This is a genomic window from Streptococcus sp. WB01_FAA12 (assembly GCF_012843315.1).
In the GTDB taxonomy this organism is placed as follows: Bacteria; Bacillota; Bacilli; order Lactobacillales; family Streptococcaceae; genus Streptococcus.
This window is the reverse complement of the sequence record NZ_JABAEX010000009.1, coordinates 1-57,671: the sequence shown is the minus strand read 5'-3', so window position 1 is coordinate 57,671 and position 57,671 is coordinate 1. Positions and strand designations below refer to the sequence as shown.

Below are 57,671 nucleotides of genomic sequence, written 5' to 3'. Positions count from 1 at the left end.
AAACTAGCCTGCAGGAGTCGGTCATTCACTATGCTAAGAAAACAGCTGAAGCTGGATTGGATGGAGTGGTTTGCTCAGCCCAAGAAGCCCAACTCATCAAGGAGGCGACAAACGAAGATTTTATCTGCTTGACACCAGGTATTCGACCAGCAGGTGCTGAAGCAGCGGATCAAAAACGCGTAGTGACCCCTGGTCAGGCCTATCAAATCGGTAGTGATTACATTGTAGTAGGCCGTCCTATCACACAGGCAGAAGATCCTGTAGCAGCCTACCATGCTATCAAGGAAGAATGGACACGCGATTGGGTCTAAAGCGTATTTGATTACAGATTTAAGGATAAGAAGGAGTATACCATGACACTTGCTAGAGACATTGCTAGCCATCTATTGAAAATTCAAGCGGTTTATCTCAAACCAGAAGAGCCTTTCACTTGGGCATCTGGTATTAAGTCACCTATCTATACGGATAATCGTGTGACCCTAGCTTACCCAGAAACTAGAACCTTGATTGAAAATGGTTTTGTGGATGCTATCAAAGTAGCCTTTCCAGAGGTTGAAGTGATTGCAGGAACTGCGACAGCAGGGATTCCGCACGGAGCCATCATTGCGGATAAGATGAACCTACCATTTGCCTATATCCGTAGCAAACCAAAAGACCATGGAGCAGGTAATCAAATCGAAGGTCGCGTAGCTCAGGGGCAAAAAATGGTAATTGTAGAAGACTTGATCTCAACTGGTGGTTCAGTTCTCGAAGCGGTAGCAGCTGCCAAGCGTGAAGGAGCAGATGTTCTCGGTGTCGTAGCGATTTTTAGTTATCAACTAGCAAAAGCAGATAAGAACTTTGCAAACGCAGGCGTGAAACTGGTGACTCTCTCAAACTACAGCGAGCTCATCCACCTAGCTCAGGAAGAAGGCCACATCACACCAGAGGGATTAGATCTCTTAAAACGATTCAAAGAAGACCAAGAAAATTGGCAAGGATAGAGAAACTCATTTCTTAGATTTTGATGGAACTGATGCTATGCATCAGTTCTTTTTAATTGACAAATGTAGATTTTGAGAGTATACTTAGAATCATAATTGACAAATGTAGATTTTGGAGGGGTGCTGATGCAGATTTCAGATGCAGAATGGCAAGTTATGAAGATTGTTTGGATGCAGGGCGAACAGACCAGTAGGGATTTGATCAGGGTTCTGGCAGAGCGGTTTGACTGGTCCAAATCAACCATTCAGACTCTTTTAGCTCGTCTGGTTGAGAAGGAGTGTCTGACAAGGAAAAAAGAAGGCAAGTTCTTTGTCTATTCAGCCCTTTTAACTTTGGACCAAAGTCGGGATTTACTTGTCCAAGATATCAAGGACAAGGTTTGTTCTCGTAGGATTAAGAACTTGTTGGCTGATTTGATTGCTGAATGTGATTTTACTTTGGCTGACTTGGAAGACTTAGAAGCTGTGATTTCTAAGAAGAAATCAAGCGCTGTAACAGAAGTAAGATGTAATTGTATGTAAAGGAGACGTCATGTTAAATAGTATTGTAACCATTATTTGTATTGCCCTTATAGCGTTTATCTTGTTTTGGTTTTTCAAAAAGCCTGAAAAATCTGAACAAAAGGCCCAGCAAAAAAAGGGCTACCAAGAGATTCGAGTGGAAGTCATGGGAGGGTATACTCCAGAGTTGATTATCCTCAAGAAATCAGTGCCAGCCCGCATTGTCTTTGACCGTAAGGACCCGTCACCCTGTCTGGATCAGATTGTTTTTCCAGATTTTGGAGTGCATGCGGACCTGCCAATGGGTGAAGAGTATGTAGTGGAAATCATGCCTGAACAGGCTGGAGAGTATGGTTTCTCTTGTGGCATGAATATGATGCACGGTAAGATGATTGTAGAATAGGAGAATGATATGACTGAAATTGTAAAAGCAAGTCTTGAAAATGGTGTTCAAAAAATCCGTATCACGGCAGACAAAGGCTACCATCCAGCCCACATCCAGCTTCAAAAAGGAATTCCCGCTGAAATTACCTTTCATCGTACAACTCCTTCAAACTGTTATAAGGAAATTCTGTTTGAAGAAGAAGGCATCTTGGAACCAATCGGCGTAGATGAAGAGAAGACAATTCGTTTTACACCTCGAGAGTTGGGTGAGCATGAATTCTCATGTGGTATGAAGATGCAAAAGGGAAGTTATACCGTAGTTGAGAAGACTCGAAAATCTTTGTCACTTTTGCAACGTTTTTGGATTACTAGTATCTTTACTGTGCCTCTTGTGATTCTCATGATTGGGATGTCGACAGGAGGAATTAGTCACCAAGTCATGCATTGGGGCACCTTTTTAGCCACAACACCTATCATGCTAGTGGCCGGTGGTCCTTATATTCAGAGTGCTTGGGCCAGCTTTAAAAAGCACAATGCCAACATGGATAGCTTGGTTGCTCTGGGAACCCTAGTGGCCTATTTCTATAGTTTAGTTGCTCTCTTCGCTGGTCTCCCCGTTTACTTTGAAAGTGCTGGTTTTATCCTCTTCTTTGTTCTTTTGGGGGCAGTTTTTGAGGAAAAAATGCGGAAAAATACTTCCCAAGCTGTAGAGAAATTACTAGATTTGCAAGCTAAAACTGCAGAAGTCTTGCGTGATGATAGCTATGTTCAAGTTCCTTTGGAACAAGTCAAGATAGGTGATCTGATTCGAGTGCGTCCTGGTGAAAAGATTGCGGTTGATGGTGTTGTAGTCGAAGGTGTGTCCAGTATTGACGAATCCATGGTGACAGGTGAGAGTCTGCCAGTGGACAAAACGGTTGGAGATACTGTGATTGGCTCAACCATCAATAATAGTGGAACACTGGTTTTTAAAGCAGAAAAAGTTGGTTCAGAGACTGTCTTGGCACAGATTGTGGACTTTGTGAAGAAAGCTCAGACTAGCCGTGCACCGATTCAGGATTTGACGGATAAAATTTCAGGGATTTTTGTCCCAGCGGTTGTCATTTTAGCGATTCTGACCTTTTGGATTTGGTTTGTCTTGCTTGGGGCTAGCTTTGTGGCCTCTCTCCTTTATGGAGTAGCAGTTTTGATTATCGCTTGCCCTTGTGCCTTGGGACTTGCAACACCAACGGCTCTTATGGTGGGAACTGGTCGTAGTGCCAAGATGGGAGTTCTTCTTAAAAATGGAACTGTCTTACAGGAGATTCAGAGAGTCCAAACTATTGTTTTTGATAAGACAGGGACTTTGACGGAAGGAAAACCTGTGGTCACTGATATCATTGGTGATGAGACAGAAGTATTAGGCTTGGCGGCTTCTTTGGAAGAAGCCTCTCAACACCCACTGGCTCAAGCCATTGTCAAGCGAGCGACTGAAGTTGGACTTGATTTTCAAGCTGTAGAGAATTTCCAAGCCCTTCATGGAAAAGGTGTTTCAGGGCAAATCCATGGGAAACAAGTCTTGCTTGGAAATGCCAAAATGCTTGATGGAATGGATATTTCGAGCACTTACCAAGAAAAACTTGAAGAACTGGAAAAAGAAGCTAAGACAGTTGTGTACTTGGCTGTTGACAATGAAATCAAAGGCTTGCTTGCCCTGCAAGATATTCCCAAGGAAAGTGCCAAGCTAGCCATCAGTCAGCTGAAAAAACGTGGTCTCCGAACAGTCATGCTGACAGGAGACAATGCAGGTGTGGCGCGTGCTATTGCAGACAAAATCGGAATCGAAGAGGTCATTGCAGGCGTTCTACCTGAAGAAAAAGCGCATGAGATCCATCAACTGCAACAGGCTGGCAAAGTAGCCTTTGTTGGTGATGGTATCAATGACGCTCCTGCCCTCAGTGTAGCGGATGTCGGGATTGCTATGGGAGCTGGAACAGATATTGCCATCGAGTCAGCAGATTTGGTGTTGACAACTAATAACCTCCTAGGAGTGGTTCGTGCCTTTGACATGAGTAAGAAAACCTTTAATCGAATTCTGCTCAATCTTTTCTGGGCCTTTATCTACAATGTCATTGGAATTCCGATTGCAGCAGGAATTTTTTCAGGTATTAGTCTGGTGCTCAACCCAGAACTGGCGGGTCTTGCTATGGCCTTTAGTTCTGTATCTGTTTTAACCAGTTCACTCATGCTAAACTTTGGTAAAATAGACTAAAAGCGGTACTTACCGCTTTTTTATTATAAAACAGTTCTGTGAAACGTTTTCAATCTGTGCTGTAATAGAGAATGAAAACTTCTGAGCACATTCTTAGGATACTCAAAGTAAATGTGGTAAATTAGGATTGTAAATTTACTGAATCGCTTTCAAACAACATATAAAAGCGCTTTTTGTAAATGTATGAAATTATTTTGAAGGAGAGTTATCATTATGACTCAAGGGAAAATTACTGCATCTGCAGCAATGCTCAACGTATTGAAAACATGGGGCGTAGACACTATCTACGGTATCCCATCAGGAACACTCAGCTCACTCATGGATGCTTTGGCTGAAGACAAAGATATCCGCTTCTTGCAAGTTCGCCACGAAGAAACGGGTGCTCTTGCAGCGGTGATGCAAGCTAAATTCGGCGGTTCAATCGGGGTTGCAGTAGGTTCAGGTGGTCCAGGTGCGACTCACTTGATTAACGGTGTTTACGATGCAGCTATGGATAACACTCCATTCCTTGCTATCCTTGGATCACGTCCAGTTAACGAACTCAACATGGATGCTTTCCAAGAATTGAACCAAAACCCAATGTACAACGGTATCGCTGTCTACAACAAACGTGTAGCTTACGCTGAGCAATTGCCAAAAGTAATCGACGAAGCTTGCCGTGCTGCAGTTTCTAAAAAAGGTCCAGCTGTTGTTGAAATCCCAGTAAACTTTGGTTTCCAAGAGATCGACGAAAACTCATACTACGGTTCAGGTTCATACGAGCGTTCATTCATCGCTCCTGCTTTGAACGAAGTTGAAATCGACAAAGCTGTTGAAATCTTGAACAATGCTGAACGCCCAGTTATCTACGCTGGTTACGGTGGTGTTAAAGCTGGTGAAGTGATCACTGAATTGTCACGTAAAATCAAAGCACCAATCATCACAACTGGTAAAAACTTTGAAGCTTTCGAATGGAACTACGAAGGGTTGACAGGTTCTGCTTACCGTGTTGGTTGGAAACCAGCCAACGAAGTGGTCTTCGAAGCAGACACAGTTCTTTTCCTTGGTTCAAACTTCCCATTTGCTGAAGTTTACGAAGCCTTCAAGAACACTGAAAAATTCATCCAAGTAGATATCGACCCTTACAAACTTGGTAAACGCCATGCCCTTGACGCTTCAATCCTTGGTGATGCAGGTCAAGCAGCGAAAGCAATCCTTGACAAAGTAAACCCAGTTGAGTCTACTCCATGGTGGCGTGCAAACGTTAAGAATAACCAAAACTGGCGTGATTACATGAACAAACTCGAAGGTAAAACTGAGGGTGAATTGCAATTGTATCAAGTTTACAATGCAATCAACAAACATGCTGATCAAGACGCTATCTATTCAATCGACGTAGGTGACACTACTCAAACATCTACTCGTCACCTTCACATGACACCTAAGAACATGTGGCGTACATCTCCACTCTTTGCGACAATGGGTATTGCCCTTCCTGGTGGTATCGCTGCTAAGAAAGACAATCCAGATCGACAAGTATGGAACATCATGGGTGACGGTGCATTCAACATGTGCTACCCAGACGTTATCACAAACGTTCAATACGACCTTCCAGTTATCAACGTTGTCTTCTCAAATGGTAAATATGCCTTCATCAAGGACAAATACGAAGACACAAACAAACACTTGTTTGGTTGTGACTTCCCTAACGCTGACTACGCGAAAATCGCTGAAGCGCAAGGTGCTGTAGGTTTCACTGTAAACCGTATCGAAGACATCGACGCAGTCGTTGCAGAAGCTGTTAAACTCAACAAAGAAGGCAAGACTGTTGTTATTGATGCTCACATCACTCCACATCGTCCACTTCCAGTAGAAGTACTTGAACTCGATCCAAAACTTCACTCAGAAGAAGCAATCAAAGCCTTTAAGGAAAAATACGAAGCAGAAGAACTCGTACCATTCCGCCTCTTCTTGGAAGAAGAAGGATTGCAATCACGCGCAATCAAATAATTCCTCTCATCGAAAATCAAATGTAAACTTTGCAGATTTTATTCTTTGATTTTCTTAGAGCAGAACTTGAAAAGATCGGAGTAATCCGGTCTTTTTATGGAGGATAGTAAATGAATTTAAATCAATTAGATATCATCGTTTCAAATGTTCCCCAGGTCTGTGCTGACTTGGAGCGTATTTTGGATAAAAAAGCCGATTATGTTGACGACAGTTTTGCTCAGTTCACGATTGGCAGTCACTGTCTCATGTTGTCACAAAGTCATTTGATTCCTTTGAAAAACTTTCAGTCAGGAATCATTCTTCACATTGAGGTTGAGGATGTAGAGCAGAACTACCAACGGTTGAAAGATCTTGGTGCTGAGATTTTATACGGCTCAGTTGTAACCGATTGGGGAACGGAATCGCTACTAGTTAAAGGCCCTGCTGGCCTAGTGATTGACTTTTATCGTATGAAATAGGGCGCTTAATCATTTGAAGCTAACCATAATTATTCTTAATGCAGAATGTGAGAATATGCACTATTGAAAGATCGGAGCAATCCGATCTTTTTCTGTTTCCTCTTTCTTATCACAAGATTGTGATAGTTTACATCTTCATAACAAAAGCTACAAAGTCTTGATTGTTTTGAAAAAAGATTATAAAATATGATTCATAAAAAATGAAAGAGGCTTTGAAAATGTCTGAAAAACAAATGAAAATTTTGGGTTGGGTAGCGACCTTTATGTCCGTTATGATGTATGTCTCTTACTTCCCACAAATCATGAACAACCTGGCTGGTCAAAAAGGAAACTTCATCCAGCCCTTGGTCGCAGCCATCAACTGTAGCCTATGGGTTTACTACGGTCTTTTCAAAAAGGAAAGAGATATTCCACTTGCGGCTGCCAATGCTCCAGGTATCGTTTTTGGCCTAGTAACGGCTATCACGGCATTGATTTAAAAAGTTGAAAATAGTTAGTATTCTTGTATCCTTTTTTATATTCTGTTAAAATAGAAGCCTAACGAAGGTTTAGGAGTGAATCAAGATGTCGACGAGTTTCTTTTTATTATTTGGCTGTATGATGCTAGCGTTTGCAGCCTTTACGTATTTTATGTTCAGTAAGTTAATTTTTAGTGGTTATTTAGATGATAAAAAATGTACTGAAAAGACTGAAGGAAAAATCACAAGATATTCAAATGTTCTTTATAACGATATTAGTCTCCCAGTTGTAGAATATACTGCTGACGGGAATCAGTACAAGGTAGTAGGGCCAAGATTTCTTTCTAGCGTATCAAAAACAGTTGCAACACCGCTTAACTCTATTGTTTCTGAAGTAAAGTTGGAAGGTTTCGATAATGGAGAAATTCCACAAGTGTTAAGGTATCAGGTACGGCGAAATAGTTTCATTTCTGTAACAAAATCACCGCTTATGGAGCGCTTTCCAATCGGTGGAAAGGTTACTGTTTACTATGATCCGAACAAACCGAAATGTTCTTACGTAGAAAGACCGTTAAAGCCAGGTCGATTTTTATGGCTGACTAAATTATCAGTCTATCTTCTTATCCTAATGATGCTTGCTTTAGCCGTCTTCATCATGTTTATTCTTCCAAATCTTGTCAAATAGAAGTTACTTGTTTTGTTCTCAAGCTCAGCTTTTCATCATACGATTCTATGTTAATACATAGAATCGTTTTTTAAAGAAATCTTTGAAGACGATTTCTTTAAAAAACCGAACCCTAGAAATTTGTCGAATAAAACAAAACAGTAGAATAGTATCGTTATTCCGCAGTATTTCACAAGTAAAGGTCTGGATATTGGGGTATAATATAAGTAAATGAAGTAGTAAAATAAGAAAGTGGGTAGAGATATGACCGAAAAACTGACTTTTCCTGATGATTTCTTGTGGGGCGGAGCGACAGCTGCCAACCAGTGTGAGGGTGCTTATAATTTAGACGGTCGTGGGTTGGCGAACGTGGATGTCGTCCCCATCGGTAAAGATCGTGAAGCCATTATCACAGGACAGAAAAAGATGTTTTCTTTCGAGAAGGACTATTTTTACCCAGCCAAAGAAGCCATTGATATGTACCATCATTATAAGGAAGATATTGCTCTTTTTGCAGAAATGGGCTTTAAGACTTATCGACTTTCCATTGCTTGGACTCGGATTTTTCCTAAGGGAGATGAAGCAGAGCCAAATGAAGCTGGTCTAGCCTTTTATGAGGATTTATTTAAGGAGTGTCACAAGTATGGGATCCAACCTCTGGTGACTATCACGCATTTCGACTGTCCTATACATTTGATTGAAGAATACGGTGGTTGGCGCAATCGTCGGATGTTAGACTTCTATGAAAAACTTTGTCGTACACTCTTTACCCGCTATAAGGGTTTGGTCAAATACTGGCTTACCCTCAATGAAATCAACATGATTCTTCATGCACCTTTTATGGGAGCTGGGCTTTGTTTTGAAGAAGGAGAAAATCAAGAACAGGTTAAATACCAAGCCGCCCACCATGAGTTGGTAGCCTCGGCCATGGCGACTAAGCTTGCCCACGAAATTGACCCAGAAAATAAGATTGGATGTATGTTGGCTGCAGGGCAATACTATCCTAACACAGCCCATCCGAGAGACTACTGGGCTGCTATGGAGGAAGATCGCAAGAGTTACTTCTTCATTGATGTTCAAGCTCGTGGGGAATACCCAAACTACGCCAAGAAGCAGTGGGAACGTGGGGGAATCAAGATAGAAATGACGACAGAGGATTTGGACTTGTTGAAGAATCATACTGTTGACTTTGTTTCCTTCTCTTACTATGCGAGTCGAGTGGCCTCAGGAGATCCAGAAGTTCAAGAACTAACATCTGGTAATGTCTTTGCCTCTCTCAAAAATCCTTACCTAGAATCCTCAGAATGGGGGTGGCAGATTGACCCACTAGGACTTCGAATTACCCTCAATGCTATCTGGGATCGTTACCAAAAGCCTATGTTCATCGTAGAAAATGGACTCGGTGCTATTGATACACCGGATGAAAATGGTTATGTAGCAGATGACTATCGAATTGCTTACTTAGAGGCTCATATCAAGGCTATGCGAGATGCCATTTACCAAGATGGAGTTGACTTGCTTGGTTATACGACTTGGGGCTGTATCGATCTGGTTTCTGCTGGAACGGGCGAAATGAACAAGCGCTATGGCTTTATCTATGTGGATCGAGATAACGCAGGTCAAGGAAGTCTCAAACGTAGCAAGAAGAAATCCTTTTACTGGTACAAGGATGTCATTGCCAGCAATGGTGCAAGTATTGAGTAGAGCACATTTGTTCACTATTTTTACAAAATCTTCTCCCTACTTTATAAGAACTGAAAAAGAGTTCAATTCGAACTCTTTTTTTGCTATAATGAGGGGAGAAAAATCAGACAGGAGATCGACATGTCAGAACCATTATTTTTACAATCAGTTATGCAAGAAAAAATCTGGGGTGGGACCAAGCTACGTGATGAGTTTGGTTACGACATTCCAAGTGAAAAAATTGGCGAATACTGGGCCATTTCAGCCCACCCAAATGGGGTTTCAAAGGTGGCTAATGGCCACTATGAAGGAACAGACCTGGCTACATTGTATGAGGAGCACCGTGAATTGTTTGGTAATCGTCCAGAACCTGTATTTCCACTATTGACAAAAATCCTCGATGCCAACGACTGGCTCAGTGTCCAAGTGCACCCAGACGATGCTTATGGACTAGAACACGAAGGCGAGCTTGGAAAAACCGAGTGCTGGTACATTATCGCTGCGGAGGAAGGTTCAGAGATTATCTATGGTCACAATGCCAAGTCAAAAGAAGAACTCCGCCAGCAAATCGAGGACAAGAACTGGGATGCCTTGCTAACAAAAGTGCCAGTCAAAGCTGGGGATTTCTTCTATGTACCAAGTGGCACCATGCACGCTATCGGTGCAGGTATCTTGATTCTTGAAACCCAGCAGTCTAGCGATACCACCTACCGTGTCTATGACTTTGACCGCAAGGATGATAAGGGCAACTTGCGTGAACTTCACCTTGAAAAATCTATCGATGTTTTAAACATTGGCGAGCCTGCTAACAGCCGTCCTGTGACTATCAAGGCCGATGACTTGAGTTCCACTCTCCTTGTATCCAATGAATTCTTTGCAGTTTACAAGTGGGAAATCACTGGAAAAGTTGATTTTGAAAAGACAGCTGACTACAGCTTGTTTAGTGCCTTGGCTGGTCAAGGTCAGCTTACTGTTGACGGAAAAAACTATCCAATCCAAAAAGGTAGCCACTTTATCCTACCAAGTGATGTTGAAGCTTGGACCCTAGAAGGGCAAAGTCTGGAATTGATTGTTAGTCATCCATAAAAAAGAAAGGGCCTGAGTTCACTACTCAAGTCCTTTTTAATAATTACATAAACTGGGCAATAAAGACCACGATGATGATGATAGGAATGATGAAACGAAGAAGGAAGAGCCAGACTTGGAAAAGTCCCTGTTTCCATGCTCTTTCATCAAGATGTAGTTCCTCCTGGGCAAGTATTTTCTTAAAGATGTAGCCAGTAAAGAGAGAAAGGCAGAGGGCACCAAAGGGCATAAGGAGATTGGAAACCAAGAAGTCCATAGCATCAAAGAAAGTCTTACCAAAGATGTGAACATCCGCCATGACACCGTAAGATAGGGCTGAAGGAATTCCGAAAACAAAGGTCAAGATTCCTAAAATGGCACTCCACTTAGCCCGCTTGCTGTTGTCTTGATTGGTGATATTGCCCACATTGATTTCCAGCATCACGACAGAAGAAGTGACCGTCGCAAAGAGGAAGAGCAAGAGGAAGAGGATGTAGAAAATAGTTCCAAAAGGCATCTTGTCAAAGAGTTGAGGCAAGACGATAAAGAGGAGACTAGGGCCACCTTCAGACTGGATGTTGAAAGCTGACATGGCTGGGAAAATGGCTAGTCCCGCCATGATGGACACAGAGATATTCATGGCTACGATGGAAATCCCTGACTGGACCAGATTGGTTTTCTTGTCCAAGTAGGACGCATAGGTCAGCATGGCTGTCACTCCTAGTGAGAGGGCAAAAAAAGATTGTCCCAGAGCATAGAGGAGACCAGCGCTAGTTAGTTTTGAAAAGTCTGGTTTGAGGAAGTAAAGAACGCCTTCCATGGCATTTGGCAAGCTGAGAGAGCGCCCAATGATCACGACAAAGATGATAAAGAGCAGGGGCATCATAACCTTTGAGGCTCTTTCAATCCCTTTTTGAACACCACGTGATACAATAAAGATATTCAATAAGATAAAGGCAGCTTGAGCTCCTAGGGCAATGGCTGGATTTGAAATGATTGAAGTAAATAACTGAGCATAATCACCCGTTCCACCAAGCTGGAACAATTTCCCAAACTCAATACCCAGATAGACTAGAATCCATCCTCCAATAACACTGTAAAAGGATAGGAGGATAAAGAGGGCAAAGGCACCAATCCAACCGATAAAGTTGTACTTGTTATTGTTGCCAAGTTTTCCAAAGGTTTTGATAGCGGAAACGCCAGCGCTACGGCCAAGGGCAAACTCAGCCAGCAGGAGTGGGAAACCGATTAAAATGGTAGAAATGAGAAAGACCAGTAAAAAGCCTCCACCGCCGTTGGCAGCAGTCATGTAAGGAAACTTCCAAACGGCACCAAGCCCGATGGCTGAGCCAGCAGATGCTAGAATAAAGCCAAGTTTCGAGCCCCATTGTGATTTTTCTGACATAGTTAAACTCCGATCTCCTTTTTCAAAATAAGAAAAGGCTACTTGAGTTGTCAAATAGCCTTCTCTCAATGGCTCTTTATGAGCCTTCTGTTTGATTGATAGACTTGACTATCCTATCATGTTTTCTAATGTCTGTCAAGAAAACCATTTTCAAGTTTTCACACCTTTCTCAAAAAATTAAAAAATTTTCGCAAAAACGCTTGACTCTGACCTAAGGGGAGGGGTTATACTATCAATGTAATACTCTTCGAAAATCAAATTCAAACCACGTCAGCGTCGCCTTACCGTACTCAAGTACAGCCTGCGGCTAGCTTCCTAGTTTGCTCTTTGATTTTCATTGAGTATAAGGAGGAAATCATGTACCATATAAAAGAAGCTGCGCAGCTTTCAGGTGTCTCTGTCAAGACCCTGCACCACTATGACAAGATAGGACTCTTGATCCCTTTAAAGTCGGAAAACGGCTATCGAACCTACAGTCAGGAGGATTTGGAACGGCTTCAAGTCATTCTGTATTACAAGTATCTAGGCTTTTCTTTAGAAAAAATAGCAGAGCTATTAAAGGAAGAAAGGACAGATTTATTGCCCCATTTGACCAGGCAGTTGGACTATCTAACTCGAGAAAGGCAACATCTGGATACCTTGATTTCCACCTTGCAAAAAACCATTCAAGAACAAAAAGGAGAAAGAAAAATGACGATTGAGGAAAAATTCACTGGATTTAGCTATCAAGACAATCAAAAATATCACCAAGAAGCAGTAGAGAAATATGGACAAGAAGTCATGGATCAGGCTCTCGAGCGCCAAAAAGGCCGCGAAGACGAGGCTACGACTGCCTTTAACCAAGTTTTTCAAGCCTTGGCACAAAATCTTCAAGCTGGTCTGCCTGAAACAGCAGTTGAAAACCAAGAGCAAGCAGCTAAGCTCTTGCAAGCCATTCGTACTTATGGATTTGACTGCTCTATTGAAGTCTTCGGTCATATCGGTAAAGGCTACGTCTACAACCCAGAGTTTAAGGAAAACATTGACAAGTTTGGTTCTGGAACAGCCCGGTACACGTCAGATGTCATTGCGGCTTACGTTCAGACAAATGCAGAATAAATAGGCTAGGAATTTCCTAGCCTATTTTTTACTTCAAATCATAAAGCCAGTCTTCGTCGTCTTTATAGTAGAAGAATTCACTGAGATCATCTTCCAAAAAAACACGAAGCATATCAGACATATCCTTAGTTGCCAGTTTTAGATGAGATAGATTTTCTAACTCTTCCCACCATACCTTTCCTTCATCTGAAGATTGGAGCTCGCCAGTAAAGTGTTCGGTCTTGTAAAATAGAACGACGTAACGGTAATCCTCGTCGTCATGCCAGTCTCAACCCAGCTTCAGGTCGTGTGATGGAAAAGGCGGGGATGTCCTATCTTAAGACGGTTACCAATGGTGTGGAGAGAAAAGACTACGTTGCGGACCTAATTTATTATCAGATAAGCAGAGAAGAGTAGTGAATTTTCTTTTCCGTTTCCATCAAAGTCAGACCTTGTCTGGCTTTTTTGTGCAAGATTTCTAAATAAGCTGATTAAATTCCTATTTTTCCCTATCATTGTCCCTGTTTTTTCTTAGACTTGGGAATTATAATAGACTTATCAAAAGAAAGAAGAGTGAAAAGATATGGACAATGTATTCTTTTTTATCAGTGTTTTTCTTGCTGGAATTCTTTCCTTCTTTTCTCCTTGTATTTTACCTTTGTTACCGGTCTATGCAGGAGTCTTGTTGGATGATAAGAATGGTGCTCAGGCTTCTAGCAAAAAATTTTCAATCTCACTTGTTAGTTTATTGCGGACTCTAGCCTTTATAGCGGGAATTTCTTTTATCTTTATCTTACTGGGCTATGGAGCTGGTTTTTTAGGCAATTTGCTGTATGCTTCTTGGTTTCAGTATGTGACGGGTGCGGTTATTATCCTCTTGGGCTTACACCAGATGGAAGTTTTACATTTGCAGGGGCTCTACAAGGAAAGAAGGCTACAACTAAAGAGACAGGGAAAAAAGGGTAACGGCTATAGTCAGGCATTTTTACTGGGGTTGACCTTTAGTTTTGCTTGGACGCCATGTGTGGGGCCAGTTCTGGGGTCTGTTTTAGCCTTGGCGGCTTCAGGTGGTTCAGGAGCTTGGCAGGGTGCTGGTCTCATGTTAGTCTATACGTTGGGTTTGGCACTACCATTTTTGGTTCTAGCTTTCGCCTCCAGCTATATTTTGAGACATTTCCGAAAACTTCATCCTTATCTCGGAACCCTCAAAAAAGTGGGTGGTTTGCTCATTATCGTAATGGGAATTTTGGTGCTTTTGGGAAATGCTTCCATTTTGACTACATTATTTGAATAGAGAGGAAAAAGAAATGAAAAAATGGCAAACATGTCTCCTTGGAGTAGGCTCAATTTGTTGCTTGGCAGCCTGTTCGGCTAAAAACATGTCAGACGAGTCTACTATGAAGGAGCAATCCAAAACAGAACAAGTTAGTTCGAAAACTGCGACTAAAGGTCAGGAAGTCGCTGATTTTGAACTGACAGGTGTAGATGGCAAGACCTATCGTTTGTCTGATTACAAGGGCAAGAAAGTTTATCTCAAATTCTGGGCTTCTTGGTGTTCCATCTGTCTAGCCAGTCTTCCAGATACGGATGAAATTGCTAAAGAAGCTGGTGATGACTATGTGGTCTTGACAGTGGTGTCTCCTGGACACAAGGGGGAGCAATCTGAAGCGGACTTTAAGAATTGGTACAAGGGATTGGATTATAAAAATTTCCCAGTTCTAATTGATCCATCAGGTAAACTCTTGGAAAGTTATGGTGTCCGTTCTTATCCGACTCAAGCCTTTATAGACAAGGAAGGCAAGCTGGTCAAAACGCAACCAGGTTTTATGGATAAGGATATGATTTTAAAAGAATTGAAAGAAATGGGGTAGAGAAAGGCTATGAATGATAAAGTAAAACTTTTTGTCTTGGCAGGGGTCATTCTCCTAGCCATAACCGGTTTCTATTTTCTATTGATGCGAAATGCAGGGCAGACAGACAGCTCGCAAATTGAGAAAGCGTCAGTTAGCCAAGGAGGAAAAACAGTGAAAAAAACAGAAGTGAGTAAAGACGCAGACTTGCACGAAATTTATCTAGCTGGGGGATGTTTCTGGGGAGTGGAGGAATACTTCTCACGCGTGTCTGGAGTAACCGATGCCGTTTCAGGCTATGCAAACGGAAGAGGGGAAACAACCAAGTACGAATTGATTAACCAAACAGGACATGCGGAGACTGTCCATGTCACCTATGATGCCAATCAAATTTCCCTCAAGGAAATTCTGCTTCATTACTTCCGCATTATCAATCCAACCAGCAAAAATAAACAAGGAAATGATGTGGGGACCCAGTATCGTACTGGTGTTTATTACACAGATGATAAGGATTTGGAAGTAATCAACCAAGTCTTTGATGAAGTTGCTAAAAAATATGACCAACCTCTGGCAGTTGAAAAGGAGGCCTTGAAGAATTTTGTGGTGGCTGAGGACTATCACCAAGACTACCTCAAGAAAAATCCAAATGGTTACTGTCATATCAATGTCAATCAGGCAGCCTATCCTGTCATTGATGCCAGCAAATATCCTAAACCAAGCGATGAAGAATTGAAAAAGACCTTGTCACCTGAGGAGTATGCAGTTACTCAGAAAAATCAAACAGAACGAGCTTTTTCAAATCGCTACTGGGATAAATTTGAATCTGGTATCTATGTGGATGTGGCAACTGGCGAACCCCTCTTTTCATCAAAGGATAAGTTTGAGTCTGGTTGTGGCTGGCCTAGTTTCACCCAACCAATTAGTCCAGATGTTGCCACCTACAAGGAAGATAAGTCTTACAATATGACGCGTATGGAAGTGCGGAGCAGAGTTGGAGATTCTCACCTTGGTCATGTTTTTACAGATGGACCTCAGGACAAGGGGGGCTTGCGCTACTGTATCAATAGTCTCTCTATCCGCTTTATTCCCAAAGACCAAATGGCAGAAAAAGGCTACGCTTATTTACTAGATTATGTAGATTAAGAAGTCTTTCCTAAGCAGTTAGAGGAGAATTTTGCTATACTGATACTAGTAAGTGGTAAAGGAGCAGAGCATGACCTACACAATCTTAATCGTAGAAGATGAGTATCTGGTAAGACAAGGCTTGACCAAGCTGGTCAATGTAGCAGCCTACGATATGGAAATCATCGGTCAGGCTGAAAATGGAAGACAGGCTTGGGACTTGATTCAAAAGCAGGTGCCAGATATCATTTTAACTGATATCAATATGCCTCAGCTAAATGGCATCCAGTTGGCCAGTCTGGTACGAGAAACCTATCCTCAGGTGCATCTGGTATTTTTGACGGGTTACGATGATTTTGATTATGCCTTGTCTGCTGTCAAACTCGGTGTAGATGACTATCTGCTCAAACCCTTTTCTCGTCAGGATATTGAGGAAATGTTGGGGAAAATCAAGCAAAAACTAGACAAGGAAGAAAGAGAAGAACAGTTACAAGATTTACTGACCGATAAGTTTGAGGGAAATATGGCCCAGAAGATCCAGTCCCATCTAGCTGACAGTCAGTTTAGTTTGAAGTCTTTGGCCAGTGACCTAGGTTTTAGTCCGACTTATTTGAGTTCCTTAATTAAGAAAGAGTTGGGGCTGCCTTTTCAGGATTACCTGGTGAGAGAGCGTGTCAAACAAGCCAAGCTCTTGCTCTTGACAACAGATTTAAAGATTTACGAGATCGCTGAGAAGGTTGGTTTTGAAGATATGAACTATTTTACCCAACGTTTTAAACAGATTGCAGGTGTGACACCTCGTCAGTTTAAGAAGGGAGAAGGCCGATGAAGCGTTCTTCTCTTTTAGTCAGAATGGTTATTTCCATCTTTCTGGTCTTTCTCATTCTCCTAGCTCTGGTTGGGACTTTCTACTATCAATCGAGTTCATCAGCCATTGAGGCCACTATTGAGGGCAATAGCCAAACGACCATTAGCCAAACTAGCCACTTTATTCAGTCTTATATCAAAAAATTAGAAACCACCTCTACCAGTTTGACCCAGCAGAAGAATGTCCTAGCCTATGCTGAGAATCCTAGTCAAGACAAGGTCAAGGAAATCCGAGATCTGTTTTTGACCATCTTAAAGGCTGACCAAGACTTGAAAACGATGGTACTGGTAACCAAATCTGGTCAGGTTATTTCTACAGATGACAGTGTGCAGATGAAAACTTCCTCAGATATGATGGCTGAGGATTGGTACCAAAAGGCTATTCATCAGGGAGCTAAGCCAGTTTTAACCCCAGCTCGTAAATCGGATAGTCAGTGGGTTATTTCTGTCACTCAGGAACTTGTTGATGCAAAGGGAGCCAATCTTGGTGTGCTTCGCTTGGATATTTCCTATGAAACTCTGGAAGCCTATCTCAACCAACTCCAGTTGGGTCAGCAGGGTTTTGCCTTCATTATCAATGAAAAGCATGAATTTGTCTACCATCCTAAACGTACAGTTTATAGTTCGTCTAGCGAAATGGAGGCCATGAAACCCTACATCGAGACGGGGCAGGGCTATACGCTGGATCATCAATCCTACGTCAGTCAGGAAAAGATTGCAGGAACAGATTGGACGGTTATAGGCGTGTCTTCACTGGAGAAGTTAGATCAGGTTCGGAGTCAACTCATGTGGACCTTGCTTGCTGCTAGTGCCTTATCTCTTCTTGCCTGTCTCTGCTTGGTGTGGTTCAGTCTCAAACGCTGGATTGCGCCTTTGAAGGACCTGAGAGAAACCATGCTGGAAATTGCTTCTGGTGCTCAAAATCTTCGTGCTAAGGAAGCTGGCGCCTATGAACTGAGAGAAGTGACTCGCCAGTTTAATGCCATGTTGGATCAGATTGATCAGCTGATGGCAGATGTGCACAGGCAGGAAGAAGCGACCCGGCAGTATGAACTTCAAGCATTGTCAAGCCAGATTAACCCCCATTTCCTCTACAATACTTTGGACACTATCATCTGGATGGCTGAATTTCAGGATAGTCAGCGAGTGGTTCAGGTGACCAAGTCCTTGGCAACCTATTTCCGCTTGGCGCTTAATCAAGGAAAGGATTTGATTTCTCTTTCTGATGAAATCAATCATGTCCGCCAGTACCTCTTTATCCAGAAACAACGCTATGGTGATAAGCTGGAGTATGAGATTGATGAAGATCCTGCTTTTGGTAACCTAGTCTTACCCAAGTTGGTGTTGCAACCTCTAGTAGAAAATGCTCTTTATCATGGCATCAAGGAAAAGGAAGGTCAGGGCCATATTAAAGTCTCTGTCCAGAAAAAGGATTCAGGACTAGTCATCCGCATTGAGGATGATGGAGTTGGCTTCCAAGATGTTGGTGATAGTAGTCAGAGTAACCTCAAACGTGGGGGAGTTGGTCTTCAAAATGTCGATCAACGGCTCAAACTTCATTTTGGCGAAAACTATCAGATGAAGATCGACTCTGCCCCTTCAAAAGGAACGACGGTTGAAATATACATCAATAAAATTGAAACAAGTTAACTCCCAGTTTATTCTGGGAGTTTTACTTTGAAAAATTAGAATAATCAGTCCGTCTTGATAAAATCAGTAAAAAAAGATATGATAGTAGGAGAAAAATGAGGTTAAGAGTGATGGACAAAAGTAGAATTAAAACAGAAACACAGCAGGTAATTGAAGATGTTTTGGAAAAGGCTGGATTGCGTGAAGGAAGCCTCTTTGTCCTAGGTTTATCCTCTAGCGAAGTTTTAGGCGGCCATATAGGCAAGGAATCAAGCCAAGAAATTGGCGAAATCATTGTGAAGACGATTTTGGATATCCTGAAAGTGAAAGGAATCCATCTAGCCGTTCAAGGATGCGAGCATATCAATCGTGCTCTGGTCGTTGAACGTCAAGTAGCGGAGCAGTTTGGTCTGGAAATCGTTAGCGTCCTTCCAACTCTTCATGCAGGGGGTTCGGGTCAGCTAGCTGCCTTTAAGTTTATGAAGGACCCTGTTGAAGTGGAGTTCATCACGGCTCTTGCAGGAATTGATATCGGAGATACTGCAATTGGCATGCATGTCAAACATGTGCAGGTTCCGATTCGACCAGTTTTGCGTGAGATTGGCCATGCCCATGTAACGGCTCTAGCTAGTCGTCCAAAACTAATCGGAGGTGCGCGTGCGCAGTATCCTGAAGACTTCATAAGAAAGTCATAAGTGGGCTGAAAGTTATCGTAAGTTAGAGATATTTCAAGTATGTAGAGGTATAAAGTTGGAAAATTGTGTTTATATCATTTCAGGTCCCCCAGGCGTTGGAAAGAGCACCGTCAGCAAAGAGTTGGCCTATTCTTTTGACAAAAGTGCAGTGATAGAGGGAGACATGATTTACTTAATGATTAAAGGAGGTCTCGTAGCTCCTTGGGAAGATGATGGATTTTACATGGATTTATTCTGGGATAATATCATCAGTCTGACCAATAATTTCATCGACCGTGGCATTACTGTCGTGATAGAGTATGTCATATTTGAAGATCAACTGAAGAAAATTGTAGCCTTCTTAAAGGAAAAACAAATTAAGCTAAAGTATTGTGTCTTAATGGCAGAAGAAGAAACCTTGAAAGATAGGGATTCTTCTCGGAAAGAAATTGAGAGAACAGGCGATTTATCAATCCAAGCAAGAAATGAATTCTTGGCTAAAAATAGTGAGAAACATCATTTTCTGTACACGGATGACTTAGATGTCAAAGAAACGGTAGGCATCATTAAAACTTCAAATCAATTTTTAGTTTCTGAACAGTAAAAGATAGAGAGAGTAAGGGTATAGCAACTAAGACTCTCTCTGTTTTTGTTGTTGAATTCTTGTGCGAAGTGTTCCAAGCAAGACCAGTATTTACAAGAAGAAGGGGTGCTATCTGATGGAGAATTGCCAAAAAGTAGAAAAAAGAAACTTAGAGAAGATTTTCCGTTATAGAAATCAGTAAACAAAGCTGGATTTAGCTGTTCTAGGTCGGCTTTTTTGTGCTATACTAAAGGTATGCATAGAAAAACAGTGATTGATTTTAGGGCTTTGGGAGAGAGATACACCTTTACCCAGCCCATCATAGAGTTAAAAACGAGAGATTTATCAGAAGTGGCAGACTTGCTGGCACAAGTGGAAAGCTACCAAGAGCAAGGTTATTATGCCGTGGGCTATGTCAGCTATGAGGCTGCACCTGCTTTTGAGGAAAAACTAGCAGTTCACAAGTCTCCTCTACTGGGCGAGTACTTGCTTTACTTTACGGTTCACGATAACGTAGAAACATCGCCTATTCCTCTGACTTATGATGATATTGATTTGTCTTCAAAGTGGCAGGAAGTAACATCTGCAGAGGACTATGAAAAAGCTATTGGGCAGATTCACCATCATTTGCGTCAGGGGGACACCTATCAGGTCAACTACACCGTCCAACTCAAGCAAGACTTAAGTGCCAATCCTTTTGCCATCTACAATCGCATGGTGGTAGAACAGGAGGCGGGCTACAATGCCTATGTTGAACATGATGAGATGGCAGTGATTTCCATGAGCCCAGAGCTCTTTTTTGAGCAAAATGACAGAGAATTAACGACTCGTCCAATGAAGGGAACAACCCAGCGGGGAGTGACTGACCAAGAAGACCTTGCCCAAGCTAGTTGGTTGGAGCAGGATCCTAAAAATCGCTCTGAAAATATGATGATTGTGGATCTCTTGCGCAATGATATGAACCGTATTTCTGAAGTGGGCAGCGAGCACGTGGAGCGTCTGTGTCAGGTAGAGCAGTATTCAACTGTTTGGCAGATGACTTCGACCATCAAGAGTCAGTTGCGATCGGATGTGGACCTAGTTGAAATCTTCCGTTCTCTCTTTCCTTGTGGATCCATAACGGGAGCACCCAAAATTGCGACCATGGAAATTATCAAGGACTTGGAGCCACAACCCAGAGGAGTCTACTGCGGAACGATTGGTCTCTTGCTTCCAAATGGACGACGGATTTTTAATGTCGCCATTCGGACCATTCAACTTCACAAGGGCCAAGCAATCTATGGAGTTGGCGGCGGGATTACTTGGGATAGCACCTGGGAATCTGAATACCGTGAAGTTCATCAAAAGGCGGCTGTTCTCTATCGTAAACAAGCTCGTTTCAAACTGATTTCAACTGGAAAAATCAGCCAGAAGAGGCTGCTGTTTGAAGATCAACATTTGGAAAGACTGACAGAGGCGAGTCGTTATTTTACTTTTCCTTTTGATCCAGAATACTTGAGACAAAAGATAGAGGAAGAGTGTCAAGCTTGTGATTCCCACCAAGACTACCGTTTGCGAATTTCTCTCAGCAAGTCTGGAGAGATGGAACTTAGTCGCCAAAACTTAACACCCCTTAGTCCAAGCTTCTGCCAAGCCAAACTTTGCCTTCAGGAAGCGGATTTGCAACAAGCATTTACCTACTTCAAAACCACTCACCGACCGCATTTGAGCCTAGGGGAACAGGAAATCATTTACCATAATGCAGCAGGAGAGCTATTAGAAACCTCTATCGGGAATCTAGTTCTGAAAATTGCTGGGAAACTCTACACACCGCCTACCAGCCTAGGAATTTTGCCAGGAATTTATCGTCAGTGTTTGCTGGAAAAAGGACAGGTAGAGGAAAAAGTCTTGACTTTAAAAGACCTAGCTCAGACGGAGGCTATCTATTGCTGTAATGCAGTCAGAGGTTTGTATGAGTTGGAAGTGATATAACTATGGATTTTTCAATTAAGTTTTAGATTTATTTCTGAATATTTAATATTTGATTTGAGAGTAAAATTAAAAATATGGTATACTATAAGTATAAATCAATAAAAATAATGGAGATTTTTATGAAAAAATCAAAAAAATTTTTAGTAACCAGCTTAGCAACTGCAACGCTGGGACTCATTTCACTTACAGATACAACTGGAGCCTTTCCTTTTTCGGCTCAGCATGTTTCTGCTCAAGAAAAGGATGTATCTAAAAATAGTAAGGTTGTAAAAGAGAATACAACTTCGGCGCCAAATCAAGCTGAGAAACCGAAAACACCAGCGCCGAAATCAGCTCCGAAACCAGAGCCAAAGCCAGCACCAAAACCAGCACCAAAACCAGCTGAGAAACCAAAAACACCAGCACCAAAACCAGCGCCGAAGCCGGCACCAAAACCCGCGCCGAAGCCGGTACCAAAACCCGCGCCGAAGCCAGCACCAAAACCCGCGCCGAAGCCGGCACTAAAACCCGCACCGAAGCCGGTACCAAAACCCGCACCGAAGCCGGCACCAAAACCCGCGCCGAAGCCGGCACTAAAACCCGCACCGAAGCCGGCACCAAAACCCGCGCCGAAGCCGGCACCAAAACCTGCGCCGAAGCCGGCACCAAAACCAACGCCGAAGCCAGCACCGAAACCAGAACCAAAACCCGCGCCAAAGCCGGCACCCAAACCCGCGCCGAAGCCGGCACCCAAACCGACTGAAAAAGCTAAAGAAACAACTCCTAAACAGGATAAATCACAATCTAAAGTTCAGTCTGGCTGGGTAGGAAATTACTACCTCAAATCAGATGGAAAGAGAGCTAAAAATGAGTGGGTAGATGGTGGTCGGTATTATGTTGATTCTGATGGAAAGATGGTTAAAAGTGACTGGATTTATGATAAAAACTATGGTTCATATTATTATCTAACAGCAGAAGGAAGCTCTGCTCGTAATAAATGAGTAGGTAAATATTATCTCAAATCAGATGGAAAGATGGCCAAGAATGAATGGGTAGATGGTGGCCGTTATTATGTTGAATCAGATGGTGAAATGGCTAGGGACAAATGGGTAGATGGTGGCCGTTACTATGTAGGATACGATGGTGTCTGGCAACCAAAACCAGCAGGTGGGAACCAGTACAATGCTGCTTTAATTAAAGCGAAAAGCTATAATTCGTCTTCACATATGTCAAAAAAAGATCTCTATGACCAATTAACGTCACAAGTTACACATGGTTTTTCAAGTTCAGTAGCGCAGTATGCCATCGATCACTTGAATGCAGATTACAAATCAAATGCCTTAATTCAAGCAAGAGAATACCGAAAATACAGCAATTTATCAAAAACAGAAATTTATAACAGGCTAACTTCTCCTAGGATTGGAAAATTTACAAAAGAAGAAGCAAACTATGCCATTCAAAAACTAGATTTAACACCAGAAGGAAGCATTGCCCGCAATAAATGGGTAGGATACTATTATTATAAATCAGATGGTAAGGTGGCCAAGAATGAATGGGTAGATGGTGGCCGTTATTATGTTGAATCAGACGGTAAAATGGCTAAGGACAAATGGGTAGATGGTGGCCGTTACTATGTAGGATACGATGGTGTCTGGCAACCAAAACCAGCAGACGGGAATCAATACAATGCTGCTTTAATTAAAGCGAAAAGTTATAATTCGTCTTCACATATGTCAAAAAAAGATCTCTATGACCAATTAACGTCACGAGTTACGCATGGTTTTTCAAGTTCAGCAGCGCAGTATGCCATCGATCACTTGAATGCAGATTATAAATCAAATGCCTTAATTCAAGCAAGAGAATACCGAAAATACAGCAATTTATCAAAAACAGAAATTTATAACAGGCTAACTTCTCCTAGGATTGGAAAATTTACAAAAGAAGAAGCAAACTATGCCATTCAAAAACTAGGGGATAAATAGTTATTAATTATTAGATGTAACTTTTCCACGCAAACCTTTGCACAAATCTAACGATTTTGTTATACTATATCTGTAAGCATTTTCAATTAAAAAGGAGAAGACGATGAGTCAAAAGATTATTGGGATTGACCTTGGTGGAACATCTATCAAATTTGCAATTTTAACTCAAGAGGGAGAAATCCAAGAAAAATGGTCTATCAAGACCAATATTTTGGACGAAGGAAGCCATATCGTAGATGATATGATTGAGTCTATTCAACATCGTTTGGACTTGCTTGGATTGTCAGCTACAGACTTCCGAGGGATTGGAATGGGATCACCTGGTGTGGTTGACCGTGAAAAAGGAACTGTTATCGGTGCCTACAACCTAAACTGGAAAACCCTTCAACCAATTAAAGAAAAGATTGAAAAAGCCTTGGGTATTCCATTCTTCATCGATAATGATGCCAACGTAGCTGCTCTTGGTGAGCGCTGGATGGGCGCTGGTGACAACCAACCGGACGTTGTCTTTATGACACTTGGTACAGGTGTTGGTGGCGGTATCGTGGCAGAAGGAAAATTGCTCCACGGTGTTGCTGGTGCTGCTGGTGAGCTTGGTCACATCACTGTTGACTTTGACCAACCAATCGCATGTACCTGTGGTAAAAAAGGCTGTCTTGAGACAGTTGCTTCAGCAACAGGGATTGTCAACTTGACTCGTCGTTATGCAGATGAATACGAAGGCGATGCGGCCTTGAAACGCTTGATCGACGACGGTGAAGAAGTAACTGCTAAAACTGTCTTTGACCTTGCAAAAGAAGGAGACGACCTTGCCTTGATCGTTTACCGTAACTTCTCACGATACTTGGGAATTGCTTGTGCCAATATCGGATCAATCCTCAATCCTTCAACGATTGTTATCGGAGGTGGGGTGTCAGCTGCGGGAGAATTCCTTCTCCAAGGCGTGCAAAAGGTCTATGACGAAAATACCTTCCCACAAGTACGCACATCCACAAAATTGGCTCTTGCAACTCTAGGAAATGACGCTGGAGTTATCGGAGCAGCATCACTTGTATTGCAATAAAATAATAAAAGAGGGAAAATGCTAACCTAGAGTTAGTAATGTTCCTCTTTTCTTTTTTATGCTATACTAGTTAAGACTATAAATGAGGTGAGAGTAAATGACAAAAGCAGATACGATTTTTAAAGAGAATATTGAACGAATCCTCAAAGACGGCGTCTTTTCTGAACAAGCACGTCCCAAGTACAAGGATGGGACTATTGCCAACTCCAAGTACGTAACGGGTGCCTTTGCTGAGTATGACCTGGCAAAAGGGGAATTCCCCATCACGACCTTGCGACCCATTGCAATCAAATCAGCTATAAAAGAAGTTCTCTGGATCTACCAAGACCAGTCTAATAGCCTAGAAGTGCTAAATAACAAGTACAATGTTCACTACTGGAATGACTGGGAAGTGGGAGATACGGGAACCATTGGTGAGCGCTATGGGGCAGTTGTTAAGAAACACGACATCATCAATAAGATTCTCAAACAGTTGGAAGCCAACCCTTGGAATCGTCGTAATATCATCTCACTATGGGATTACCAAGCATTTGAGGAGACAGACGGCCTCCTTCCATGCGCCTTTCAAACCATGTTTGATGTCCGTCGAGTAGATGGAGAAATTTATCTAGATGCGACTTTGACCCAGCGCTCTAATGACATGCTGGTGGCCCACCACATTAACGCTATGCAGTACGTAGCTCTTCAAATGATGATTGCCAAGCATTTCGGCTGGAATGTTGGGAAGTTCTTCTACTTTATCAACAACCTCCATATCTATGATAATCAATTTGAACAAGCAGAGGAATTGCTTCGTCGTGAGCCGTCAAACTGCCAACCACGTTTGGTCTTGAATGTGCCAGATGAGACCAATTTCTTTGATATCAAAGCCGAAGACTTTGAGTTGGTTGACTATAATCCGGTCAAGCCACAGCTGAAGTTTGACCTAGCTATTTAATACTCTTCGAAAATCAAATTCAAACCACGTCAGCGTCGCCTTACCGTACTCAAGTACAGCCTGCGGCTAGCTTCCTAGTTTGCTCTTTGATTTTCATTGAGTATAAAAGAAAATAAAAAGAAGTTGAGATTTCTCAACTTCTTTTGTTGCTTAATGTGATACGCGGCGGCGAGCTGCTTTTTTACGGTTTTCTTCGATGAAAGCTGCTTTTTGCTCTTCTGGTTCGATTACTTTCTTTTTAAATGCGTATACTGCTCCTGCAACAGCAGCGACAGTTCCTGCAACACCTGTTACAAGACCTTTAGCGAATCCTTTAGCCATGAGTCTTCCTCCTTTATCTTCCCGATCAGCCAGGCTCCTCAAGGGGTAGCATTTTTCTGACTGACCTTTTTATGATATAATAATAGTAACGAAAAAATGGGAATTTTTCAAGGAAAAAAGATGAAAACAAAAATAATTGTGATTGTTGGACCGACTGCTGTTGGAAAAACTGCCCTTGCTATTGAAGTGGCCAAGCGCTTTGGTGGAGAGGTGGTCAGTGGTGACAGTCAGCAAGTTTACAGAGGGTTAGATATTGGGACGGCCAAGGCTAGCCCAGAGGAGCAAGCTGCAGTTCCTCATCATTTGATTGATGTCAGAGAGGTGACCGAGTCTTACTCGGCTTTTGATTTTGTTTCAGAAGCTAAAAAGGCTATAGAAGACATTCAAAGTCGAGGAAAACTAGCTATTATCGCTGGTGGAACAGGGCTTTATATTCAGAGTCTCTTGGAAGGCTACCATCTAGGTGGGGAGACACCTCATGAGGAGATTTTAGCCTATCGAGCTAGTTTGGAGCCTTATTCAGATGAGGAATTAGCCCATCTCGTGAAGCAAGCAGGCCTGGAAATTCCCCAGTTTAACCGTCGTCGTGCCATGCGTGCCTTGGAAATCGTCCATTTTGGTCAGGATTTGGAAAATCAAGAAAGTCCTTATGAACCACTGATTATCTGCTTAGATGATGAGCGTAGCCAGCTTTATGAACGTATCAATCGCCGAGTGGATCTGATGTTTGAGGCTGGGCTTTTGGGCGAGGCCAAGTGGCTCTTTGACCATTATCCAGATGTGCAGGCAGCTAAAGGCATTGGCTACAAGGAACTCTTTCCTTATTTCCGTAGGGAGCAAACTCTTGAGGAAGCGAGCGAGAGTCTCAAACAGGCGACCCGTCGTTTTGCCAAGCGTCAGTTGACCTGGTTCCGTAATCGCATGCAGGTCACCTTTTATCAGATAGGAGAGCCTGGCGTGCAGGACTGCATTTTAAGCCAGATAGAGGAGTTTTTAGATGATTGAAACGGAGAAAAAAGAGGAACGTGTCCTACTCATCGGTGTGGAATTGCAGGGCATGGACAATTTTGACCTCTCCATGGAAGAATTGGCCAGTCTGGCTAAGACTGCTGGAGCAGTTGTTGTAGATAGCTACAGGCAAAAACGTGAAAAATATGATTCCAAGACTTTTGTTGGCTCTGGTAAGTTGGAAGAGATTGCACGGATGGTGGATGCAGAAGAAATTACTACTGTCATCGTCAATAACCGCTTGACTCCACGGCAAAATGTCAATTTGGAGGAAATTCTTGGAGTAAAAGTCATTGACCGTATGCAGTTGATTTTGGATATCTTTGCCATGCGGGCTCGAAGCCATGAAGGGAAACTTCAAGTGCATTTGGCCCAGCTTAAGTACCTCTTACCTCGCTTGGTTGGTCAGGGAATTATGCTCAGCCGTCAGGCAGGGGGAATTGGTTCCCGTGGACCTGGTGAAAGCCAGCTGGAACTGAACCGTCGTAGTGTTCGCAATCAAATCACAGATATCGAGCGTCAGCTCAAGGTGGTTGAGAAAAATCGGGCAACAGTTAGAGAAAAACGTCTGGAGTCGAGTACCTTTAAGATTGGTTTGATTGGCTACACCAATGCTGGGAAATCAACTATCATGAACACCTTGACCAGCAAGACCCAGTATGAAGCAGATGAATTATTTGCGACTCTGGATGCGACAACTAAAAGCATCCATCTGGGGGGCAATCTACAGGTAACCTTGACTGATACCGTTGGCTTTATTCAAGATTTGCCGACTGAGTTGGTGTCAAGTTTTAAGTCGACCTTGGAAGAAAGCAAGCATGTAGACCTTCTAGTTCATGTCATTGATGCTAGCAATCCTTATCATGAGGAGCATGAAAAAACGGTTCTGTCTATCATGAAAGATTTGGATATGGAGGATATTCCTCGTTTGACCCTTTATAATAAAGCGGATTTGGTGGAGGATTTCACTCCTACCCAGACACCGTACGCAATGATTTCAGCTAAGTCTCAAGGTAGTCGTGAGAACTTGCAAGCTTTATTGCTAGATAAGATTAAGGAAATTTTTGAAGCATTTACTCTGCGCGTGCCCTTTTCTAAGTCTTACAAGATACATGATTTAGAAAGTGTGGCGATTCTGGAAGATCGCGATTATCAGGATGACGGGGAAGTCATTACAGGCTATATTTCCGAGAAAAATAAATGGAGGTTAGAGGAATTTTATGACTGATATTAAAACTTTGGCTCTAAAGTATGGAGGTTATACAAGTCTGGACAAGGTCTATCTGGATCAACTTCTAGCTGGTAAAACAGAACAAGAGCAGTTGGCTCTCATCACACCTCCGCCGAGTGTAGTCAATGCCTACTTTGCTGAACTCTACCAGAAAAAGAGTCCTGAAGCTGCTACGGATTATTTTGCAAAACTCAGTCATGAACTGCGCCTCTACAATGCTGAACCTAGTTTCACCATAGAAAACAAGCCTTTTATTCGCCTTAACCTATCTGGTAAATCCTTTGGTTTTTGCTATGAGGAAGAAGGTCTTGGACGGATTTTCTCAGAAACTGAGGAAGCAATCACAGCTGACTTTCTCTTTGAAATTGCTCAGATTTTCCCCCATCAGCTAGTCTATGAGGAGTCTGGAAAGATTTACATGAAGGCGATTGGAGAGGAAGAAGTCGTCTCTGTGGAGAGTTTGACTCCTCTGACAGACCTGGAAAACTTAGCAGATGGTCGCAAACGTCTTAAAGGCTACAGCCAAGAGGATTTACTGCAAGAAGCTGTTGTTTTTTCTGGTAAGCGCTATTTCCGATCGGAAAATCGCACAGCTATGTTATATATTGATTAATTAGAAAGTATCGAATGGATATTCAATTTTTAGGAACAGGGGCTGGTCAGCCCTCCAAATCCCGCAATGTTTCAAGTCTCGCCCTGAAACTCTTGGACGAGATTAACGAAGTTTGGCTCTTTGACTGTGGAGAAGGAACGCAAAATCGCATTCTGGAAACCACGATTCGACCACGTAAGGTCAGCAAAATCTTTATCACCCACCTGCATGGAGACCACATTTTTGGTTTACCAGGTTTTCTCTCCAGCCGTGCTTTTCAGGCTAATGAAGAGCAGACAGATTTGGACATTTATGGGCCGCAAGGGATCAAGTCATTTGTCTTAACCAGCCTTCGTGTGTCAGGTTCTCGCCTGCCTTACCGTATTCATTTTCATGAATTTGACCAAGATTCCCTTGGGAAAATCCTTGAGACCGATAAATTCACTGTGTATGCAGAGGAGATGGACCACACTATTTTCTGTGTCGGCTATCGCGTTATGCAAAAGGACCTAGAAGGTACCTTGGATGCTGAAAAACTCAAGGCTGCAGGTGTCCCATTTGGACCTCTTTTTGGAAAAATCAAAAACGGTCAGGATGTTGTTCTCGAAGACGGAACTGAAATCAAGGCGGCAGACTATATCTCAGCACCGAGACCTGGCAAGGTAGTTACTATTCTTGGAGACACCCGAAAAACCAATGCCAGTGTGCGTCTAGGCGTCAATGCTGATGTTCTTGTCCATGAGTCAACTTATGGAAAGGGCGATGAGAAAATTGCCCGCAATCACGGTCACTCTACTAACATGCAGGCTGCGCAAGTAGCGGCAGAAGCAGGAGCCAAACGCCTTTTGCTCAATCATATCAGCGCCCGCTTCCTCTCAAAAGATATCAGCCAGCTCAAGAAAGATGCGGCTACTGTTTTTGAAAATGTCCATGTAGTCAAAGACTTGGAAGAAGTGGAAATATAGAAGATTGAGAAAGGATAAGTATGTCTACGATTCTCATTACAGGTGCCAGTGGTGGTCTAGCCCAAGAAATGGTCAAACTCTTGCCAGATGACCAACTCATCTTACTAGGTAGAAACAAGGAAAAACTGTTGGAGCTATATGGAAATCATCCCCGTGTAGAATTGATTGAAATCGATATTACTGATGACTCAGCCCTAGAAACTCTGGTAACTGACCTCTATCTCCGTTATGGCAAGATTGATGTCTTGATTAACAATGCTGGCTATGGAATTTTTGAAGATTTTGACCAGATTTCTGACAAAGACATTCACCAGATGTTTGAGGTCAATACCTTTGCCCTAATGAACTTGTCTCGTCGCCTTGCGTTTCGAATGAAGAAAAGCCGAAAGGGTCATATTATCAATATCGTCAGTATGGCAGGTTTGATAGCGACTAACAAGTCCAGTCTCTACTCAGCGACCAAGTTTGCGGCTATTGGATTTTCAAACGCTCTGCGCCTCGAACTCATGCCCTATGGTGTCTATGTGACGACAGTTAATCCAGGACCAATCCGAACAGGATTTTTGGACCAGGCAGACCCAGATGGGAGCTACCTCAAGTCGGTTGACCGCTTTCTCTTAGAACCATATGCGGTTGCTAAAAAAATCGTCAAGATCATAGGAAAAAACAAACGAGAACTCAATCTCCCAATTTTGTTGAACCTAGCCCATAAGTTTTATACCCTCTTCCCCAAGTTAGCTGATAAGTTGGCAGGGGGAATCTTTAATTATAAGTAAAAGGAGTTCCTTACAAAAGGAGTTTTTTATAATATTTAACTGAGTGTCAAAAAATTGTTTGTTTTTGTTCTAAATTTACATTCACTTTTTTGAATCTTCTACAAATTTTAGAAAAAACAATCAAAAATATGATTTTTTGTGTTTATGGTATTGAAATTCCCTATATTATTTTATAAAATAAGAGTAAAAGGCTATGAAAAAGTAATACGCTTACAAGAAAAATGGAAGCGGTTACTAAAGGAGGATTTTATGGAAAAAGGCCATTGGAATCGTAAAAGAGTCTACAGCATTCGTAAGTTTGCCGTAGGAGCTTGCTCTGTCATGATTGGAACCTGTGCGGTTCTATTTGGAGGAAGTGTCATTGGAGAATCACCAGTTTTCGCGGATGAAACTCCAATTACTCACACTGTGGAACAAGCAAAAGAGGAAAGTCCGGCAGTGGAGGAAAAAGAAAATCAAGCTGTAGCAGAGCGCAAGGATGCTGCAAGTGTCGACCAAAGTCAAGCTGCTCCAATTGAAGCAAGCAAACCAGAGAAGAAAGAAGATGAACCTGTAGCTCCAAAAGAGGAGAAAGCGTCACTAAAACCTGAAGAAACAGCTCCAAAGGTAGAATCTCAAGCTTCAAGTCAAGAAAAGCCTGTCAAGGAAGAGTTGAAAGCTGCGACAAATGAAGAAGTGAATCAAATGATTGAAGATAGAAAAGTGAATTTTAATCAAAATTGGCACTTTAAACTCAATGTGAATCCTAAAGAAGCTGTGAAATCAGATGCCGACGTATCAACATGGCAAAAATTGGATCTCCCACACGACTGGAGTATCTTTAACGATTTTGACCATCAGTCACCTGCCCAAAACGAGGGTGGACAGCTCAATGGTGGTGAAGCTTGGTATCGCAAGACCTTTAAACTTGATGAAAAAGATCTCAAGAAAAATGTTCGTGTCACTTTTGATGGTGTCTATATGGACTCTCAAGTCTATGTCAATGGTCAGTTAGTGGGGCATTATCCAAATGGTTATAACCAGTTCTCATACGATATCACCAAATATCTTCACAAAGATGGTCGTGAGAATGTGATTGCTGTCCATGCGGTTAACAAACAACCAAGTAGCCGTTGGTACTCAGGTAGTGGTATCTACCGTGATGTGACCTTGCAAGTGACAGATAAGGTTCATGTTGAGAAAAATGGGACAACTATCTTAACACCAAAACTTGAACAACAGCAACACAGCAAGGTTGAAACTCATGTAGCCAGCAAAATTGTCAATACAGACGATAAAGACCATGAACTGGTGGTAGAGTATCAAATCGTTGAACGTGGTGGTCAGGCTGTAACAGGCTTGGTTCGTACAGCGAGCCGTACCTTGAAAGCACATGAATCAACAAGTCTTGATGCTATTTTAGAAGTTGAACAACCAAAACTCTGGACAGTTTTAAATGATAAACCTGCCTTGTACGAATTGATTACGCGTGTTTACCGTGACGGTCAATTGGTTGATGCTAAGAAGGATCTGTTTGGTTACCGTTACTATCATTGGACTCCAAATGAAGGCTTCTCTTTGAATGGTGAACGCATTAAATTCCATGGTGTTTCCTTGCACCATGACCACGGAGCGCTTGGAGCAGAAGAAAACTATAAGGCAGAATACCGTCGTCTCAAACAAATGAAGGAGATGGGCGTTAACGCCATCCGTACAACTCATAACCCTGCAAGTCCACAGACCTTGCAAATCGCAGCAGAACTTGGTTTGCTGGTTCAGGAAGAGGCCTTTGATACTTGGTATGGTGGTAAGAAACCTTATGACTACGGACGTTTCTTTGAAAAAGATGCCACTCACCCAGAAGCTAGAAAAGGTGAAAAATGGTCTGACTATGATCTTCGTACCATGGTCGAAAGAGATAAAAACAACCCAGCTGTCTTCATGTGGTCTATCGGGAATGAAATTGGTGAAGCAGATGGAAAGGCTCACTCTCTTGCAACGGTTAAACGCTTAGTAAAAGTGATTAAAGATGTTGATACTACACGTTATGTTACTATGGGAGCAGATAAGTTCCGCTTTGGTGATGGTAGCGGTGGTCATGAGAAGATTGCCGAAGAACTCGATGCAGTTGGTTTCAACTATTCAGAAGACAACTACAAGAAACTTCGTGCGAAACATCCAAACTGGTTGATTTATGGTTCGGAAACATCTTCAGCTACCCGTACACGTGGAAGTTACTATCGTCCTGAACATGAATTGAAACATAGTAACGGACCTGAGCGTCATTACGAACAGTCTGACTATGGTAATGACCGAGTTAACTGGGGTAAAACGGCAACCGCTTCATGGACCTTTGACCGTGACAACGCTGGCTATGCTGGACAGTTTATCTGGACAGGTACGGACTATATCGGTGAACCTACACCATGGCACAACCAAAACCAAACTCCCGTTAAGAGCTCTTATTTTGGTATCGTAGATACAGCCGGTATTCCAAAAAATGACTTTTATCTCTACCAAAGCCAATGGGTTTCTGCCAAGAAGAAACCGATGGTGCACCTTCTTCCTCACTGGAACTGGGAAAATAGAGAATTGGCATCGAAAGTTGAAGATTCAGACGGAAAAATCCCAGTTCGAGCTTACTCAAACGCTGCAAGCGTAGAATTGTTCTTAAATGGTCAATCTCTTGGAGTTAAGAAGTTCAACAAGAAACAAACCAGTGATGGCCGCACTTACCAAGAAGGTGCCAATGCTAAGGAACTCTATCTTGAATGGAAGGTTGCGTACCAACCAGGTACTTTAGAAGCTGTAGCTCGCGATGAAGCTGGAAACGAAATTGCACGTGATAAGATCACTACTGCAGGCCAACCAGCAGGAGTTCGTCTCGTCAAGGAAGAACACGCAATCGCAGCAGATGGAAAAGACTTGACCTACATCTACTACGAAATCGTAGATAGTGAAGGAAATGTGGTACCAACTGCCAATAATTTGGTTCGTTTCCAATTGCATGGACAGGGTCAACTGGTCGGTGTCGACAATGGGGAACAAGCCAGCCGTGAACGCTACAAGGCGCAACCAGATGGTTCTTGGATCCGTAGAGCCTTTAACGGTAAAGGGGTTGCCATTGTTAAATCAACTGAACAAGCAGGTAAATTCACACTAACAGCTCATTCAGATCTCTTGAAATCTGGTCAAGTAACTGTCTTTACTGGTAAAAAAGAAGACCAAGAAAAGACTGTTCTCGGGACAGAAGTACCAAAAGTACGTACTGTTATTGAGAAAGAGCCAAAAATGCCGAAGACAGTCGGTTTTATCTACAGTGATGGCAGTCGTGAAAAACGTCCAGTAACTTGGTCTTCAGTTGATGTGAGCCAAGCAGGAGTTGTGACTGTTAAAGGTATGGCAGACGGACGCGAAGTTGAGGCCCGTGTCGAAATTCTAGCAATCGCAAATGAGCTTCCAACTGTTAAGCGTGTTGCTCCAGGAACAGACTTGAGCGCTGTTGACAAATACGTTTCTATTGCTGTTACGGATGGAAGCGTACAAGAATACGAAGTTGATAAGTGGGAGATTGCGGAAGCAGATAAAGCCAAACTGTCAGTTGCAGGATCACGTATTCAAATGACTGGTCAACTGGGTGGTGAGACTATTCACGCTACCCTTGTGGTAGAAGAAGGTAATCCTGCGGCTCCTGTAGTACCAACTGTAACGGTTGGTGGAGAAGCTGTCACAGGTCTTACTACTCAAAAACCAGTGCAATACCGCACACTTGCTTATGGAGCTGAGTTGCCAAAAGTCATAGCAAGTGCAGAAAATGCGGATGTTACTGTAGTCCAAGCAAGCGCAGCAAACGGCATGCGTGCAAGCATCTTTGTTCAACCAAATGATGGTGGCCCTCTTCAAATGTATGCTATTCAGTTCCTCGAAGAAGCGCCAAAAATTGATCATTTGAGCCTACAAGTGGAGAAAGCTGATGCTCTCAAAGAAGACCAAACAGTCAAATTGTCGGTTCGTGCTCACTATCAAGATGGAACACAAGCAGTTCTACCAGCAGATAAGGTGAACTTCTCTACAAGTGGTGAAGGGGAAGTCGCAGTTCGTAAAGGAATGCTTGAGTTACATAAGCCAGGAACAGTCACTCTCAAAGCAGAATATGAGGGGGCTACAGGTCAAATCGATCTCACGATTCAGGCCAATACTGAGAAAAAAGTAGCCCAAGCTATCCGGCCAGTAAATGTAGTAACAGACTTGCATCAAGAACCTACTCTTCCATCAACAGTAACGGTTGAGTATGACAAAGGTTTCCCTAAAGCCCACAAAGTCACATGGCAAGCCATTCCAAAAGAAAAACTCGACCACTATCAAACCTTTGAAGTTCTAGGTAAAGTTGAAGGTCTTGATCTTGAAGCGCGTGCAAAAGTCTCTGTAGAAGGCATCGTTTCAGTTGAAGAAGTCAGTGTGACGACCCCAATTGCAGAAGCGCCACAATTACCAGAAAGTGTTCGCACCTACGATTCAAATGGTCACGTTTCATCAGCTAAAGTTACTTGGGATACGATTCGTCCAGAGCAATACGCCAAGGAAGGTGTCTTTACAGTTAATGGTCGCTTAGAAGGTACGCAATTAACAACTAAACTTCATGTTCGCGTATCTGCTCAAACTGAGAAGGGAGCAAATATTTCTGACCAATGGACCGGTTCAGAATTGCCACTGGCCTTTGCTTCAGACTCCAATCCAAGCGATCCTGTTTCAAATGTCAACGATAAACTGATTTCCTTTAATGACCGACCAGCCAACCGTTGGACAAACTGGAATCGTACTAATCCAGAAGCTTCAGTCGGTGTCCTATTCGGAGATTCAGGTATCTTGAGCAAACGTTCAGTTGATAATCTAAGTGTCGGATTCCACGAAGACCACGGAGTTGGTGTACCGAAGTCTTATGTGATTGAATATTATGTCGGTAAGACCGTTCCGACAGCTCCTAAAAACCCTAGCTTTGTAGGCAATGAAGAACATGTCTTTAACGATCCAGCTAACTGGAAACCAGTTACCAATCTAAAAGCCCCTACTCAACTCAAGGCTGGAGAAATGAATCACTTTAGCTTTGATAAAGTTGAAACCTATGCTGTTCGCATTCGCATGGTGAAAGCAGATAACAAGCGTGGAACTTCTATCACAGAGGTACAAATCTTTGCGAAACAAGTCGCAGCAGCTAAACAAGGACAAACAAGAATCCAAGTTGACGGTAAAGACTTAGCAAACTTTAACCCTGATTTGACAGACTACTACCTTGAGTCTGTAGATGGAAAAGTTCCTGCAGTAACAGCAAGTGTTAGCAACAATGGTCTGGCTACTGTTGTTCCAAGCGTTCGTGAAGGTGAGCCAGTTCGTGTCATTGCAAAAGCTGAAAATGGCGACATCTTAGGAGAATACCGTCTGCGCTTCACTAAGGATAAAGACTTACTTTCTCGTAAACCAGTTGCTGCGGTCAAACAAGCTCGCTTGGTACAAGTAGGGCAACCACTTGAATTGCCAACGAAGGTTCCTGTTTACTTCGCAGGTAAAGACGGCTATGAGACAAAAGACTTGGCAGTGGAATGGGAAAAAGTTCCAGCAGAAAATCTGACAAAAGCAGGTCATTTTACTGTTCGAGGCCGTGTCCTTGGTAGTGACCTTGTTGCGGAGTTCACTGTACGAGTGACAGACAAACTTGGTGAGGCTCTCTCAAACAACCCTAACTATGATGAAAACAGTAACCAAGCCTTTGCTTCTGCAACCAATGATATTGATCCAAGTTCACATGACCGTGTAGACTATATCAATGATGGAGACCACAATGAAAATCGTCGTTGGACAAACTGGTCTCCAACACCATCTTCTAATCCAGAAGTATCAACAGGAGTTATTTTCCGTGAAAATGGTAAGATTGTAGAACGGACTGTTGCGCAAGCCAAACTTCACTTCTTTGCAGATAGTGGAACGGATGCGCCATCTAAACTCGTTTTGGAACGCTATATTGGTCCAGACTTTGAAGTGCCTACCTACTATTCAAACTACCAAGCCTACGAATCAGGCCATCCATTCAACAATCCAGATAACTGGGAAGCTGTTCCTTATCGTGCGGATAAAGATATTGAAGCTGGTGATGAAATCAACGTAACATTTAAAGCTGTGAAAGCCAAAGCTATGAGATGGCGTATGGAGCGTAAAGCAGACAAGAGCGGTGTTGCGATGATTGAGATGACCTTCCTTGCACCAAGCGAATTCCCTCAAGAAAGCACTCAATCGAAGATTCTTGTAGATGGAAAAGAACTTCCTGATTTCGCTGAGAACCGTCAAGACTATCAAATTACCTATAAAGGTCAACGTCCAAAAGTGACCGTTCAAGAAAGCAATCAAGTAGCTTCAACAGTTGTAGATAGTGGCGATGATAGCCTTCCAGTACTTGTTCGTCTCGTTTCAGAAAGTGGAAAACAAGTCAAGGAATACCGTATCCAGTTGACCAAGGAAAAACCGGTTTCTGAGAAAACAGCCCCTGCTATTCAAGAAGAGAATCCAAGTCTTGAGGTTGTCGAAAAGGAACTTGCCTTCCAAACTGTTGAAAAAGAAGATCCAAGTCTATATGTAGGTGAAAGTCGTGTAGAACAAGAAGGACAAGTTGGTAAGGAACGCATTCTTACATCTGTTAGTCCAGACGGAACTCGTGAAGAGAAACTCCGTGAAGTGCTTCAGGCTCCTGTTAACCGGGTTCTTCTCGTTGGAACTAAACGTGGTACGGCTCAACCGCTTGATGGTGTCAAAGATTTGGTTCATGAAAAACCAGAACTTCTGGTTGAAGAAGAGGCAATTGATTTCAAAGTTCAAGAACGTAAGACTGACAAACTTTATGTGGGTGAAAGTCGTGTTCTTCAAGAAGGCCAAAAAGGTGTTCGTGTCCACCTAGTAGAAGTCGAAAACGGTAAGCGTACATCGAAAGAAACCTTTGATAAGATAGTTGCGCAAGATCGTATCGTGGAAGTAGGAACTAAACGTGGTACGGCTCAACCGCTTGATGGTGTCAAAGATTTGGTTCATCACAAGCCAGAGCTCCTAGTGGAAGAAGAGGAAGTTGATTTCCAAGTTCAAGAACGTAAGAACGATAAACTTCCAGTAGGGCAAACTCGTGTGATCCAAGAAGGCCGAAAAGGTGTTCGTGTCCACCTAGTAGAAGTCGAAAACGGTAAGCGTACATCGAAAGAAACCTTTGATAAGCTAGCAGCACAAGATCGTATCGTGGAAGTGGGAACTGCTGTAGCACAAGAAGAACTAAACCCACAAGTTCCTGTCAATCCAGATGCGCACCAACTGGCTCAAATAGGAGCACAATCTCAAGAAGAAAAAGTGACACAAACTGAAAAAGGTCACCTTCCAAATACAGGAAGTGAGTCTCAGGTGTCAGCTTTAGCAGCAGGATTGGCTATCTTGGGCTTAGGTGCAGGCCTTGCAGCTACTACTCGCAAAAAAGAAGATTAAGTTTAGTTACAAGCTAAACTGAACAGGAAAAGGCCAGAGTGACGCTCTGGTCTTTTTCGTCTGAGTTGTAATAGTAAATAAATGTTTAGAATAGTCAATCCTATTCCAAATGGATTTTGTTCAAAATTCATAAAGTGCTCTTCACACTTATAAAAAGAGAGGTCGTGTTTGAAAATAATTGATAAATATGCTACAATAGTAGGCACTGGTAATTTTTATAAATGATTTTTTAATGAGAAAAATCGGAAAAAATCCATTCAACTTTCGAAGAATCATGATCAGATGAGAAAGCGTAAAATTCCTTACCCTTCAGAGATTTGGTATGGGAATGGTTTTTTAGATGTCAATCATGGTGACAGAGTTGATATACTTATAAAAATTTTAAGGATTAAGTAAATCCGTTTATGCATTTGATAATGTTCAAATAGAAAAAATGGAAGAACAGGTGTTCTCACATGAAAATATTCAAGGATAGAAGAGAAGCTCCAAGTAGATTTACACTCATGAGGTGCTCCTGTATTTCGTAGGTGAAATATCATGGTAAGCCAGTTAATCCTATCTTGATTATCAGTGGGATGAGCCTGTTTTCTTGAGTTGTCTTGCTGTTATGATGGTGCATGAACATTGCTAGAAAATGATCGCAAGACTTGCTAAATATAAAGAATAAAGGATGACAGATGAAACATTTCGGTCTTAAGAAACAGAAACGAACAAGTATTTTTTTCCGAAGAGCAATTTTTACAATTTTGATCATTGCGATCTATTTACTTGGTCGCCATATTTTACTTCCAGGATACAATGGCAATACAGGTTTTTCGCAAATAACTGAGCAAAATCCCTTGGCCTATTTGTATTCCTTGGCAGGAGTAGATGTCTCTCAGATTTCCATGTTTTCTCTGGGATTAGGTCCATGGATTACGACGATGATTGTCTGGCAGGTCATCAACTTGAATAAAAGTTGGAATATCCAGTCCTGGTCATTGAAAAAAGCGGATTTTGTGCAAAAGATTCTCACTTTGATTTTTTCCGTGTTACAGGGGATAGCTGTTATGTACACAGCTCGTTCGGAAAATGGACGCTTTTTGCTTCTTGTAGATGATTGGATTTATAATATGGCTGTACTAGCAACTGTTGTAGCAGGAAGCTTTGTTATTATCTGGTTGGCTAGTTTGAATGTTAGCAAGGGAGTAGGCGGGCAGACAATTATTATTATTTCAGGAATTCTGCTACAATTTGCTAACCAATTAGTAGTATTGATAGGACAATCTGTTTTTTCTAAAGAAGGATTAGCCTTTCTAGTAGGTGCGACGATCTCATTTTTGCTCTTGGGCTATATCGCTGTGGTCTGCGAGAGAGCTGAAATTCGTTTGCCTCTAAATCGAGTCATGCTAAGTAGTCGTTACTATGGCAAATCTTACCTCCCTATCAAATTTCTTCCCTCTGGGGGAATGCCTATTATGTATGCCTCGAGTGTTATTATGTTGCTTCAGTTGGTATTAGACTGGTTTGGACATGGTTTTACAAAAAATTTTGGTAGTTTATTTGACTTTACAAAACCCCTAAGTTTAGCCTTTTACCTGCTTGCTATCTATCTTCTTGCAATTTTATTTGCCTATATCAACTTAGAACCAGAAGAAACAGCGAAACGTTTACAACGTCAAGGAGAATACCTAGATTATATCCAGCCGGGGAAAGCAACTTTAAAAGTTTTGAAACATTACATTTCCTTACAATCTAACGTAGGAGCACTCTACCTGATCGTTTTTATTGGTTTACCCTATTTCATTAATTTCTTCCTACCTCTTCCAAATTTGCTTTTGACTATACCAAGTACATTGATCATTTTAGTCAGTATGCTCTTGCCTTTGCATGAAGAAATACGTATCTTGAGAATTGGGACTTACTACCACAAAGAATTAGAATTTAAAGGAGAATAGAGGGATATGTTTTACTTTGTACCATCTTGGTATAGACAAGATCGGAAATGGTATTCTACCACCCTGCCTTTCTATTACGTGTCTAAAAATATGATGTTTGATGATGCGGTGAATTTGCTGCGAATGTTTCAGCAATCAGGAGAGGCAAATACCACTCTGATTTTGAACTATTCAACACATATTCGAACCTTTCTTTATCAGCAAAGAATATTGCCAGAAACTGTATGGAATCTATTTGATACCATACAAGGTCTGACGGATGTATCTGTACGTAAAATTCGTCTGGAAGATATTAAATGGCCTCAAGGAGTAGAATTCTTCTATACTCCTTTTATGATTGAGGTATATTTAAATCAAGAACACTATGCTAAAATTAACTTTTCACAAACAGGTAATTTCTTTGATATTACTTATTTTGAGGGTGGGCAGACAAATCATCAGCTAATTTTTGATGATCGTGGATTTGTTTCAAGTATCATCTATTTTGAAAATGATCAGCCTTACTACCAAGATTATTTAAATTTACAAGGTACATGGCAGTTTAGGGAATTTTTGAGCACAGAAAATCATCAAGTACTTATCAACCCTGAGGCACAGGCTACATTTACAAAAGAAGTTTACCGAGATATCGAAGAATTGATCAATGAAAAACTAGATCAGTATCTAACTTCTTCGCTAACCAAGGATGATACGATTGTGATTTCGTCAGATGTACAGCACAATCACTTTTTCCAAAAGATTAAGGAAAACCATCATGTTATCTTGTCTTTTTTTGGAGATCGCTATCCAATTACAAATCAGGAGCAGCTGCTAACGGATTTGACAGACACGCCGTTCTTCGTTGTCGATAGTTTAAATAAAATTGAAACGATAGCCGCTAATGTTGATCTAGAACAGTTGCCGGGATTTTATGAGATTCCGCCTTATGATACTCATCTAAACCTAGGGCATAGTCAAAGAAAAAAAGAGTTGATTGTTTACGTCAATTACGACAATCTACCAGCAGATCAAATTCAATATGTGTTTACGACTTTGTTTGAAATGATGTTGAAAAATGAATGGATTGACTTGCTGGTTGGAACACAAAGTCAGGATTTTGGTCGAGAGGCCTATATAAAACAGGTACTAGAAAGCTATCGATCTCTTAAGCCAGAATATGAACAAGAATTGATTTTTGTTGATAAAGAGAAGAGAGCGAGAGGTGAAAACCGAGTTCTTGATGATGAAGAGGAGATTGTTCGCGAACGGATTGATATTGAGACCATTCATAGCGACAGCGATTTGATTAAAGTTCTGAAGTACGTTCGTATTATACTAGATTTGGGAACTCCAGCTGATGTGTTGACTCAAATCGCTGGCATTAGTGGAGGGATCCCTCAGGTTAACTTGTATAGTTCTTCTTATGTGAAGCATGGAGAAAATGGTTGGATTCTAGATGATATTTCAGATTTCGAAGAGGCACTCTTATACTACCTCACAAACTTAGAACATTGGAATCAATCTCTAGTTCACTCAGTCAAGAAGATTGAACAGTATACAAGGGGTGAGATTGTCGATATGTGGAAAAATACCATAAAGGAATTAAAAGGAAATGAAAAAAATTAGTGTTTTGCAAATTGCTGATGAAAATTGGCAGGAGCAATATGAAATTCCTAGTAATATAAAATGGACATTTGTCAAACCAGAAGACATCGTCTCTTTATTGCCAGAAGATATCGGGATCTTAAATAGAGAAGTTGAGGCGGAAAACGGGAAAAAAAAGAAGAAAAAAGTAGACAAACCGTTTGATGTCGTGTTAGTAGATACTGCTGAATATTTAGAGTATGTCACTATCTTGGATCAGAAAATTCAGGTTTACCGTCTGTTCTATCATGAGCGTTGTCAAATCACTACAAAAACGCTGGAACGATTTCTTTTGCGCAAAAAAGCTGTGAAAACAAATTTTGAAAATCCAGAGCAGATGCTACATATATTTTCACGTGGTTTTTTCTCTAAGCAAAATGGAACGAAACTAAGTGTTAATCATCTAGTCGCTGCACCATCTTTTGAGGGGCAAGTCAGTTATGAAGGGACAAATTACCTTCGTTTGTGTGGCCGATACGGCGAGGATTATCAGACTATTGCGACCTATCAACATAATGTTTTTCTGAGTGGGGAGATGCCCTTAGATCTGTGGCCTGAGTTCAGGGTTTCAGAAGGTTGTTCAATCCGCTACGTTGTCAAAGGTTTTCCAGCTGGAAATTCTCCCATGCAAGAATGGATTTATGATGAAACGAGCTTTGATCGGCCTCTGACGTTAGATGTAAATGATTCGTATTATTTGAGTATCAGTATTCAAGCAAAAGGACAAGGAATTGTAAAACTTGGTCCCTGCCACTATCGAGACTCCCATCTAGGCTATGGAGACTTGTTAGTCGGAGGAAAACGAATTAGCGATAAAAATAGAGAAGAACTGATTTATTTCTTCCATCCAGGAGATTTGAAACCACCGTTGAACATCTATTTTTCAGGGTACCGTCCTGCAGAGGGATTCGAGGGATACTGGATGATGAATAATTTGGGATCGCCATTCTTACTAGTAGGGGATCCGCGTTCAGAAGGGGGCGCATTCTATCTTGGATCGGAGGAGCTGGAACAAAAACTTCTCCAAGTGGTTCATAACTGCTTAGATGAACTCGGTTTTACGAAGGAACAACTGACCTTGTCAGGTTTATCAATGGGTACTTTTGGCGCCCTTTACTATAGTTCTAAGTTGGAACCTCATGCCGTCATTGTCGGAAAACCTCTTGTCAACTTAGGAGATATGGCAGAAAATGAGTCAACTATTCGTCCGGGAGGATTTCCAACGTCACTGGATTTGGTGTACCGCACAATAGGGGAGTTATCAAGTGGAGCTACAGCTCAGCTTAACGAACGTTTCTGGACGGCTTTTGAGTCAGCTGATTTCTCAAGAACAAAATTCATTATCTCCTTTATGTATCAAGATGACTATGATATGTCGGCCTATCCTGATATGCTGGATGAGTTAGGACAGCGAGATTACCGCGTCAGCGTTATCAGTAAGGGATTGACTGGACGACACAACGACGATACACAAGGTATTGTCGAATGGTTCTTTAATCAATATAAAACGCTATTAATGAATAGTTTTGAAAGGGAGTTTAAATCGTGAGATACAAGGAAGAAGTCTATTTTGCTTATTGGGATATCCAAAGCGTATCTCAGTATCTATACGGTTCATCTGTCAAACTGTTAGATGGTGGTCATGTTTTGTATGAAAACCAGTTCATGCCTTCGGGGACAGTTATTCATGAATGGCATTCACGGGCAAACTATCAGGCCTTACGCAATACGAGTCAGCTTCCTGAATTGAAACGTGGGCAAAACTATATTTTTGGCAGTCATATAGAAACCATCCCAGAAAATTCAACATACTTAAAAGTTGAATTTATGGATGCTCGAGACGAAGAAATTTCGAATCAGATCATTAAACAGGGAGAGAGAGTCAGCGTATGCGTTCCAGATAATACACAATATTATAAGGTGCAGTTAGTCAGCTCGGGTTGTCATCGCTTCCTTTTTGAAGGGATTTATGTTGCTGAGGAGCAGTTGGCGGATTATACAGTGGATCGCTACTGGATTTCTGATTTGCTTCATCAGGATTCCGAGAAAGAAACGATGTATGTTTGCTTTACTGAACCTGAACTCAATCGAACAGGTTTTATTCCAGAACGTGTTCGTGAACATTTCTCAAATGTATTGATTGTTAATTCGTCTTATAGAGAAGCGCTCCTATACATGGAGGAACGTTTTTACGAAACCTTGCTTGAAACGATTGAAGAATTAGCGCAAGAGCATCTTTTTGAAAAAGTGGCTTTTGTTGGTTATGGAGCGATTTCTAATATTGCGGCCTTGCATTACTCCAAACAATTTGGAAATTCATACGCTCTTGTGACGGATGAGTTTTTAAGCGAACTAGACTATCAACGCTTGCTGGAACGTTACCGTAATCGAGTAAATCCGCCTATTTTTAAAGAATTATTGCTACAGCAATTTAATCCGACAAAAGTTAAGGAATATGCGGACTTGAAGACTAGACCACGTGAACTAGCAAACATTGAATATTTATTAGATAAGTCATTTTTACTTCAAGCGATTGACTTGGAAAAGATTGAAGAGTGGATGAGAGAGAATGAAAACTAAACGATTCAATTTGACCAACTCCTATAAACTAATGCGTTACAAAAAGATTTTGGAGAAGGTTAATAAACTATCTGATAGTTATGCAGCTATGTCAAATGAGAAACTGCAAGCTCAGACAAAATGGTTTAAAGAACGCCTTTCTGGAGGAGAAAGTTTGCAGTCCATTTTGCCAGAAGCGTATGCAACCATTCGTGAGGCAGCCAAGCGTGTATTAGGATTATATCCTTATAATGTTCAGGTTTTAGGGGCCTTGGTTATGCAAGACAATCAGATTGCAGAAATGAGAACAGGGGAAGGAAAAACCTTGACAGCTATCCTTCCTTTATACCTAAATGCTTTGACGGAAAAAAGTACAATCCTAGTCACGGCCAATGAATATTTGGCAGCGCGTGATGCTAAACAAATGGCACCCGTTTTTCGATTTTTAGGAATGACAGTTGGGGTTGGTGTCTCGGACGATCCGACAAAAAAACTTAAAATTCCTCAAAAACAACAAATCTATAAGAATGATATTGTCTATACAACACATAGTGCGTTAGGGTTTGATTACCTAGAAGAAAACTTGGCGACATCTCAATCAAAGAAGTTTTTGCCAAAATTTTATTTTTGTTTGGTCGATGAAGTAGATGCAGCCTTGCTAGATAGTGCGCAGATGCCTCTAATCATTTCAGGTTCTCCTCGGGTGCAATCCAACCTCTTTCTCTCGTGTGATGAGTTTGTAAAAACTCTAAAAGAAGGGGAAGATTTTAATTTAGACTCCACTCGGACATCGGTATGGTTGACGAGAAAAGGAGTAAAGGAAGCAGAGGTTTATTTCCGCGTTCAGAATGCCTATGATCCAGATAATTACCAGCTCATTCGCCAAATTAACCTAGCTTTGAGAGCCAACCACTTATTTGAAAAAGATCGTCAGTACACGGTGGATAATGGTGAAGTTAAACTGATGGATGAGGCGACAGGGCGTCTCTTGGAAGGGAATAAACTCCAATCAGGATTGCACCAAGCGCTAGAAGCCAGAGAACGTGTGAAAATCACATTGGAAACGCGTTCGATGGCCTCTATTACCTATCAAAATTTATTTAGAATGTTTCCAAAATTAGCAGGAATGACGGGTACTGGTAAAGTTTGTGAGGAGGAGTTCAGAGACGTTTACGACTTAGGAGTCGTAGTTGTTCCTACACGAAAACCCAATTTACGAATTGATTATCCAGATGAAATCTATCTCACGATTCCTCAAAAATTATATGCTTCATTGGAGTATATCAAAAAATTACATAAAAAAGGTCAGCCAGTTTTAATTGCGACAGGATCAGTTGGAATGTCTGAGATTTATTCTATGCTCTTACTCCAAGAGGGAATCGCCCATAATGTGTTGAACGCCCATAATGCAGCGAAAGAGGCTGAGATGATCGCACTGGCGGGTAGACGTTCTGCAGTGACGGTAGCAACATCAATGGCAGGTCGTGGAACAGATATTATCTTGGAAGAAGGGGTTGCTGAGTTGGGTGGACTTGCTGTTGTTGGAACAGAGAGAATGTCCAGTGAGCGAGTCGATTTGCAGCTTCGCGGTCGTGCCGGACGACAAGGCGCTCCAGGATTGAGCAAATTCTTTATTTCTCTTGAGGATGATCTTATTTCCAAGTCTGGTAGCAAATGGATTAGTGAGTACTATCACAAAGAAATTGCAAAACCAGAGGAAAAACAAAAGATTCATTTGACCTCTCGTCGTATTAGATATGCGGTTGAAGAAGCTCAGAAGAATAGTGATAACGCGTCAGCGGCTTCCAGACGTTCAACGGAACGATATGATGAAAGTATCCGTATTCAGCGACAGATTATCTACAATAAGCGTAATAAGCTCATCTCCCATCCAGACTTTGATTTGACCTATTTCTTGTCTACCCTATCGGATGCAGTGGACATTTATACAAGTAAAACACCGTTTAAAGAGCGGGCGGATTTGTTTCGCTTTGTTTTGGATAACATTAGTTATTACTGCGAGGATATTCCAGATGATCTAGATGTTACGGATTTACGGCAAGTTAAAAAGTTTTTATCTGACCTCCTTGTTTCAGAATACCAGCAGAAAAAAGATAAAATCAAGGATTCAGAGTTGTTCAATCAATTTCAACGAACTGTTGTTTTGAGAGCGATAGATGACTGTTGGGTTGAGCAGGTTGACTATTTACAGCAATTTCAAGGTTTGGTGTCTAGTCAAGGGTATGCCCAAAAAAATCCTGTCTTTGAGTTTCATAAAGAAGCTTTTAAATCATACAAAAGAATGAATGCAGATATAAATCTAAACATTATAAAAAATATGGCATTGAGTTACATTAATATTAAGCCTTCTGGGAAGTTAGAAGTTTTCTTTGGCTAATACTTTGACAGATTCTGTTGTAGACTTTATAATGATGATATAACTGTATTTTTGGAGAAAATCATATTATGAGTAAAAATAATAACAAAGAGCTAAAGGGATTTAAACGTTTGATATCAAAGTTTAAGCAAACGGGTAGGGAAGATAGTGATTACCGTAGCCTAGATGCAACTAAATCAAAGCCCGTTAGTCGAAAACTCAAAGAGCAAAAGGAAATTATTCTGAGTGCTAGTGAAGATCTCGAGTTACCAACAGAGTCAGTTTCTGTCATGGAAGCCTTAGAAGACTTTCAGGAAAGGAACAGTTTGGGAGTAGCTGACTTGATAAGGAATGTTAGTCAGAGTTTGTCAACTAGCGCTTTAGCTTCCCTCAGCCTTTCTGTCGCAGATTCGTACAGTGAGTCGTTTAGCCAGAGTATATCAGCAAAAGGACTCTCGCTTCGAGAGTCCATGTCTGAGAACTACTCATTAGCGGTCTCTTCTTCAGAATCTGAATTTGGGTCTCTTTCCTTGGTTGATAGTCTCTCTATTTCTGAGCATTTGACAGAGGAGTCCCTTTGTCAGGATACGGACGCATTCTCTTTGAGTGAAAGTATTGCATACTCAGAGCCTCTTTCTTTGAATGAATCAGAGCAAGCGAGTCAGAGTGTTTCCGAGTCTGAGTTCTATAGCCTAAGCCAAAGTGAGTGGGAATCCGTTTCAGAATCCCAAAGCATTTCAGAAGCAGAGTGGTGGAGTTATTCTGAATCAGAACAAGCGAGTCAGAGTGTCTCCGAGTCTGAGTTCTATAGCCTGAGTCAGAGTGAGTGGGAATCAGAATCCCAAAGCTACTCAAAATCAGAGTGGTGGAATTATTCCGAATCAGAACAAGCAAGCCAGAGTGTCTCCGAGTCTGAGTTCTATAGCCTGAGCCAGAGTGAGTGGGAATCGATTTCAGAATCCCAAAGCATTTCAGAAACAGAGTGGTGGAGTTATTCCGAATCAGAACAAGTGAGTCAGAGTGTCTCCGAGTCTGAGTTCTATAGCCTGAGTCAGAGTGAGTGGGAATCAGAATCCCAAAGCTACTCAAAATCAGAGTGGTGGAATTATTCCGAATCAGAACAAGCAAGCCAGAGTGTCTCCGAGTCTGAGTTCTATAGCCTGAGCCAGAGTGAGTGGGAATCGATTTCAGAATCCCAAAGCATTTCAGAAACAGAGTGGTGGAGTTATTCCGAATCAGAACAAGCGAGTCAGAGTGTTTCCGAGTCCGAGTTCTATAGCCTGAGCCAGAGTGAGTGGGAATCGATTTCAGAATCCCAAAGCATTTCAGAATCAGAGTGGTGGAGTTATTCCGAATCAGAACAAGCGAGTCAGAGTGTCTCCGAGTCCGAGTTCTATAGCCTGAGCCAGAGTGAGTGGGAATCAGAATCCCAAAGCTACTCAAAATCAGAGTGGTGGAGCTATTCCGAATCAGAACAAGCGAGTCAGAGTGTTTCCGAGTCCGAGTTCTATAGCCTAAGCCAGAGTGAATGGGAATCCATATCCGAATCCCAAAGCATTTCAGAATCAGAGTGGTGGAGTTTTTCCGAATCAGAACAAGCGAGTCAGAGTGTTTCCGAGTCCGAGTTCTATAGCCTGAGCCAGAGCGAATGGGAATCGATTTCCGAATCTCATTCCTTGAGTGAGATGATTTCTCATCTACTTTCTGAGTCCGAGTCGTTAAGTTTGAGCGAAATCCTCTATCTCAGTGAGTCCGAATCCTTAAGTCAAAGTCAACAAATATCTGAATCTTTAAGTCAAAGTCAGAGTGTAGCTGATTCGGTGAGTTTCAGGAAAGCATCCCTATCTCAATCCTATAGTATGTTAGAATCAGAATTTGGTTCCTATAGACAGAGTGTGGCGGAGACAGAGGTATTCGCGCATGACTTGCATGCTTCGGAACGTCTGTATAAGAGCCTCTCTGAACTGGATATGAGCCCTCTAACTCACCAGCAAAAAGTGCAAGAAGTGATGACACCTGAAATTTCTGAAGAAGGATTGTCTCAAACACATATTGCTGAGGAGCAACAGGAACTTGAAAATAGAGAGGAATCAATAAAGAATGTAGATTTGCAAGACTCTCTGAAACATCTGTCTCACTATTCAGAATCAAATGGTACAAATTTAAGGATGACAGAACGCCAACTCTACCACCTACTCAAACCAGGTTCGCAGCCTCTAGCACGTGACTTAAGAAATGTTGCAAGTGAATTGTCTGGTTTGGCTGCTATTACTCAAAAAAGGGAAGATGAGAAATCCTTCTAAAAAGAACTTGCAATCATTAACTAGAAATAATAAAAATCAAAAGGAGTCGCTATGATTAGAAATATGATGTCAAATAGTAACAAAGGTTTGGGTACTACAGATGTACTACCAGTTGACCAATCTCGGATAGAAGTTTTGAATGGAACAGTTGACTACAAAAATGTACCTTTAGGATCTTATGATATCCTAGGGAGATTTGCTTCAGCAGGTCAGAGAGATTATACGGAAGAACTGAATTTGATTCAATCAATGGGTTTTAATGCCTACAGAATCTCGATCTCTTGGGCACGCATCTTTCCAAGTGGTGAAGAGTTGCAGCCGAGTGAAGAGGGGTTGAAATATTATGAAGCAATCATCGATGACGTATTAGAAAAAGATATCGAACCGATTGTGACCTTGAGTCACTTTGACCTTCCGCTGAATCTATATGAAAAATATGGAGCTTGGAAAAGCCGCAAGATGATCGAACTCTTTGAGCGTTATGCAGAAGCTGTCTTTCAGTACTTTAAGGACAAAGTGAAGTATTGGATTACCTTCAATGAATTCAACGTTTTGCACCATTTGCCGTTTCTTGGTGGGGGATTGTCTTTTGGAGCAGATGACAATCAAGAACAGATGATTTGGCAAGCAGCTCATTATCAATTGGTTGCTTCTGCACGTGCAATCAAGCTCGGAAAAGCAATCAATCCAGAGTTTCAGTTTGGTGGGATGATGGTTGTTAGTAAAAATTACAGTCAGCAAACTGAAAATGCTATTGATGTAATGGAAGCAGAAGTCAAAGATAGGGAAAATTATTTGTTTACAGACGTGCAAGTTCGTGGATACTACCCAAATCACTTTTTACGTCGTTTGGAACGTGATCAAATCGCCTTGGATATTGAAAATGATGACCTCTTTGTCCTAAGAGATGGGAAAATTGACTTTGTCAGCTTCAGTTATTATGCATCAAGCAATTCCCAAGAAGTTTTTATCAACAAATATGCAAGTAATGGCCAAAATCAAAATCGCATTGATTCTGTTGGACTTCGTCTCGTGATGAACAATCTTTATGATCGTTACCAAAAACCACTCTTCGTCGTGGAAGATGATGTGGTCTTGGATGATTCAAATAGCGTAGCAACTGAAGAGTTGAAAACAAACATCCAGGAGATCGTGAAAACAGTCGAGTATGATGGTGTGGAATTGCTTGGCTATACACCGCTTACTTGGACGGAACTAAAATTTTAAAATAGGAAGTAATAACTCGAATTCTTTCTGGTCTAAGAAGTAGCGTTCATGTTTTTACTTTTAAAAATGTCTGACCTATCAATCAGACATTTTTTTAGAAATGGATGAGCTTTAAACTAAGTTCGGATTTTGCTTGATAGCGCTTCAGGATATTTTCCTTATTTGGAGCTTAGAAAAGAATAGCAATTTACGCTATTTTATGCTACAATGAGGAGTAGTAGTGTAAATTAGAATAAGTAAGGAATAGAGGGAGCAAAATGAGACTGAAGAAAACATTGTTCGGTAACTACCGTGCTAAGGAAGTCGAAGATTGTATCGAAGCATTAGAGGAAGGGTTCGATCGTGAAATTCAAAAGAAGAATGAAAAGATTGAATCCCTACGTAAAAAAATCGACTCTATGAAGAATCAAGAAAAAGAGATCGGTGAAGCAGTCATTTATGCCAAATCTCTTGTCATTGAAGCTCATGATAGGGCCGAAAAAGAAGCTAAAGAAGTTTTAGAAAAGGCACAAAAAGACTACTTAGATACGAGAGAATCTATTCTCGAAGAAATCGATACTCTGACCAAAAAACGGGCAGAGGTCGAGAGATTGTATAATTTACAAAAAGAAAAAATTAAAAATATTATTAGTCGAATTGATGATTTTCTAGAACTGGACGATATCGATGGTAAACCAAAAGATATCAAAAAAATTCAAGAATTACGTAAAGAACTTGATAGACCAGAGGAAGTTGCTAAGGAGAAAGAAGAGGTGGTGCCTGAGAGTGAGAAAATCCATCTCGAACAACCCCTTGCAAAAACAGGAACAGATAGTGCCATCTCTGTCAGCCACATCACTTCACGTCGCGCAAAACCCAAAAAGAAAGACGAAGATAAGTTCGACGATGATAAGGGCAAGAGAATCAAACGTCTTTCGAGAATTAAACGAGATAACTTTTTGTAAGAGGATAATCAAATATGACAATTTATAACATCAATTTGGGGATTGGCTGGGCGAGTAGCGGTGTAGAATATGCACAGATCTACCGTGCAAAATTGCTTCGTAGTGTTGGCTTAGATGCGAAGTTCATCTTTATGGATTTTATATCTGCTGATAACATTGAACATCTGACAAAGAATATTGGCTTTGAAGATTCTGAGGTTATCTGGCTTTATCAGTATTTTACAGATGTTAAAATTGCACCGACGACCTATACGCTAGCACAGGTCTTGGCGAGTTTCGATAAAGAGCCCCTCGAAATTATTCGGGACACCGATATGAAGACGATTCGACTTGTATTTGGTGATGGTGATTTTGTGACTTGTTATGCCTGTGACATGGACAAAGAATTGATTGAGCGCGCTGAAATTGTTTCGCGTGGTTGTTTGATTCAAAAAGAGTACTATACTTATACGAAGAATTTTATCGAGTATTTTAGTCCGATGAATGGTCATGCGCAATTATATCAACGTACCTGGCTCGATGAAGATGGCAGTGTGGCTTATGAGGAAATCATCAATGAAGTCGATGGTAGGCAGGAGACGCAAGTCTACCGTTTCCCAAATCATGTTTTCTATTCTAAGCAAGAGTTTGTCGCGCATTTTATAAGAAGTTTGTCTCTAACGGACAAAGATTTGTTGATCTTAGACCGAGAGACAGATATTGGTCAAGCTATCTTTGCTAATAAGGGCGCTGCAAAGCTAGTCGTCATCGTTCATGCAGACCACTTTAGTGAAAATCCTGCTGAGAAAGACTATATTTTATGGAATAACTATTATGAGTATCAGTTCGAATATGCTGACGAGGTGGACTATATCATTAACTCGACCGATGCGCAAACGAACCTACTCAAAGAACAATTCGCTCAATATACAAACATCAAACCAAAGGAAATCTTGACTATTCCAGTGGGAAGTTTGGATCAATTGCGTCATCCAGAAGGGGAGCGCAAGCCGTTTGGATTGATTACAGCTTCGCGCTTGGCAAGTGAAAAGCATATTGATTGGTTGATTCACTCTGTAGTGAAGGCACATGAGCAATTACCTGAAATTACTTTTGATATCTATGGTACGGGTGGTGAAAGAGCTATGTTGGAGCAGTTGATTCATGAGTTAAACGCAGAAGAGTATATCCGCCTGATGGGGCATCACCACATGGCAGATGTTTACCGAAATTACTCTGCTTACCTGTCTGCCTCTACAAGTGAAGGATTTGGTTTGACCTTGTTAGAAGCGGTTGGCTCTGGTCTGCCAATTATTGGTTTTGATGTACGTTATGGAAATCCAACCTTTATCCGTGATGGGGAAAATGGCTACTTGATTCCTGAGGCGCGTCCAGATGATCTGGATGCAATGACAACGGAATATGCAGAAAAGATTGTCCAGCTATTTACTCAACATTCCCAAGAAGATTTATCCCGTGTATCCTACGAGGTGGCAGAACCATATCTTGATGAACATATCGCCCAGCGTTGGTATGATCTTGTTCAATCTGCACAGCATCAGTAGAGATTCGAAAAGAAAGGCATAAACACTATGATTTGTTTATTTGAACGCTATGATCAAGCGAGTTTTGATTTGTTACGTTCACTTAAGGCAGCTGGGCTAGACTGCCCTGTTGTCGTGATCCGAGACGATGGCTACCTCGCACCTGATGTTGAGTCGCCTTACAGTTACTTTACTGGAGATGTGGCTTCAGAGGACGATCTACCTCTTTATTTTAACCTTGTTCCAAGGCCTCATTTGTGGGAAATCCGCTCGAGTAATGTTAATGGTGAAATCTTAGATATGGGTAAGAAACGTGCCAATATCTTTTACCGTCAACCAACACACGAACGTCGTGTGCGTGCAGTCGAGTGGTTGGATGATCAAGGCCGTGTACGTGCTGCGGACATTTACAATCGCAAGGGACGTCTCTTTGCACAGATTACCTATGATGATGCTCAACGTCCAACTCATACACGCTACTTTAATCAAGATAACGTAACGGTGATTATGGAAAATCATCTAACAGAGGATATTGTCTTAACTCTTGATGGAAAACGCCATATTTTCAATTCTAAGCAAGAATTTGTAATCTTTTACTTGCGATATCGTGGATATGATACAGATCGCATTATCTACAATTCTCTAGCAACACCATTTTTAGTAGCCGTTGGTCTGACTCCAAAAGAAGGACGAGCAGAGGATATTCTTTTCTGGCAGGAGCCGATTGGAGAGGAGTTGCCGGGTAACATGAAAGCAGCGATGCAGCTGCCTCATCGCAACATCCGTATTGCAGTACAGGATAAGCAAGTTTATGATAAAATACTCAAGCTTGCGACACCAAAAGAGAAAACTTACTTCCGCAATGTCGGTTATCTCTATCAATACCATCGCCTCAATAATATGAATCCAGAAGCCTTGATCCTGACGAATAGTGACCAAATCGAGCAAATTGAGTCACTTTTGACTCAATTACCAAATGTTCATTTCCATATTGGAGCGATTACTGAGATGTCAAGTCATTTGATGGAATTAAATCGTTATCCGAATATTTCCCTCTACCCTAATATTCGTCCAGCTAAGGTGAATGAACTTTTTGCTCGCTGTGACTTGTATCTGGATATCAATATCAGTGATGAAATTCTCAATGGTAGTCGAACAGCTTTTGAGAACAATATGCTGATTCTCAGTTTTGAGACGACTTGTCACAATCGTCGTTTCGTTGCAGAAAGCCACATTTATCCGGTGGAAAATGTATCAGCCATGGTAGGCAAGATTCAGGGAGTCCTCTCTCTTCCGTCTGAGATGGAGGCTGCTCTTGCTAAGCAAAAACAGGCGGCGAATCAGGCTGATCTGGAAGCCTACAAGGCAATTTTATAAGCTAATAAGACAAGGGCTTGCTTTCGATGAAAGCAAGTTCCTTTCTATCAACAGAAAAGGAGGAGCACATGTCTAACAAGGACAATGGAATTTTACAAGAACATATACGAGAACAGCTAGATAATCGAAAGAAACCCCTAAAAAGGGAGAAGCAAGATTTTAGCATGATTGCTGTGTTGGGCGGAGTTCTCTTTCTCGTCACCCTTTTGGTCACGCTACTCATGCAGTTGGGACGCTTTTTCTAGGATTTTTTCTGGATGGAGGAGGTCTCTAGAACAGATGAACCTTGACGATTTGCTCGTCAAGGTTTTTTGTCTCTATCTAATTGAACTAGTGTGAAAGGTGGGTCTAGGAATTTCGAAAGATAATAAAACGCCTTCAATAATTTGAATCTTAAAAGCGAATTTTAGATAAAAATTAGGCGTTTTCATTGGTCATTTCGAGTATAAATGCTTGAAAAGGAGGAGCCGTTTTGGTAAAATGATAAATGGTATATACTAGATAAAAGTAACTGGTATATCCCAGATGGAATCTGCTTTTTGAGTCAACGGGATAAAAACTGAAACTGACTGCGGTTTTATTATCTTTGGTTTTGAGAGGCAGCGCAACTACGCTTTGTTAATGGTCATGAGGTTAACAAAGGGTCGCAATTGGATAAAAGAAAGGAATAGAATGTTTCGAAGTAAAAAATTTAACAAAGATTTCGAGATCGTAGATGAGAAAAAGCGTTATAAGCTTTACAAGTCGGGTAAAAACTGGGTAAAAGCCTCGAACTCTCAATTGGATCTCTTCCGTATTGGTGGGATGGGCGAAGTTGTCTCTAGTACCCTGTCAGACACTGAAGAACTTGATCACGCACACCTTAGTTTTAACACGCTAGCGGGTATAGGGGGAATCCTGGCCGCGGGAGCTGCAGGATTTGTGATGACTCAAGAGCAAACTGTTTATGCGGATGAAACATCTGAGTATGCAGAAAAGGATAAAACAGTCATCGCTGCTGAACCAAAAGCAGCTGAAACAACTGAAACAAGTACTAACTCAATCATTGCTCAAGCGCAAGCAGAAGTAAAGAAAGCTCAAGCGGAACAAGCATCTGCCTCAGCTTCTGTATCAGTCAGTCAATCTGTTGAGGCTCAAGCGAGTGCGAGTCAGTCAGCATCTGTAAGTGCTTCAACATCAGCGAGTCAGTCAGCATCTGCAAGTGCTTCAACATCAGCAAGTCAGTCAACTGCTCCAGCATCTGAGTCAGCGAGTCAATCAACATCAGCTCCTGTATCAGCTTCAGCAAGTGCAAAAGCATCTGCATCAGTAAGCTCTACACCATCAGCGTCAGCAAGCGCTCCAGCACCTGCCTCTGTAGTTGAGAGTACATCAGTTGTTAGCGAACCATCAGCTCAGACTTCTGTGTCTACCTCAGCTTCAGCATCGCTCAACCTTAAGGTCAACCCTGCGGCAAGTCTTGTATCAGGTAGTGCTAACCAAAGTTTGGCAAGCGCAGCTCTTAGCACAAGCCAAGCAGCAACGACTAGCAACAACATCGCAGCTGGTGTTGTAGCAGACAAGAACCAAGCCCAAGGTAAGGATACAACCAAGCAAGCTGAGAAAGACCAAGCGGCAGATAAGCAAGTAACAACTGCACCGAAAAAGGGTTACTCTGGTTTCCGCCAAGGTATTCCAGGTATTATTGACTCTGAAGCTGGTGTATTTCTTACCGATACACCAAATGGTCAATATGCCAAGAGATATCCAATTCCTGATCAAACAGCTTATAAACCAATGCCTGAGACACATGTTTATTTCCATAATGGACAAAACAAGCACTTTAATGGTACTTGGAAGCAGGAGCATATTGCTAGAGATGCCCTCTATATTTCTGAGACAGACACTAATCGTTTGAAACAACTTGGTCTTAACTATCGATTGGATGTTGTGCAAGTACGGAGTCAACAAGGTCAGATTGGATATTTACCACGTTTGACTATGTGGGGTTATCCAACGCCTGTCAAAGGGAACTTGGTATTGTTCAATGTACGAGTTAGTGGCGCAGGTGGTCAAGGAGTGGTTAATCAAGCTACAATAAGCTTCAATGTTACTCGTAACCCTCGATATGAGAGTGAATCTACATCTGCAAGTCAATCAACGTCAGCATCAACAAGTACACAGTCAGCTTCAGAATCAATGAGTTTGAGCGCGAGTCACTCTGCGTCAATTAGTGCTAGTCAAAGTGCGTCAGCATCTATCTCAGCAAGTATTAGTGCATCAACGTCAGCCAGTGCGAGCCAAAGTGCATCAGCAAGCGCGAGCGTGAGCCGTAGCGTATCAGCTTCTGTATCAGGAAGCCAAAGTGCGAGTGCATCACTCAGCGCAAGTCGTTCAGCCTCAGCAAGCGTAAGCTCAAGCCGTTCAGCAAGTGCATCACTCAGCTCAAGTCGCTCAACATCAGCGAGCGTAAGCTCAAGCCGTTCAGCGAGTGCATCGCTTAGTGCAAGTCGCTCAGCTTCAGCAAGCGTAAGCTCAAGCCGTTCAGCGAGTGCATCGCTTAGCGCAAGTCGCTCAGCCTCAGCGAGCGTAAGCTCAAGCCGTTCGGCAAGTGCCTCAGCGAGTGCATCACTCAGCTCAAGTCGCTCAGCCTCAGCAAGCGTAAGCTCAAGCCGTTCAGCAAGCGCCTCAGCGAGTGCATCGCTTAGCGCAAGTCGCTCGGCCTCAGCTAGCGTAAGTTCAAGCCGTTCAGCGAGTGCATCACTTAGTGCAAGTCGCTCGGCCTCAGCAAGCGTAAGCTCAAGCCGTTCAGCAAGTGCTTCAGTAAGCTCAAGCCAATCAGCATCAGCATCAGCATCAGCATCAACTAGTGCATCAGTATCTGCAAGCCAAAGTGCATCAGCGTCTGTATCAGCTAGCCAAAGTGCATCAGCAAGTGCCAGCCAATCAGCATCAAACTCAGCAAATGCTAGCCAAAGCGCTTCAGCGTCTGTATCAGCAAGCCAATCAGTAAGCTCAAGTCAATCCGCTTCAGCGTCTGTATCAGCTAGCCAAAGTGCATCAGCTTCTGTAAGTGCAAGTCAATCAACTAGCGCATCAGTATCTGCAAGTCAATCCGCTTCAGCATCAGCATCAGCTAGCCAATCAACTAGTGCATCAGTATCTGCAAGCCAAAGTGCTTCAGCGTCTGTATCAGCTAGCCAAAGTGCAAGCATCAGTGCGAGCCAATCAGCATCAAGCTCAGCAAATGCTAGCCAAAGTGCATCAGCAAGTGCGAGCCAATCAGCGTCTGTATCAGCTAGCCAAAGTGCATCAGCAAGTGCCAGCCAATCAGCATCAAGCTCAGCAAATGCTAGCCAAAGCGCTTCAGCGTCGTCTGTATCAGCGAGCCAATCTGCGTCAATTAGTGCAAGCCAAAGCGCATCAGCGTCTGTATCAGCTAGCCAATCAGCATCTGTATCCGCTAGCCAAAGTGCTTCAGCTTCTGTAAGTGCAAGTCAATCAACTAGCGCATCAGTAAGCGCAAGCCAAAGTGCTTCAGCATCAGCATCTAACAACCAGAACTCAGCTTCTATCTCAGCAAGCGCGAGCCAGTCTGCGTCAATTAGTGCGAGCCAAAGCGCATCAGCGTCTGTATCAGCTAGCCAATCAGCATCTGTATCAGCTAGCCAATCAGCATCTGTATCAGCTAGCCAAAGTGCTTCAGCTTCTGTAAGTGCAAGTCAAAGCGCATCAGCGTCTGTATCAGCTAGACAATCAGCATCTGTATCAGCTAGCCAAAGTGCTTCAGCTTCTGTAAGTGCAAGTCAATCAGCTAGCGCATCAGTAAGCGCAAGCCAAAGTGCATCAGCATCAGCATCTAA

At 42.0% G+C, this 57,671-nt stretch carries 42 protein-coding genes and 3 pseudogenes (1 of these 45 running past the window's edge); 42 read left to right on the top strand and 3 right to left on the bottom strand.

Translation table 11 applies throughout. The annotated features are described in order from the left end of the window. The 11 genes from pyrF to manA all read left to right on the top strand — a co-directional run. Window positions 1-311, top strand: partial view of an orotidine-5'-phosphate decarboxylase gene (gene pyrF / locus HF881_RS09110; RefSeq protein ID WP_001209287.1) — the 3' portion only. The gene continues 391 nt to the left of window position 1, outside the view; 311 of the gene's 702 nt are visible here — the last part of the coding sequence; its start codon lies beyond the left edge, outside the window; its stop codon occupies window positions 309-311. 42 nt (window positions 312-353) lie between these two features. Continuing rightward, the gene (gene pyrE / locus HF881_RS09105; RefSeq protein ID WP_169447228.1) at window positions 354-983 is read left to right on the top strand and encodes an orotate phosphoribosyltransferase; all 630 of its coding nucleotides are present in this window, start codon (window positions 354-356) and stop codon (window positions 981-983) included. Window positions 984-1,109: 126 nt separating this feature from the next. After that, entirely contained in the window at window positions 1,110-1,505 is a 396-nt protein-coding gene (locus HF881_RS09100) for a CopY/TcrY family copper transport repressor (protein ID WP_169447227.1), read from the top strand. Between the two features lie 10 nt (window positions 1,506-1,515). Beyond that, complete coding sequence (locus HF881_RS09095) at window positions 1,516-1,887, top strand: cupredoxin domain-containing protein (protein WP_169447226.1); 372 nt, start codon at window positions 1,516-1,518, stop codon at window positions 1,885-1,887. Between the two features lie 9 nt (window positions 1,888-1,896). After that, window positions 1,897-4,119, top strand: a complete 2,223-nt coding sequence (locus tag HF881_RS09090) for a heavy metal translocating P-type ATPase (RefSeq protein WP_169447225.1) — start codon at window positions 1,897-1,899, stop codon at window positions 4,117-4,119. Between the two features lie 213 nt (window positions 4,120-4,332). Then, window positions 4,333-6,108: a pyruvate oxidase gene (gene spxB, locus HF881_RS09085; protein WP_000191812.1), complete on the top strand. Its 1,776-nt coding sequence runs from the start codon at window positions 4,333-4,335 to the stop codon at window positions 6,106-6,108. A 110-nt stretch (window positions 6,109-6,218) separates the two neighbouring features. After that, a complete protein-coding gene (locus tag HF881_RS09080; RefSeq protein WP_169447224.1) occupies window positions 6,219-6,566 on the top strand; it encodes a VOC family protein in 348 nt (115 codons plus the stop codon). Window positions 6,567-6,784: 218 nt separating this feature from the next. Then, window positions 6,785-7,045: a SemiSWEET family transporter gene (locus HF881_RS09075; RefSeq protein ID WP_001291473.1), complete on the top strand. Its 261-nt coding sequence runs from the start codon at window positions 6,785-6,787 to the stop codon at window positions 7,043-7,045. 85 nt (window positions 7,046-7,130) lie between these two features. After that, a complete protein-coding gene (locus HF881_RS09070) occupies window positions 7,131-7,709 on the top strand; it encodes a DUF3592 domain-containing protein (RefSeq protein ID WP_169447223.1) in 579 nt (192 codons plus the stop codon). A gap of 243 nt (window positions 7,710-7,952) precedes the next feature. Beyond that, window positions 7,953-9,392 carry a 6-phospho-beta-glucosidase gene (locus tag HF881_RS09065; protein ID WP_169447222.1) on the top strand — a complete coding sequence of 480 codons (1,440 nt, stop codon included), beginning with the start codon at window positions 7,953-7,955 and terminating at the stop codon, window positions 9,390-9,392. A gap of 120 nt (window positions 9,393-9,512) precedes the next feature. Continuing rightward, window positions 9,513-10,457 (top strand): mannose-6-phosphate isomerase, class I, encoded by a 945-nt coding sequence (gene manA / locus HF881_RS09060; RefSeq protein WP_169447221.1) that lies wholly within the window; start codon window positions 9,513-9,515, stop codon window positions 10,455-10,457. Window positions 10,458-10,500: 43 nt separating this feature from the next. Here the strand turns inward: manA and HF881_RS09055 are convergent, their stop codons facing one another. Further along, the gene (locus tag HF881_RS09055) at window positions 10,501-11,841 is read right to left on the bottom strand and encodes a sodium-dependent transporter (protein WP_169447220.1); all 1,341 of its coding nucleotides are present in this window, start codon (window positions 11,839-11,841) and stop codon (window positions 10,501-10,503) included. Window positions 11,842-12,198: 357 nt separating this feature from the next. Between HF881_RS09055 and HF881_RS09050 the strand changes: the two genes are divergently transcribed. Beyond that, window positions 12,199-12,939: a MerR family transcriptional regulator gene (locus HF881_RS09050; protein ID WP_169447219.1), complete on the top strand. Its 741-nt coding sequence runs from the start codon at window positions 12,199-12,201 to the stop codon at window positions 12,937-12,939. A 28-nt stretch (window positions 12,940-12,967) separates the two neighbouring features. Here the strand turns inward: HF881_RS09050 and HF881_RS09045 are convergent. Beyond that, window positions 12,968-13,207: pseudogene (locus HF881_RS09045) on the bottom strand (DNA mismatch repair protein MutT); the annotation flags it as partial. Here HF881_RS09045 and HF881_RS10555 point away from each other — a divergent pair. From HF881_RS10555 to HF881_RS08990, 12 genes and pseudogenes are all read left to right on the top strand, one after another. Then, window positions 13,195-13,335 (top strand): annotated as a pseudogene (locus tag HF881_RS10555) (GNAT family protein); the annotation flags it as partial. The pseudogenes HF881_RS09045 and HF881_RS10555 overlap by 13 nt on opposite strands. 166 nt (window positions 13,336-13,501) lie before the next feature. Then, on the top strand, window positions 13,502-14,212 hold the full coding sequence (gene ccdA2 / locus HF881_RS09040; RefSeq protein ID WP_169447218.1) for a thiol-disulfide oxidoreductase-associated membrane protein CcdA2: 711 nt from the start codon (window positions 13,502-13,504) through the stop codon (window positions 14,210-14,212). A 13-nt stretch (window positions 14,213-14,225) separates the two neighbouring features. After that, entirely contained in the window at window positions 14,226-14,789 is a 564-nt protein-coding gene (locus HF881_RS09035; protein WP_038806163.1) for a redoxin family protein, read from the top strand. Between the two features lie 9 nt (window positions 14,790-14,798). Then, entirely contained in the window at window positions 14,799-15,911 is a 1,113-nt protein-coding gene (gene msrB / locus HF881_RS09030) for a peptide-methionine (R)-S-oxide reductase MsrB (protein ID WP_169447217.1), read from the top strand. A gap of 70 nt (window positions 15,912-15,981) precedes the next feature. After that, window positions 15,982-16,719, top strand: coding sequence for a response regulator transcription factor (locus HF881_RS09025; RefSeq protein WP_169447216.1), 738 nt, complete (start codon window positions 15,982-15,984; stop codon window positions 16,717-16,719). Next, window positions 16,716-18,407: a sensor histidine kinase gene (locus HF881_RS09020; RefSeq protein WP_169447215.1), complete on the top strand. Its 1,692-nt coding sequence runs from the start codon at window positions 16,716-16,718 to the stop codon at window positions 18,405-18,407. Before HF881_RS09025 ends, HF881_RS09020 begins: the two co-directional genes overlap by 4 nt. Before the next feature lie 110 nt (window positions 18,408-18,517). Further along, on the top strand, window positions 18,518-19,081 hold the full coding sequence (locus HF881_RS09015; RefSeq protein ID WP_169447214.1) for a TIGR01440 family protein: 564 nt from the start codon (window positions 18,518-18,520) through the stop codon (window positions 19,079-19,081). A gap of 55 nt (window positions 19,082-19,136) precedes the next feature. After that, entirely contained in the window at window positions 19,137-19,664 is a 528-nt protein-coding gene (locus tag HF881_RS09010; protein ID WP_169447213.1) for an AAA family ATPase, read from the top strand. Between the two features lie 234 nt (window positions 19,665-19,898). Beyond that, window positions 19,899-21,614, top strand: coding sequence for an aminodeoxychorismate synthase component I (gene pabB, locus HF881_RS09005; protein ID WP_169447212.1), 1,716 nt, complete (start codon window positions 19,899-19,901; stop codon window positions 21,612-21,614). Between the two features lie 119 nt (window positions 21,615-21,733). Next, window positions 21,734-23,575 (top strand): annotated as a pseudogene (locus tag HF881_RS09000) (Ltp family lipoprotein). Window positions 23,576-23,678: 103 nt separating this feature from the next. After that, on the top strand, window positions 23,679-24,638 hold the full coding sequence (locus HF881_RS08995; RefSeq protein WP_000078548.1) for an ROK family glucokinase: 960 nt from the start codon (window positions 23,679-23,681) through the stop codon (window positions 24,636-24,638). A 97-nt stretch (window positions 24,639-24,735) separates the two neighbouring features. Then, the gene (locus HF881_RS08990; protein WP_169447211.1) at window positions 24,736-25,575 is read left to right on the top strand and encodes a thymidylate synthase; all 840 of its coding nucleotides are present in this window, start codon (window positions 24,736-24,738) and stop codon (window positions 25,573-25,575) included. A 150-nt stretch (window positions 25,576-25,725) separates the two neighbouring features. Here HF881_RS08990 and HF881_RS08985 read toward each other — a convergent pair whose 3' ends face one another. Next, window positions 25,726-25,896 (bottom strand): DUF3042 family protein, encoded by a 171-nt coding sequence (locus HF881_RS08985; protein WP_169447210.1) that lies wholly within the window; start codon window positions 25,894-25,896, stop codon window positions 25,726-25,728. 120 nt (window positions 25,897-26,016) lie between these two features. On the opposite strand from HF881_RS08985, the gene miaA reads away from it, so the two are divergent. The 18 genes from miaA to HF881_RS08895 form a co-directional block, all read left to right on the top strand. After that, entirely contained in the window at window positions 26,017-26,901 is an 885-nt protein-coding gene (miaA, locus tag HF881_RS08980; RefSeq protein WP_169447209.1) for a tRNA (adenosine(37)-N6)-dimethylallyltransferase MiaA, read from the top strand. Continuing rightward, on the top strand, window positions 26,894-28,132 hold the full coding sequence (gene hflX, locus HF881_RS08975; RefSeq protein WP_169447208.1) for a GTPase HflX: 1,239 nt from the start codon (window positions 26,894-26,896) through the stop codon (window positions 28,130-28,132). The genes miaA and hflX overlap by 8 nt, the downstream gene beginning before the upstream one ends. Next, window positions 28,125-28,748, top strand: a complete 624-nt coding sequence (locus tag HF881_RS08970; protein ID WP_169447207.1) for a cystathionine beta-lyase — start codon at window positions 28,125-28,127, stop codon at window positions 28,746-28,748. The genes hflX and HF881_RS08970 overlap by 8 nt, the downstream gene beginning before the upstream one ends. Window positions 28,749-28,762: 14 nt before the next feature. Further along, window positions 28,763-29,692, top strand: a complete 930-nt coding sequence (gene rnz / locus HF881_RS08965; protein ID WP_169447206.1) for a ribonuclease Z — start codon at window positions 28,763-28,765, stop codon at window positions 29,690-29,692. A gap of 20 nt (window positions 29,693-29,712) precedes the next feature. Further along, on the top strand, window positions 29,713-30,468 hold the full coding sequence (locus HF881_RS08960; protein WP_169447205.1) for an SDR family oxidoreductase: 756 nt from the start codon (window positions 29,713-29,715) through the stop codon (window positions 30,466-30,468). 249 nt (window positions 30,469-30,717) lie between these two features. After that, the gene (bgaA, locus tag HF881_RS08955; protein ID WP_169447204.1) at window positions 30,718-37,959 is read left to right on the top strand and encodes an LPXTG-anchored adhesin/beta-galactosidase BgaA; all 7,242 of its coding nucleotides are present in this window, start codon (window positions 30,718-30,720) and stop codon (window positions 37,957-37,959) included. Between the two features lie 677 nt (window positions 37,960-38,636). After that, complete coding sequence (locus HF881_RS08950) at window positions 38,637-39,896, top strand: accessory Sec system protein translocase subunit SecY2 (protein WP_169447203.1); 1,260 nt, start codon at window positions 38,637-38,639, stop codon at window positions 39,894-39,896. A 6-nt stretch (window positions 39,897-39,902) separates the two neighbouring features. Further along, window positions 39,903-41,501 carry an accessory Sec system protein Asp1 gene (gene asp1, locus HF881_RS08945; protein ID WP_169447202.1) on the top strand — a complete coding sequence of 533 codons (1,599 nt, stop codon included), beginning with the start codon at window positions 39,903-39,905 and terminating at the stop codon, window positions 41,499-41,501. Then, window positions 41,488-43,068: an accessory Sec system protein Asp2 gene (asp2, locus tag HF881_RS08940; protein WP_169447201.1), complete on the top strand. Its 1,581-nt coding sequence runs from the start codon at window positions 41,488-41,490 to the stop codon at window positions 43,066-43,068. The genes asp1 and asp2 overlap by 14 nt, the downstream gene beginning before the upstream one ends. Beyond that, entirely contained in the window at window positions 43,065-44,099 is a 1,035-nt protein-coding gene (gene asp3, locus HF881_RS08935; RefSeq protein ID WP_169447200.1) for an accessory Sec system protein Asp3, read from the top strand. The genes asp2 and asp3 overlap by 4 nt, the downstream gene beginning before the upstream one ends. Beyond that, the gene (gene secA2, locus HF881_RS08930; protein WP_169447199.1) at window positions 44,089-46,476 is read left to right on the top strand and encodes an accessory Sec system translocase SecA2; all 2,388 of its coding nucleotides are present in this window, start codon (window positions 44,089-44,091) and stop codon (window positions 46,474-46,476) included. Before asp3 ends, secA2 begins: the two co-directional genes overlap by 11 nt. Before the next feature lie 68 nt (window positions 46,477-46,544). Further along, a complete protein-coding gene (locus HF881_RS08925) occupies window positions 46,545-48,758 on the top strand; it encodes a hypothetical protein (RefSeq protein WP_169447198.1) in 2,214 nt (737 codons plus the stop codon). A gap of 51 nt (window positions 48,759-48,809) precedes the next feature. Further along, a complete protein-coding gene (locus tag HF881_RS08920; RefSeq protein WP_169447197.1) occupies window positions 48,810-49,985 on the top strand; it encodes a glycoside hydrolase family 1 protein in 1,176 nt (391 codons plus the stop codon). A 257-nt stretch (window positions 49,986-50,242) separates the two neighbouring features. Then, window positions 50,243-50,929 (top strand): hypothetical protein, encoded by a 687-nt coding sequence (locus HF881_RS08915; RefSeq protein WP_169447196.1) that lies wholly within the window; start codon window positions 50,243-50,245, stop codon window positions 50,927-50,929. Window positions 50,930-50,943: 14 nt separating this feature from the next. Beyond that, window positions 50,944-52,473, top strand: coding sequence for an accessory Sec system glycosyltransferase GtfA (gtfA, locus tag HF881_RS08910; protein ID WP_169447195.1), 1,530 nt, complete (start codon window positions 50,944-50,946; stop codon window positions 52,471-52,473). 27 nt (window positions 52,474-52,500) lie between these two features. Then, complete coding sequence (gtfB, locus tag HF881_RS08905; RefSeq protein WP_169447194.1) at window positions 52,501-53,829, top strand: accessory Sec system glycosylation chaperone GtfB; 1,329 nt, start codon at window positions 52,501-52,503, stop codon at window positions 53,827-53,829. 68 nt (window positions 53,830-53,897) lie between these two features. Continuing rightward, window positions 53,898-54,074, top strand: coding sequence for an XRE family transcriptional regulator (locus HF881_RS08900; RefSeq protein WP_084945370.1), 177 nt, complete (start codon window positions 53,898-53,900; stop codon window positions 54,072-54,074). A 427-nt stretch (window positions 54,075-54,501) separates the two neighbouring features. Next, window positions 54,502-57,671: KxYKxGKxW signal peptide domain-containing protein (locus tag HF881_RS08895; protein ID WP_169447193.1), on the top strand; the 3,170-nt coding region annotated here is incomplete at its 3' end.

Excerpts from the sequence above, each read along its gene's own strand:
- HF881_RS08920 (WP_169447197.1), top strand. The coding sequence starts at position 48,810 with ATGATTAGAAATATGATGTCAAATAGTAACAAAGGTTTGGGTACTACA.
- manA (WP_169447221.1), top strand. The coding sequence starts at position 9,513 with ATGTCAGAACCATTATTTTTACAATCAGTTATGCAAGAAAAAATCTGG.
- asp2 (WP_169447201.1), top strand. The coding sequence starts at position 41,488 with ATGAAAAAAATTAGTGTTTTGCAAATTGCTGATGAAAATTGGCAGGAG.
- HF881_RS09070 (WP_169447223.1), top strand. The coding sequence starts at position 7,131 with ATGTCGACGAGTTTCTTTTTATTATTTGGCTGTATGATGCTAGCGTTT.
- HF881_RS09055 (WP_169447220.1), bottom strand. The coding sequence starts at position 11,841 with ATGTCAGAAAAATCACAATGGGGCTCGAAACTTGGCTTTATTCTAGCA.
- miaA (WP_169447209.1), top strand. The coding sequence starts at position 26,017 with ATGAAAACAAAAATAATTGTGATTGTTGGACCGACTGCTGTTGGAAAA.
- HF881_RS08960 (WP_169447205.1), top strand. The coding sequence starts at position 29,713 with ATGTCTACGATTCTCATTACAGGTGCCAGTGGTGGTCTAGCCCAAGAA.
- HF881_RS08990 (WP_169447211.1), top strand. The coding sequence starts at position 24,736 with ATGACAAAAGCAGATACGATTTTTAAAGAGAATATTGAACGAATCCTC.
- HF881_RS09075 (WP_001291473.1), top strand. The coding sequence starts at position 6,785 with ATGTCTGAAAAACAAATGAAAATTTTGGGTTGGGTAGCGACCTTTATG.
- HF881_RS09035 (WP_038806163.1), top strand. The coding sequence starts at position 14,226 with ATGAAAAAATGGCAAACATGTCTCCTTGGAGTAGGCTCAATTTGTTGC.
- HF881_RS08925 (WP_169447198.1), top strand. The coding sequence starts at position 46,545 with ATGAGTAAAAATAATAACAAAGAGCTAAAGGGATTTAAACGTTTGATA.
- HF881_RS09050 (WP_169447219.1), top strand. The coding sequence starts at position 12,199 with ATGTACCATATAAAAGAAGCTGCGCAGCTTTCAGGTGTCTCTGTCAAG.
- HF881_RS08995 (WP_000078548.1), top strand. The coding sequence starts at position 23,679 with ATGAGTCAAAAGATTATTGGGATTGACCTTGGTGGAACATCTATCAAA.
- pyrE (WP_169447228.1), top strand. The coding sequence starts at position 354 with ATGACACTTGCTAGAGACATTGCTAGCCATCTATTGAAAATTCAAGCG.
- hflX (WP_169447208.1), top strand. The coding sequence starts at position 26,894 with ATGATTGAAACGGAGAAAAAAGAGGAACGTGTCCTACTCATCGGTGTG.
- HF881_RS09025 (WP_169447216.1), top strand. The coding sequence starts at position 15,982 with ATGACCTACACAATCTTAATCGTAGAAGATGAGTATCTGGTAAGACAA.
- HF881_RS08985 (WP_169447210.1), bottom strand. The coding sequence starts at position 25,896 with ATGGCTAAAGGATTCGCTAAAGGTCTTGTAACAGGTGTTGCAGGAACT.
- gtfA (WP_169447195.1), top strand. The coding sequence starts at position 50,944 with ATGACAATTTATAACATCAATTTGGGGATTGGCTGGGCGAGTAGCGGT.
- HF881_RS09065 (WP_169447222.1), top strand. The coding sequence starts at position 7,953 with ATGACCGAAAAACTGACTTTTCCTGATGATTTCTTGTGGGGCGGAGCG.
- HF881_RS08900 (WP_084945370.1), top strand. The coding sequence starts at position 53,898 with ATGTCTAACAAGGACAATGGAATTTTACAAGAACATATACGAGAACAG.
- gtfB (WP_169447194.1), top strand. The coding sequence starts at position 52,501 with ATGATTTGTTTATTTGAACGCTATGATCAAGCGAGTTTTGATTTGTTA.
- rnz (WP_169447206.1), top strand. The coding sequence starts at position 28,763 with ATGGATATTCAATTTTTAGGAACAGGGGCTGGTCAGCCCTCCAAATCC.
- HF881_RS08950 (WP_169447203.1), top strand. The coding sequence starts at position 38,637 with ATGAAACATTTCGGTCTTAAGAAACAGAAACGAACAAGTATTTTTTTC.
- HF881_RS08970 (WP_169447207.1), top strand. The coding sequence starts at position 28,125 with ATGACTGATATTAAAACTTTGGCTCTAAAGTATGGAGGTTATACAAGT.
- HF881_RS09090 (WP_169447225.1), top strand. The coding sequence starts at position 1,897 with ATGACTGAAATTGTAAAAGCAAGTCTTGAAAATGGTGTTCAAAAAATC.
- bgaA (WP_169447204.1), top strand. The coding sequence starts at position 30,718 with ATGGAAAAAGGCCATTGGAATCGTAAAAGAGTCTACAGCATTCGTAAG.
- msrB (WP_169447217.1), top strand. The coding sequence starts at position 14,799 with ATGAATGATAAAGTAAAACTTTTTGTCTTGGCAGGGGTCATTCTCCTA.
- secA2 (WP_169447199.1), top strand. The coding sequence starts at position 44,089 with ATGAAAACTAAACGATTCAATTTGACCAACTCCTATAAACTAATGCGT.
- asp1 (WP_169447202.1), top strand. The coding sequence starts at position 39,903 with ATGTTTTACTTTGTACCATCTTGGTATAGACAAGATCGGAAATGGTAT.
- HF881_RS09080 (WP_169447224.1), top strand. The coding sequence starts at position 6,219 with ATGAATTTAAATCAATTAGATATCATCGTTTCAAATGTTCCCCAGGTC.
- HF881_RS09100 (WP_169447227.1), top strand. The coding sequence starts at position 1,110 with ATGCAGATTTCAGATGCAGAATGGCAAGTTATGAAGATTGTTTGGATG.
- pabB (WP_169447212.1), top strand. The coding sequence starts at position 19,899 with ATGCATAGAAAAACAGTGATTGATTTTAGGGCTTTGGGAGAGAGATAC.
- ccdA2 (WP_169447218.1), top strand. The coding sequence starts at position 13,502 with ATGGACAATGTATTCTTTTTTATCAGTGTTTTTCTTGCTGGAATTCTT.
- HF881_RS09020 (WP_169447215.1), top strand. The coding sequence starts at position 16,716 with ATGAAGCGTTCTTCTCTTTTAGTCAGAATGGTTATTTCCATCTTTCTG.
- HF881_RS08915 (WP_169447196.1), top strand. The coding sequence starts at position 50,243 with ATGAGACTGAAGAAAACATTGTTCGGTAACTACCGTGCTAAGGAAGTC.
- HF881_RS09095 (WP_169447226.1), top strand. The coding sequence starts at position 1,516 with ATGTTAAATAGTATTGTAACCATTATTTGTATTGCCCTTATAGCGTTT.
- spxB (WP_000191812.1), top strand. The coding sequence starts at position 4,333 with ATGACTCAAGGGAAAATTACTGCATCTGCAGCAATGCTCAACGTATTG.
- HF881_RS09015 (WP_169447214.1), top strand. The coding sequence starts at position 18,518 with ATGGACAAAAGTAGAATTAAAACAGAAACACAGCAGGTAATTGAAGAT.